Annotated in this window: 49 protein-coding genes and 1 pseudogene (1 of these 50 running past the window's edge); 28 read left to right on the forward strand and 22 right to left on the reverse strand. The window is 68.8% G+C overall.

Annotated elements, in window-relative coordinates; genetic code table 11:
* Positions 1-2,167 (reverse strand): DNA translocase FtsK (locus tag G3T14_RS14575; protein WP_281409814.1); only part of this gene is annotated, 2,167 nt, incomplete at its 3' end.
* A gap of 176 nt (positions 2,168-2,343) precedes the next feature.
* On the opposite strand from G3T14_RS14575, the gene G3T14_RS14580 reads away from it, so the two are divergent.
* The 3 genes from G3T14_RS14580 (at position 2,344) to G3T14_RS14590 (ending at position 5,388) form a co-directional block, all read left to right on the forward strand.
* A complete protein-coding gene (locus G3T14_RS14580; protein ID WP_246733351.1) occupies positions 2,344-4,419 on the forward strand; it encodes an NAD(+) synthase in 2,076 nt (691 codons plus the stop codon).
* Positions 4,420-4,486: 67 nt separating this feature from the next.
* Entirely contained in the window at positions 4,487-4,717 is a 231-nt protein-coding gene (locus G3T14_RS14585; RefSeq protein ID WP_163643268.1) for a hypothetical protein, read from the forward strand.
* 251 nt (positions 4,718-4,968) lie between these two features.
* Positions 4,969-5,388, forward strand: coding sequence for a PilZ domain-containing protein (locus tag G3T14_RS14590; RefSeq protein WP_163643269.1), 420 nt, complete (start codon positions 4,969-4,971; stop codon positions 5,386-5,388).
* Between the two features lie 6 nt (positions 5,389-5,394).
* Here the strand turns inward: G3T14_RS14590 and G3T14_RS14595 are convergent, their stop codons facing one another.
* On the reverse strand, positions 5,395-5,871 hold the full coding sequence (locus tag G3T14_RS14595; RefSeq protein ID WP_163643270.1) for an HIT family protein: 477 nt from the start codon (positions 5,869-5,871) through the stop codon (positions 5,395-5,397).
* A 141-nt stretch (positions 5,872-6,012) separates the two neighbouring features.
* On the opposite strand from G3T14_RS14595, the gene G3T14_RS14600 reads away from it, so the two are divergent.
* Positions 6,013-6,984: a cation diffusion facilitator family transporter gene (locus G3T14_RS14600; RefSeq protein ID WP_163643271.1), complete on the forward strand. Its 972-nt coding sequence runs from the start codon at positions 6,013-6,015 to the stop codon at positions 6,982-6,984.
* Here the strand turns inward: G3T14_RS14600 and G3T14_RS14605 are convergent.
* From G3T14_RS14605 to G3T14_RS14635, 7 genes and pseudogenes are all read right to left on the reverse strand, one after another.
* Positions 6,963-7,475, reverse strand: a pseudogene (locus tag G3T14_RS14605) (glutathione peroxidase). The gene G3T14_RS14600 and the pseudogene G3T14_RS14605 overlap by 22 nt on opposite strands.
* A gap of 126 nt (positions 7,476-7,601) precedes the next feature.
* A complete protein-coding gene (locus G3T14_RS14610) occupies positions 7,602-8,762 on the reverse strand; it encodes a M20 aminoacylase family protein (RefSeq protein WP_163643272.1) in 1,161 nt (386 codons plus the stop codon).
* Complete coding sequence (locus G3T14_RS14615) at positions 8,759-10,051, reverse strand: GNAT family N-acetyltransferase (protein ID WP_163643273.1); 1,293 nt, start codon at positions 10,049-10,051, stop codon at positions 8,759-8,761. The genes G3T14_RS14610 and G3T14_RS14615 overlap by 4 nt, the downstream gene beginning before the upstream one ends.
* A gap of 164 nt (positions 10,052-10,215) precedes the next feature.
* Positions 10,216-10,779 (reverse strand): DUF1993 domain-containing protein, encoded by a 564-nt coding sequence (locus tag G3T14_RS14620; RefSeq protein WP_348645278.1) that lies wholly within the window; start codon positions 10,777-10,779, stop codon positions 10,216-10,218.
* A gap of 173 nt (positions 10,780-10,952) precedes the next feature.
* Positions 10,953-11,711, reverse strand: coding sequence for a glycerophosphodiester phosphodiesterase family protein (locus G3T14_RS14625; RefSeq protein ID WP_163643274.1), 759 nt, complete (start codon positions 11,709-11,711; stop codon positions 10,953-10,955).
* Positions 11,708-12,871 (reverse strand): hypothetical protein, encoded by a 1,164-nt coding sequence (locus G3T14_RS14630; protein WP_163643275.1) that lies wholly within the window; start codon positions 12,869-12,871, stop codon positions 11,708-11,710. The genes G3T14_RS14625 and G3T14_RS14630 overlap by 4 nt, the downstream gene beginning before the upstream one ends.
* A gap of 160 nt (positions 12,872-13,031) precedes the next feature.
* Complete coding sequence (locus G3T14_RS14635) at positions 13,032-13,505, reverse strand: RidA family protein (protein ID WP_163643276.1); 474 nt, start codon at positions 13,503-13,505, stop codon at positions 13,032-13,034.
* A gap of 251 nt (positions 13,506-13,756) precedes the next feature.
* Here G3T14_RS14635 and G3T14_RS14640 point away from each other — a divergent pair, with 251 nt between their 5' ends.
* The 3 genes from G3T14_RS14640 (at position 13,757) to G3T14_RS14650 (ending at position 17,256) form a co-directional block, all read left to right on the forward strand.
* Positions 13,757-14,950 carry an aspartate aminotransferase family protein gene (locus tag G3T14_RS14640; protein ID WP_163643277.1) on the forward strand — a complete coding sequence of 398 codons (1,194 nt, stop codon included), beginning with the start codon at positions 13,757-13,759 and terminating at the stop codon, positions 14,948-14,950.
* A 56-nt stretch (positions 14,951-15,006) separates the two neighbouring features.
* Complete coding sequence (argF, locus tag G3T14_RS14645; protein WP_163643278.1) at positions 15,007-15,960, forward strand: ornithine carbamoyltransferase; 954 nt, start codon at positions 15,007-15,009, stop codon at positions 15,958-15,960.
* Positions 15,961-16,245: 285 nt separating this feature from the next.
* Positions 16,246-17,256 (forward strand): Hsp33 family molecular chaperone, encoded by a 1,011-nt coding sequence (locus tag G3T14_RS14650; protein WP_163643279.1) that lies wholly within the window; start codon positions 16,246-16,248, stop codon positions 17,254-17,256.
* A 100-nt stretch (positions 17,257-17,356) separates the two neighbouring features.
* On the opposite strand, the gene speG is transcribed toward G3T14_RS14650, so the two are convergent.
* Genes speG through apaG form a run of 3 tightly spaced genes read right to left on the reverse strand, consistent with a single transcriptional unit; the run spans position 17,357 to position 19,524 of the window.
* Positions 17,357-17,941: a spermidine N1-acetyltransferase gene (gene speG, locus G3T14_RS14655; RefSeq protein WP_163643280.1), complete on the reverse strand. Its 585-nt coding sequence runs from the start codon at positions 17,939-17,941 to the stop codon at positions 17,357-17,359.
* On the reverse strand, positions 17,938-19,110 hold the full coding sequence (gene argE / locus G3T14_RS14660) for an acetylornithine deacetylase (RefSeq protein ID WP_163643281.1): 1,173 nt from the start codon (positions 19,108-19,110) through the stop codon (positions 17,938-17,940). Before argE ends, speG begins: the two co-directional genes overlap by 4 nt.
* Before the next feature lie 21 nt (positions 19,111-19,131).
* Positions 19,132-19,524: a Co2+/Mg2+ efflux protein ApaG gene (gene apaG, locus G3T14_RS14665; protein ID WP_163643282.1), complete on the reverse strand. Its 393-nt coding sequence runs from the start codon at positions 19,522-19,524 to the stop codon at positions 19,132-19,134.
* 147 nt (positions 19,525-19,671) lie between these two features.
* Between apaG and G3T14_RS14670 the strand changes: the two genes are divergently transcribed.
* Positions 19,672-20,106 carry a hypothetical protein gene (locus tag G3T14_RS14670; RefSeq protein WP_163643283.1) on the forward strand — a complete coding sequence of 145 codons (435 nt, stop codon included), beginning with the start codon at positions 19,672-19,674 and terminating at the stop codon, positions 20,104-20,106.
* A 116-nt stretch (positions 20,107-20,222) separates the two neighbouring features.
* Positions 20,223-21,308 (forward strand): 2'-deoxycytidine 5'-triphosphate deaminase, encoded by a 1,086-nt coding sequence (locus G3T14_RS14675; RefSeq protein WP_163643284.1) that lies wholly within the window; start codon positions 20,223-20,225, stop codon positions 21,306-21,308.
* A 45-nt stretch (positions 21,309-21,353) separates the two neighbouring features.
* On the opposite strand, the gene G3T14_RS14680 is transcribed toward G3T14_RS14675, so the two are convergent.
* The gene (locus G3T14_RS14680; RefSeq protein WP_348645277.1) at positions 21,354-22,550 is read right to left on the reverse strand and encodes an alpha/beta hydrolase; all 1,197 of its coding nucleotides are present in this window, start codon (positions 22,548-22,550) and stop codon (positions 21,354-21,356) included.
* 449 nt (positions 22,551-22,999) lie between these two features.
* Between G3T14_RS14680 and G3T14_RS14685 the strand changes: the two genes are divergently transcribed.
* Complete coding sequence (locus G3T14_RS14685) at positions 23,000-23,269, forward strand: hypothetical protein (RefSeq protein WP_163643286.1); 270 nt, start codon at positions 23,000-23,002, stop codon at positions 23,267-23,269.
* A gap of 71 nt (positions 23,270-23,340) precedes the next feature.
* Positions 23,341-23,661, forward strand: a complete 321-nt coding sequence (locus G3T14_RS14690; protein ID WP_246733353.1) for a tautomerase family protein — start codon at positions 23,341-23,343, stop codon at positions 23,659-23,661.
* A 34-nt stretch (positions 23,662-23,695) separates the two neighbouring features.
* Here G3T14_RS14690 and G3T14_RS14695 read toward each other — a convergent pair whose 3' ends face one another.
* The gene (locus G3T14_RS14695; protein WP_163643287.1) at positions 23,696-24,211 is read right to left on the reverse strand and encodes a hypothetical protein; all 516 of its coding nucleotides are present in this window, start codon (positions 24,209-24,211) and stop codon (positions 23,696-23,698) included.
* A gap of 529 nt (positions 24,212-24,740) precedes the next feature.
* On the opposite strand from G3T14_RS14695, the gene flgH reads away from it, so the two are divergent.
* Together flgH and G3T14_RS14705 are read left to right on the forward strand one after the other, a co-directional pair.
* Positions 24,741-25,499 carry a flagellar basal body L-ring protein FlgH gene (gene flgH, locus G3T14_RS14700; RefSeq protein ID WP_163643288.1) on the forward strand — a complete coding sequence of 253 codons (759 nt, stop codon included), beginning with the start codon at positions 24,741-24,743 and terminating at the stop codon, positions 25,497-25,499.
* Positions 25,500-25,520: 21 nt separating this feature from the next.
* Complete coding sequence (locus G3T14_RS14705) at positions 25,521-26,321, forward strand: flagellar hook basal-body protein (RefSeq protein ID WP_163643289.1); 801 nt, start codon at positions 25,521-25,523, stop codon at positions 26,319-26,321.
* A gap of 18 nt (positions 26,322-26,339) precedes the next feature.
* Here G3T14_RS14705 and pgl read toward each other — a convergent pair whose 3' ends face one another.
* From pgl to G3T14_RS14735, 6 genes are all read right to left on the reverse strand, one after another.
* Positions 26,340-27,068 (reverse strand): 6-phosphogluconolactonase, encoded by a 729-nt coding sequence (gene pgl, locus G3T14_RS14710; RefSeq protein WP_163643290.1) that lies wholly within the window; start codon positions 27,066-27,068, stop codon positions 26,340-26,342.
* Between the two features lie 37 nt (positions 27,069-27,105).
* Positions 27,106-28,080 carry a phosphogluconate dehydrogenase (NAD(+)-dependent, decarboxylating) gene (gene gnd / locus G3T14_RS14715; RefSeq protein ID WP_163643291.1) on the reverse strand — a complete coding sequence of 325 codons (975 nt, stop codon included), beginning with the start codon at positions 28,078-28,080 and terminating at the stop codon, positions 27,106-27,108.
* 69 nt (positions 28,081-28,149) lie between these two features.
* Positions 28,150-31,002 carry a bifunctional transaldolase/phosoglucose isomerase gene (locus G3T14_RS14720; protein ID WP_163643292.1) on the reverse strand — a complete coding sequence of 951 codons (2,853 nt, stop codon included), beginning with the start codon at positions 31,000-31,002 and terminating at the stop codon, positions 28,150-28,152.
* 206 nt (positions 31,003-31,208) lie between these two features.
* Entirely contained in the window at positions 31,209-33,284 is a 2,076-nt protein-coding gene (gene tkt, locus G3T14_RS14725) for a transketolase (RefSeq protein ID WP_163643293.1), read from the reverse strand.
* Between the two features lie 112 nt (positions 33,285-33,396).
* Positions 33,397-35,259 carry a glycoside hydrolase family 15 protein gene (locus G3T14_RS14730; protein ID WP_163643294.1) on the reverse strand — a complete coding sequence of 621 codons (1,863 nt, stop codon included), beginning with the start codon at positions 35,257-35,259 and terminating at the stop codon, positions 33,397-33,399.
* Between the two features lie 229 nt (positions 35,260-35,488).
* Positions 35,489-36,112, reverse strand: coding sequence for a hypothetical protein (locus G3T14_RS14735; protein WP_163643295.1), 624 nt, complete (start codon positions 36,110-36,112; stop codon positions 35,489-35,491).
* A gap of 230 nt (positions 36,113-36,342) precedes the next feature.
* Between G3T14_RS14735 and G3T14_RS14740 the strand changes: the two genes are divergently transcribed.
* The 12 genes from G3T14_RS14740 to G3T14_RS14795 all read left to right on the forward strand — a co-directional run bounded on the left by G3T14_RS14740 (position 36,343) and on the right by G3T14_RS14795 (position 51,314).
* Positions 36,343-36,930, forward strand: coding sequence for an ANTAR domain-containing protein (locus G3T14_RS14740; protein ID WP_163643296.1), 588 nt, complete (start codon positions 36,343-36,345; stop codon positions 36,928-36,930).
* Positions 36,927-37,943: a CmpA/NrtA family ABC transporter substrate-binding protein gene (locus G3T14_RS14745; protein ID WP_163643297.1), complete on the forward strand. Its 1,017-nt coding sequence runs from the start codon at positions 36,927-36,929 to the stop codon at positions 37,941-37,943. The genes G3T14_RS14740 and G3T14_RS14745 overlap by 4 nt, the downstream gene beginning before the upstream one ends.
* A 316-nt stretch (positions 37,944-38,259) precedes the next feature.
* On the forward strand, positions 38,260-39,549 hold the full coding sequence (locus G3T14_RS14750; protein ID WP_163643298.1) for a CmpA/NrtA family ABC transporter substrate-binding protein: 1,290 nt from the start codon (positions 38,260-38,262) through the stop codon (positions 39,547-39,549).
* Positions 39,546-40,415, forward strand: coding sequence for a nitrate ABC transporter permease (ntrB, locus tag G3T14_RS14755; protein WP_163643299.1), 870 nt, complete (start codon positions 39,546-39,548; stop codon positions 40,413-40,415). Before G3T14_RS14750 ends, ntrB begins: the two co-directional genes overlap by 4 nt.
* 10 nt (positions 40,416-40,425) lie before the next feature.
* Positions 40,426-41,220, forward strand: a complete 795-nt coding sequence (locus G3T14_RS14760; protein WP_163643300.1) for an ABC transporter ATP-binding protein — start codon at positions 40,426-40,428, stop codon at positions 41,218-41,220.
* A gap of 15 nt (positions 41,221-41,235) precedes the next feature.
* A complete protein-coding gene (locus G3T14_RS14765; RefSeq protein ID WP_163643319.1) occupies positions 41,236-42,456 on the forward strand; it encodes an FAD-dependent oxidoreductase in 1,221 nt (406 codons plus the stop codon).
* Between the two features lie 11 nt (positions 42,457-42,467).
* The gene (locus G3T14_RS14770; RefSeq protein WP_163643301.1) at positions 42,468-44,255 is read left to right on the forward strand and encodes a NirA family protein; all 1,788 of its coding nucleotides are present in this window, start codon (positions 42,468-42,470) and stop codon (positions 44,253-44,255) included.
* Positions 44,252-45,847 (forward strand): sulfite reductase subunit alpha, encoded by a 1,596-nt coding sequence (locus G3T14_RS14775; RefSeq protein ID WP_163643302.1) that lies wholly within the window; start codon positions 44,252-44,254, stop codon positions 45,845-45,847. Before G3T14_RS14770 ends, G3T14_RS14775 begins: the two co-directional genes overlap by 4 nt.
* Before the next feature lie 177 nt (positions 45,848-46,024).
* Positions 46,025-48,700: a nitrate reductase gene (locus G3T14_RS14780; RefSeq protein ID WP_163643303.1), complete on the forward strand. Its 2,676-nt coding sequence runs from the start codon at positions 46,025-46,027 to the stop codon at positions 48,698-48,700.
* A 16-nt stretch (positions 48,701-48,716) separates the two neighbouring features.
* The gene (cysG, locus tag G3T14_RS14785) at positions 48,717-50,210 is read left to right on the forward strand and encodes a siroheme synthase CysG (protein ID WP_163643304.1); all 1,494 of its coding nucleotides are present in this window, start codon (positions 48,717-48,719) and stop codon (positions 50,208-50,210) included.
* A 94-nt stretch (positions 50,211-50,304) separates the two neighbouring features.
* On the forward strand, positions 50,305-50,649 hold the full coding sequence (locus G3T14_RS14790; protein ID WP_163643305.1) for a metalloregulator ArsR/SmtB family transcription factor: 345 nt from the start codon (positions 50,305-50,307) through the stop codon (positions 50,647-50,649).
* An 83-nt stretch (positions 50,650-50,732) separates the two neighbouring features.
* Positions 50,733-51,314: an SCO family protein gene (locus G3T14_RS14795; protein ID WP_163643306.1), complete on the forward strand. Its 582-nt coding sequence runs from the start codon at positions 50,733-50,735 to the stop codon at positions 51,312-51,314.
* On the opposite strand, the gene G3T14_RS14800 is transcribed toward G3T14_RS14795, so the two are convergent.
* Positions 51,259-53,181: a glycosyltransferase family 2 protein gene (locus tag G3T14_RS14800; protein WP_163643307.1), complete on the reverse strand. Its 1,923-nt coding sequence runs from the start codon at positions 53,179-53,181 to the stop codon at positions 51,259-51,261. The genes G3T14_RS14795 and G3T14_RS14800 overlap by 56 nt on opposite strands.
* Positions 53,182-53,347: 166 nt before the next feature.
* Between G3T14_RS14800 and G3T14_RS14805 the strand changes: the two genes are divergently transcribed.
* Complete coding sequence (locus tag G3T14_RS14805; protein ID WP_246733354.1) at positions 53,348-54,136, forward strand: transporter substrate-binding domain-containing protein; 789 nt, start codon at positions 53,348-53,350, stop codon at positions 54,134-54,136.
* 245 nt (positions 54,137-54,381) lie between these two features.
* The gene (locus G3T14_RS14810; RefSeq protein ID WP_163643308.1) at positions 54,382-54,999 is read left to right on the forward strand and encodes a hypothetical protein; all 618 of its coding nucleotides are present in this window, start codon (positions 54,382-54,384) and stop codon (positions 54,997-54,999) included.
* 659 nt (positions 55,000-55,658) lie between these two features.
* Here G3T14_RS14810 and G3T14_RS14815 read toward each other — a convergent pair.
* On the reverse strand, positions 55,659-56,807 hold the full coding sequence (locus G3T14_RS14815) for an MFS transporter (protein ID WP_163643309.1): 1,149 nt from the start codon (positions 56,805-56,807) through the stop codon (positions 55,659-55,661).
* Between the two features lie 266 nt (positions 56,808-57,073).
* Here G3T14_RS14815 and G3T14_RS14820 point away from each other — a divergent pair, with 266 nt between their 5' ends.
* Positions 57,074-57,671: the 5' portion of a lysine--tRNA ligase gene (locus tag G3T14_RS14820; protein WP_163643310.1), read on the forward strand. Its footprint extends 1,106 nt past the window's final position; the window shows 598 of its 1,704 coding nt (coding positions 1-598); its start codon is at positions 57,074-57,076; its stop codon lies beyond the right edge, outside the window.

Consider the following 57,671-nt stretch of genomic DNA (forward strand, 5'->3'; position numbering starts at 1 on the left):
GCTTCATCCGGTAGAGCAGCGACAGGATCATGGTGTTGATCGCCACCGACTTGCCCGAGCCGGTGGTGCCCGCCACCAGCAGGTGGGGCATCTTCGCGAGATCCGCGATGATCGGCTCACCGCCGATGTTCTTGCCGAGGCACAAAGCGAGCTTGTGCTTGCTCATGCCGAAATCGGCCGAGGCGAGGAGTTCGCGCAAGTACACGGTCTCGCGGGTCTCGTTGGGCAGTTCGATGCCGATGACGTTGCGACCGGGCACAACGGCGACGCGGGCCGAGACCGCCGACATCGAGCGCGCGATGTCGTCCGACAGCGAGATCACGCGGCTCGACTTGGTACCGGGTGCCGGCTCGAGTTCGTAGAGCGTCACCACAGGTCCTGGGCGCACCGCGAGGATGTCGCCGCGCACGCCGAAATCCTGCACCGTCTGCTGGAGATTGAGCGCGTTCTGTTCGAGCACGTCGGCATCGACCTCCTCGGTGCCGGTGGCGGGCGGCTCGGCCAGGAGTTCGAGGGAGGGGTGCTCGTAATCCGCGTTCTCGATGAGCGATAGGGAGAGATGCCGGCCGGCGGCGATGAGGGTCGGGCGTTCGGGCAGGATGGCGCGCGGCACGGTGTAGGCCGGGGCGGCGAGGGCAATCACGGCAGCCGGCATATCCGGAACCGAAATGTCCGGGGCCGCGATGTCCTGCGCCGCGATGTCCTGCGCCACCGTCTCGGGCTCGGGAACGGGGACGGCCTCGACCACGGCCTCCTCGGGGGCGGCTACGCTTTTCGGGTTGCGCAGCAGGACGGTCCGCGCCGCGATCGCCGTGGGGACGAAGGCCGGTGCGATGGCCGTCGCCTCAACGGCAGGGGAGGGGGCTACGGGCCGGGCCATCCGGATGGCGGCCCGCGCCGCCATGGCGCTCAAGGCGGGCGAACGGGGCTGGAAGCGGGCCGCGTCGGGTTGGGGCGCTTCAGGCGCCGGCAGCAGCAGGATTTCGGCCGGAGCGGCGAACCGCACCGTATTGTCCTGGCCATCGGCGGGCGCCGGCGCACCGGCGCGGTCGAACTGCATCAGGCGCTCGAGGAGGTAGACCGGAGTGGTGGGCAGCGCGCGCAGCAGCGAGATGTCGACCGGCACGGTGGAAAAGCCGTCATCGGTGGCGACCCAGTCCGGCGCAGCCGCGCTCGGCACGGCCATGACGGCAGTGGCCTCGCGGGCGTCGGTCGATTCGGCATGGATCGCCGACCAGGCGTCGAGGGCGGCGGCGTCGCGGCCATCGAACCACGCATGGACTTCCGACCAATCCGGCACGTCCGACCAGTCGCGGTCGTCCGGGATCGCCTCGGAGGTTACCGGGACGGCCGCCACCGTGAGGGTCGCCGGCGGGGCGGCGGGCAGGGGGGCTTGCCGGCGGTCGGGGCTCCGGAAGAAGCGGACGCCGGGCGGCGGCACGTAGGGCCGGCGCCACAGCGGCTCGGGCGGAAGGGCCGCAGCGGCTTCGGCGGCCGCAGCGTCCAACGCGGCCTGACGGGCGATCTCGGCCTCAGCGGCGGCGCTGGCGGAGCGCTCGGCCTCGGCGCGTGCCAGTGCCTGGGCGTCGACGAGGGCCTGGGCCTCGGCCTGGACCGCACGCTCGGCATCGAGCGCGCGTTGGCGCCGCTCGTGCAGAACCGGGTCCGGAGTGCGGGTGTAGCGCACGGCGGGGGCCGGGGCGTCCCGCATCGGGTTCGGGATGGGACGGGGCGCGTCGCCTTCGGGCATGATCGCCGCCGGCCGTCGCGGGGTGCGCAGGAGGACGCGCGGACCGGCGGCATCGGCGTCGAGGTCCAGATCGTCGCGCGAATGGCCCAGGGCCACGGGCCGCATCGGGATCATATCGAGGGTCGCACGGTCGTCGAAGACGTGGTCGGGCCAGCCCTGCACCACCGGCGCGAGCCGATAGTCGGGGTTCCGGCCGACCAGGGTCTGTGGCGGGGTGAGCCAGGTCGGGGCCGGGCGGGTCGCCGCCACGGTGTAGTCCGGCCGCTGCGGCGGTCCGGCGAGACGGCGGGTGAGGGTGGCCCGCAGGTTCATCAACCGGTGCGCGAGGGCGCCGATCGACAGGCCGAGGCGGTCGCCGCCACGGACGGGACGAGAAGGATCACGATGGGAGTAGGGGAGCCGTCCCGATGCGCGCATGATTGGCCGGATGTACTCGAAACTGGTCCGCAGCCAGGAGAGGCGCGGTTCACGCCTGAGTTACGGCCATCGTCGTTAACAGACGCTTGCGCGGTCGTTTCGCAGTGCACAGGTGGAGGGAAGAGCCGGACCGGGGTAGGGTGGCCGCCATCGACCCCGCCGGAGTCCCCTCCCCCTTGGCCCGTTCTCCTTTGGTCCCACCCGCCGACCCCGCCGGACGCTTCCATTCGCTCTACGCCCACGGCTTTGCCCGCGTCGCCGCCTGCACCACGCGCAGTCACCCGGCCGACCCGGACCGCAATGCCGGCGAGATCCTGGATCTCTCCGCACGCGCACATGTGGCGGGGGCGGGCCTCGCGGTGTTTCCCGAACTCGGCGTCTCGGCCTACGCCATCGAGGACCTGCTGCTGCAGGCGACCGTGCTCGACGCCGTGGAGACGGCGCTCGCGCGGATCGTGGCGGCCTCCACCGACCTGATGCCGGTCCTGGTGGTCGGCGCGCCGCTCCGGTTCGGCCACCGGCTCTACAATTGCGCGCTCGCCATCCACCGCGGCACGCTGCTGGGCGTGATCCCGAAAAGCTACCTGCCGAACTACCGGGAATTCTACGAGAAGCGCCACTTCGCTTCCGGCGCGGGCATCACCGGCGAGACGATCCGTGTGGCCGGTCTCACGGCGCCGTTCGGCACCGACCTGCTGTTCACGGCCGACGACGTGGCCGGCTTCGTCCTCGGCGTCGAGGTCTGCGAGGACCTGTGGGTGCCCGCCTCCCCCGGCACCGATGCGGCGCTGGCCGGCGCCACCATCCTGGCCAACCTCTCGGGCAGCCCGATCACGGTGGGCCGGGCGGATTCGCGCGCGCTGCTGTCGCGCGCCGCCTCGATGCGGTGCCTGTGCGCCTACGTCTACGCCGCGGCGGGGCTGGGCGAATCCACCACCGACCTGTCCTGGGACGGGCAGACCAGCATCGACGAGAACGGCGTCAGGCTGGCCGAGGGGGCGCGCTTTTCCTCCGAGCCGGTGCTCACGCTGGCCGACATCGATCTCGGCATGCTGGCCCAGGAGCGGCTCCAGGCCGGCAGCTTCGACGACAATGCGCGGGGGCGGACCCTCGCCTACCGGCGGATCGGTTTCCGACTCGATCCGCCCTCCGCCGATCTCGGCCTGATGCGCCGGGTCGAGCGGTTTCCGTTCGTGCCGGCCGACCCGGCCCGCCTCGCGCAGGATTGCTACGAAGCCTACAACATCCAGGTCGCGGGGCTCGCCCAGCGGCTGGAGGCCACGGGGACGAGAAAAGCGGTCATCGGCGTCTCGGGTGGCCTCGATTCGACCCACGCGTTGATCGTCGTCGCGAAAGCCTTCGACCGGCTCGGTCTCCCGCGCGAAAACATCCTGGCCTACACGCTCCCGGGCTTTGCCACCTCGGACGGCACCAAGGCCAACGCCCATGCGCTGATGGACGCGCTCGGCACCACCGCCCGCGAGATCGACATTCGCGATACCGCCAGCCTGATGCTGAATGAGATGGGCCACCCGTTCGGACGGGGCGAGCCGGTCTACGACGTCACCTTCGAGAACGTGCAGGCGGGGCTGCGTACCGACTACCTGTTCCGGCTCGCCAACCAGAACGGCGCCATCGTCATCGGCACCGGCGACCTGTCGGAACTGGCGCTCGGCTGGTGCACCTACGGGGTCGGCGACCAGATGAGCCATTACGGCGTCAATGCCGGGGTGCCCAAGACCCTGATCCAGCACCTGATCCGTTGGGTGATCGGCTCACGTCAGTTCACGCCGGAGGTGGGGGTCACGCTCGACGCCATCCTGGGCACCGAAATCTCGCCCGAACTGGTGCCGGTTGAAGCCGGCGCGACCCCGCAGAGCACGCAGGCCGTCATCGGCCCCTACGCGCTGCAGGATTTCACCCTGTACTACACGCTGCGGCACGGCTTTCCGCCCTCCAAGATCGCCTTCCTGGCGCTTCGGGCCTGGGGCGATGCGGAGACCGGAGATTGGCCGGCCGATTTCCCGGAGGAGGAACGCCGGGCCTATGCGCTTCCCGAGATCCGAGCCTGGCTCACAGTATTCCTGAAGCGCTTCTTCGGGTTCAGCCAGTTCAAGCGCTCGGCCTTGCCCAACGGCCCGAAAGTCTCGTCGGGGGGCGCCCTGTCCCCGCGCGGCGATTGGCGCGCGCCGTCCGACGGCAATGCCCGCATTTGGCTCGACGAACTGGCCCGCAACGTTCCGGAGACATGAGGAACACAGTGCTGTCCGATTGCCCGGCTAGGCCGTATGGTGAGCGGGGCGAATCGGAGCTTGACCGATGCAGAATTACAACGTCTTCTGCTTGAGAACCATTGCGGGCCTGTGCTGCGCCGTACCGGAGAGCCGGATCGTCCCCCACTTCGTCGGCGGCGGAGCCTGGGCATTCGGGTACAAACTCGACGGCATGGGCAGCGCGCCGCTCGAATTCGACGACCGGGCGGCCGAGACCGCCGTGCGCTTCAATGGGTTCTACCTGTTCCAGACCATGGACAAGGCGTTCCTCGGCTAGGGCCTCGACCCGAGGCGTCGCGTCCGGTTGCCGGCAGAAGCCGCGGCGAAAACGAGAACCGACCCGTTCGTACCGGAATCGTATCCGGTGCGATGCTGTCGATGGCGAGACCTCTAGACCGCTCGAAACCGGAAAGCGCCACGTCCATCGACGCGGCCGCTCACGAATCCGTTGTTCCGGCGATCATTCCTTAACGGGCGGCGTGCAACTCTCCGCATCAGCGCTTGAGGGCGGAGCCGGAGACCGACCGCATGTCGGAAAATCGCAAAGAAACGCGGCAGAGGACGTTCCTCAAGGGCCGGATCCTCTTCAACAAGGGCGCGTCGAGCATGGATTGCCTCGTGCGCGACCTGTCCGGGGCCGGTGCGCGCCTTGCGTTGACCGAGACGTCCACGCTGCCCGATGCGTTCGACCTCTACATCCCGCAGAAGGATAAGACCTATCGCTCGGCCCTGATCTGGCGCCGGGACGACGCCGTCGGGATCACCTTCGTCGACGAGGCGGCACCAGTGCCCATCCCGGTCGCCGCCGCGCTACAGGCCACCCCCGACGATTCCGCCGCGATGCTGATACTGATGCGCCGGGTCAGCGAACTCGAAGCCGAGAATGCGGCGCTGCGCCGGCTCCTCACCAGCCTGCCGGCGGGCGGCGGTTCGGCCAGCCCCGCCTGAACCGGATCAGCCGGCATCCAGCGCCGCGCGAATGCGCGCAGCATGGTCCTTGAGCACGCTCTGATCGGCCATCCCGCCCGTGTGTCGCTGCAGCGCCACGCCGTCGAAACGCGGCAGGATGTGGACGTGGAGATGGAACACCGTCTGCCCGCCCGCCGGCTCGTTGTACTGGAACACCGTCAGACCGTCGGCGGCGAATGCCGTCTTCACCGCGCCCGCCACGCGCTGCACCGTGGCCATCACCGCCGCGAGCGAGGCCGGATCGGCATCGAGCAGTCCCCGTGCCGGGGCCTTGGGGATCACCAGCGTATGCCCGTCGCCCTGGGGCATCACGTCCATGAAGGCCAGGGTGTGTTCATCCTCGTAGACGGTCTGGGCCGGAATCTCCCCGCGCAGGATCTTGGCGAAGACGTTGTCGGGCTCGTAGATCGGCGAATTTTGGGCTGGGGAATCTTGAGCTGAGGAATCTTGGGCTGAAGACATTGCGGCCGGCTCCGGTCGGGGTTCGATCGGCGCGCACGATGCACAGGCGGCAGGCTGGCGTCCACCGGGCGCGAACCACGGCGCGCGCCGTGCGTTGCCGGCGCGACACGCGATCCCCCCGCCAGAGAGACAGCCCACCGCATGGCCCATGACAGCACGCGCGCCATCTACACCGCGGCCGGGGCCAACCTCGCCATCGCGGTCGCGAAGTTCGTCGGCGCCTTCTTCACCGGCTCGTCGGCCATGCTCGCGGAGGGTGTCCACTCGATGGTGGACACCACCAACCAGATCCTGCTGCTGGTGGGCATGAAGCGGGCGCAGCGCCCGGCGGATGCCAAGCATCCGTTCGGCTACGGCCGGGAGATCTACTTCTACGCCTTCATCGTCGCGCTGTTCATCTTCCTCGGCGGCGGCGCCTTCGCGGTCTACGAGGGCATCCACAAGCTGCATTATCCCGAGCCGGTGTCGGACGCGCACCTCTTCGGCCACGTGATCCCCGGCCTCTGGATCAATGTCGGAATCCTCGGCTTCGCGGTGCTGGCGGAGGGCACCTCTTGCGCCGTGGCGCTCAGATCGTTCTGGGCCGAGAAGGGCAGCCGTCCTCCGATCACCGCGATCCGCCGCAGCAAGGATCCGGCCCTGTTCACGGTGCTGATCGAGGACGTCGCCGCCCTGATGGGCCTCGTGGTGGCGCTTGCGGGGGTGATCCTGGGGCATGTCCTCGACAGGCCCGACCTCGACGGCTGGTCCTCCATTGCCATCGGGGCGATCCTGATCGGGATGGCGGCTTTCCTGATGATCGAGACCCACGGCCTGCTCATCGGCGAGGCGGCCGACCCGGACCTGGTCGCCGCGATCCGCGAGGTGGTGCGGACCGAGCCCGGCGTGCACCACGTCAACGCCGTCCTGACCCAGCATATGGGCCCGTCCGACATCCTCGTGAACATCAGCCTCGACATGGACGACACCCTGAGCGCCGGTGCCATCGAGGCGATGGTCGGGCGCCTGGAGGGTAAGCTCAAGGCCCGCAGCCCCGACGTGACACGGGTGTTCATCGAGGTGCAGGCGCGGGCGATCGCAGCGGCGGCGGCCTATTCGGGCGCGGGCGCCTGAGGATCAGGCTTCGCCAGCGCGGCGGCGATCGCGGCCTCCAGATCCGCCGGCTTCGTCTGGGGCGGATAGCGCGCGATCACCCGTCCGTCGCGGCCGACGAGGAACTTCGTGAAATTCTACTTGATCGCCTGCGTACCGAGCAAGCCGGGCTTTTCCCGCTTGAGATGGACGAAGACCGGATCGGCACCGGCCCCGTTGACGGCGACCTTGGCGAGAATCGGAAACGTCACGTCGTAGGTCTGGCTGCAGAACCGGGCGACGTCATCGACATCGCCCGGCTCCTGCGCGCCGAACTGATTGCAGGGAAAGCCGAGCACCACGAAGCCCGCATCGCGATGCGTGCGCCACAATGTCTCGAGGCCCGCATATTGGGGCGTGAATCCGCACTGTGAGGCCGTGTTGACGACGAGCACGACCCGCCCGCGATGGTGCGCCAGCGGATAGGGCACGCCATCGGCAGCCAAGGGCGTGAGGTCGTACAAAACTGTCATTGCGCGGCGGCTCGCTCCGGCTGGCAGAGACCCATCCCATCCGCCCGAACATAACCGCTGGTTGTGCGGCGCGACAGCCCTCGATCCCCGTCTGGACGAGGATTCTGTGCTGTCGCAGCCGATGGGTCAGGCGGCGCTGCGCCGTTCGACGAGGCGAGCGAGGAAGGCGGCGCCCAGGGGCAGGATGGTGTCGTCGAAATCGAAGCTGGCATTGTGCAGGCCGGGGCCGGGGGTCGAGCCGATCCACGCATAGGCACCCGGCACGCGGGCGACCATGTCGGCGAAATCCTCGCTGCCCATCCGGGGCCTGGACTCGGCGTCGACCTGCTCGGGACCGAACAGTTCACGACCGATCTCGGCCGCGGCCGCCGCATGCTCGGGGCTGTTCGTCAGCACCGAGAACACGTCGCGGATATCGACGTCGATGGTGGCGCCGTAGGCGGCCGCGAACCCGGCCGCCAATTCACGGATGCGGGCCGAGATCAGAATGCGCAGATCGGCGTCGAAGGTCCGCACCGTGCCGGTGATGTGGGCGCTCTCCGGAATGACGTTGTAGGCGGCGCCCGCGTGGATCTGCGTCACGGAGAGGACCGCGCTCTTCAACGGATCGGCGTTGCGGGAGACGATGGACTGCATCGCCTGGACCAGGGCGGTGGCGACGATGATCGGGTCGATGCCCTGGTGCGGCTGGGCCGCGTGCGCACCGCGACCGATGACGCGGATGTCGAAGAAGTCGGCCGCCGCCATGGCCGGGCCGGGGCGCAGCTTGATCTGCCCGTGCGGACCGTTGGGCTGGTTGTGGATCGCGAAGATCTCGTCGCAGGGAAATCTTTCGAAGAGCCCGTCGGCGATCATCGCGCGGGCGCCGCCGCGGCCTTCCTCGGCCGGCTGGAAGACGAAGACCGCCGTGCCGTCGAAGTCGCGGGTCTCGGCGAGGTAGCGGGCGGCGCCCAGCAGCATGGTGGTGTGGCCGTCGTGGCCGCAGGCGTGCATCTTGCCGGGACTCGTCGAGCGGTAGGGAAGGTTGGTCTCCTCCTCGATCGGGAGCGCATCCATGTCGGCGCGCAAGCCGATGCGCCGGCCGCCACCGGAGCGCCCCTCCAGGATGCCGACCACGCCGGTGCCGCCGATGCCCCGGTGGGTGGTGATGCCGTAGCGCTCGAGCTGCTCGGCGACGATGCCGGAGGTGCGCACCTCTTCGAAGCCGAGTTCGGGATGGGCATGGAAGTCGCGCCGCAGGGTCACGAGTTCGTCGGCATAGGTCTTGATGTGGTCGATCGGATTCACGCGGGATCCTCGGATGTGGGCTCGGGGCGATCGAGGGCAGGCAAGTCGGGTGCCGCGTTCTCTCCGGAAACCTCGGCCTCGCGCCGGAACGGCGTCAGGGTGCCGAGGACTTCGGCGGCCTCGACCACGTGGCTGCGTTCGCGCTCGAGATAATCGGCCACCGCCCGGCGCAGGGCCGGATCGGCGATATCGTGGGCCGAGTGCATCAGCACCGGCCGGTAACCGCGCGCCAGCTTGTGCTCGCCCTGCGCCCCGGCCTCGACCCGCTTGAGCCCGCGCGCGATCGCGAAATCGATGGCCTGATAGTAGCAGACCTCGAAATGCAGGAACGGGTGGTCCTCGGTACAGCCCCAGTTGCGGCCGTAGAGTGCGACGTCGCCGATGAAGTTGATCGCGCCGGCGATGATGCGGCCCTCGCGCCGCGCCATCACCAGCAGGATGCGCTCGGGCATGCGCTCGCCGATGAGCCCGAAGAACTTGCGGTTGAGGTAGGGCCGGCCCCATTTGCGCGCGCCGGTATCCGAATAGAATTCGTAGAACGCATCCCAATGGGCGGCCGTCAGGTCGGCGCCGGTGAGATGCTCGATGGTGATGCCGTTGGCGAGAGCGTCGCGGCGCTCGCGCCGGATGACCTTGCGCTTGCGCGAGGCCAGCGCCCCGAGAAAGTCTTCGAAGGTCGCGTAGCCGGCATTGTCCCAGTGGAATTGCTGGTCGACCCGCTGGAGGAAGCCCAGGGCTCCGGCCTGATCCCACTCACGCTCCTGCATGAAGGTGACGTGGACCGAGGACGCCTTGGTCTCGGCGCGCAGGGCTCTCAGCCCGGCGACGAGGGCGGAGGCCGCCGCGTTCACGTCCTGCCCCGGCGCGATCAGGAAGCGCGGGCCGGTGACGGGGGTGAACGGCACGCTGACCTGGAGCTTGGGATAGTAGCTGCCCCCGGCGCGTTCGTAGGCGTCGGCCCAGCCATGGTCGAAGACGTACTCGCCCTGGCTGTGCGATTTCAGGTAGCACGGCGCCACCCCGACGAGGCGGCCCTCGCGCTCCACCGCCACGTGCAGCGGCAGCCAGCCGGTCTTGCGCGAGACGCAACCGGAATCCTCCATCGCCGACAGGAAGGCGTAGGAGGTGAACGGGTTGTAGGTCTCGTCGCCCCCCGACAGGGTCTCGGGCGAGGTGGCGCAGGCATCCCAATCGGCCGCCGAAATCTGGCCGAGCCCCGCGACCGCCCGCACCTGCAGTTCCGTCACGATCTCGGCCGGAGCGCCGGGTGTTTGGCCGGATGTATCCATGACGCTCAATCTAGCTCCCGAGGGCAGGGGGGCAAGCACGGCACGACGGCCGACACCGTCGCAGTTGGGTTCGCGGTGGTCGGCGGGCCTGCCCTCGGATCGCTGCGCGCCAGCTCAGATCAAGAGCCGGCGCGGAGCGGACTTCGTCGTCGCCTAGTCCGAGATCAGCTCTGCGGCAGGGTGCCGGGCCGGAGATAGGCGAACATGTGCGGAACGTAATCCGCCTTACCAAGCACGACATGATGGCTGCGCAAGATCGCACAGGCGGTAACGAGGGGAAAATAGAACTGAGCCTGCGCCCAGTCGCGCGCATATTGTTCGCCGGTCATGTCGAAGACCATACCGTTCGGAAGTGCGAGCGGAATCGCCATCTGGCCGCCGGCATCGAGGGCTTCCGGCGCGAGACCACGCAGCCGAGAAAGCGCCTCGTCGATGCGGGCGCGTGCATCCGCCATCGAACCCGGCTGGTCACCACCCTGGAATCCCTCCTTCGCCAGATCGTCCAGGCCGGCCGGCAACGGCTCACACCGGAGGCGAAACGTCGCTTCCTGCACCTGCAGACAGGCAAAACGAATTTGGGACGACAGCGGAAACATGTCGGGAGCCAGTCGCGCCGACATCAGCGCTTCGCACTCGTCGAGAGGCAACTGCTCCTGCGCTTTTTGGAGCCATCCCGACATGGCTATGAGCATCTGGGAATACGCTGGGACGAGAAAATTTGTCAGCACAATCAAGGCTCCTCATCGGGCCCACACCTGACCGGGGTCGAACGCATTTCAGGCTGATCGCCGGGCAGCTCACTCCCTACGAATGACGGTCAGGACCTGAAAACCGTCCCTCATCGACTGCGGTGCCTGCGATCCGAAAGCAGGACAGCCGCCAGCGGTGCCGAGACACGTCCTCAGGGCAAAAACCCCTCGAACACCATCTGGTCGGCCTGCGCCTGCGCCAGCGCCCGCTGGTCGGGTGTGCGCACCGTCCAGGTCATCACCGGCATCCGCCCGAGCAGGCGGCACAGGTAGGGCGGGGCCGATTGCAGGTCGTCCACCCGCCAGGACAGAAAGTCCGGCCGGCTCTCGGAGAGATGGAGCAGGTTGGAAAGCGAGCGGCGCTGGGTTTCGGTCATCAGCGCGTAGCTCGGGTCGTCCTGGCGGGTCTCCCCGACGAGGCCGCGCGGCGTTCCGGGGGCGAGGTCGTGCAGGGCGGCGACGAGGCCCGGATCGAAGGATTTCAGCGCCACCGGGCCGTCATAGGCGGAGACGATCGCGGCGACGCGCCGGGTCAGGGCGAGGTCGCCGGAAAAGCGCGATTTGATCTCGACGATCAGCGGCGTGCGCCCGGCGATCGTCGCGAGGAACGCCGGCAGGGTCGGAATCCGCTCCTGCGTGCCGGCGACCGCGAGCCCGGACAGAGCGGCGGCCGACAGCGCGGAGACCTTGGCCTCCGCCGCGGTCAGGCGCCCGAGCGCCTCGTCGTGAAACACCATCGCCTCGCCATCGGCGCTGATCTGGACGTCGCATTCGATGGCGTAGCCGGCCCGGATCGCGGCCTCCGCCGCCGCCATCGTATTCTCGGGCACGCCGACCGTCCGGTCGTGCAGGCCGCGATGGGCGATCGGCCGGGCGGTGAGCCAGGGGGGCGTGGTCGCGGTGCCGGTCATCGGGGGGCGGTGCCGTCGCTGGGGGCACGCTTGCGCAGCACCATGTCGCCCCGCAACAGAAACTTCTGCGCCCGCTTTCCGGTATCGACCTCGGTGGTGAAGACGCTGCCGTGGGAATCGACCGCGAGGTTGTGGACCCAGTGGAAATCCCCGGCCATGCGGCCGTTGCGGCCGAAGGCGCCCACCGTTTGTCCGGTCTCGCGCAGGAGCGTGCGCACCTCGTTGTTGGCGCCGTCGGCGTTGAGGAGGTAGGTCTGCGCCGCGTCGGGCCAGAGGGCGAGTTCCCAGACCGAGCCGTTGGCGCGGGTGGCCGCCTCGACGAGGAACTCCTTCACGAAGCGGCCGTCCTTGTGGAACACCTGGATGCGATCGTTGGCGCGGTCGCAGACATAGACCAGCCCGTCGCGGGCGATCTTCACGCAATGGACCGGGTTCGAGAACTGACGCGCCGGTGCGGCGGCCGGGTCGTAGGGCGGCAGCTTTTCGTCGGTGGGCGGCTCGCCATAGGCGCCCCAATGGCGCTTGTAGGCACCGGTCTGCATGTCGAAGACGATGATGCGGTGGTTGTAATAGCCGTCGGCGACGTAGACCTCGCGGGCCTCTGCATCGAAGTCGACATTGGCGGGGCGTCCGAGGCGGGTGAGATCGCTCGAATTCGTCTGCGCCCCGGACTTGCCGATCTGCAGGACGAAGCGGCCGTCGGCGGTGAATTTCAGGAGCTGGCCGTCATTGGGACCGTTGCCGGCGATCCAGACGAAGCCCTGCGGATCGATCTGGATGCCGTGCTCGTTCTCGGGCCAGTCGTAGCCGTCGCCAGCCCCGCCCCAGCTCCGCAGCAGCGTCCCGTCCTGGGCGAATTCGAGCACAGGGGGCGCCGGCCGGCAGCATTTGGTGCGCGGCGGGTCGAGGCTCGCCGCCTTCTCGTCGTCGGTGAGGGTACGCGGCCGCTGCAGAACCCAGACGTGGTCCTGCGCATCCACGGCCACGCCGGAGGCCTGGCCCATGATCCAGTCGTTGGGCAGCGGTTTCGGCCAGGATGGATCGACCTGGAAGCGCGGGATCTCGCTGGAGATACCGGGCGGCTTCGGGTCGTCGCCGGCGGCGTGAGCGAGAATCGGGATGCCCAGGACCAGAAGTCCGACGAGAACGGTTCCGCGCATGCATCCTCCCGGTGACGTCTGTCGCGCCTCGGGCAAGGCTACAGGGTTTTTAGGGAAGGCGGACCCGGCGCGGATGCGGAAAACACCGCCATCGCAAACAAAACAGCCGGTTCCGTCGCGACGGAACCGGCTCCCGAATCGGCAGCGGACGCGGCGCGCGCTACTTGACCTCGAACATCGCCTCGACCTCGACCGCCGCGTCGAGGGGCAGTTCGGCGACGCCGACGGTGGAGCGGGCGTGGCGGCCCTTGTCGCCGAGGATCTCGACCATGAAGTCGGAGGCGCCGTTCATGATGCCGGCGAGGCCGGCGAAGCTCGGCACCGCATTGATGAAGCCGCCGAGCCGCACGCATTGCACGACGCCGTGGTCGAGATCGCCCACCGCTGCCTGCATCTGCGCCAGCACGTTGAGGGCGCAGAGACGCGCGGCGGCGATCCCGTCCTCCACCGAGACGTCGGCACCGAGTTTGCCCTTGTGGGCATCGGCCAGCTTGCCATCGAGGCCGAAGCAGATCTGGCCCGAGATCACCACCAAGTTGCCGGTGCGCACGAACGGCACGTAGTTCGCGACAGGAGCGGCCGCCTTCGGCAGGGTGAGGCCCAGGGCTTCGAGGCGTTCCTTGACCGTGCTCATCGGTAGATCCTGTCAAATGCAATCGGCGATGCCGCGGCTCTGAGCACTTCCGCGCGCGGGGCGCAAGGCATTGTCCAGCGGTCCCGGAAAACAGCCTAATCTGAAGGCATGTCAGGGATGTGAACCTGTCCTGTCATTGACAGAATTGGGCTTTTCTCTAGTAATCGCGCCCGTGCCGCCCCCTCCGAGGCGGCACTTTCATTTGGTACGGTCGCGGTCTCGCGTGCCCGTCGAGACACGGAGTCGGGATCGTGACATCCGCCCTTCTGCCGAACTATGCCCGGGCTCCCATCGCCTTCGAGCGCGGTGAGGGCGCATGGCTCGTAGCGCGCGGCGGCGAGCGATACCTCGATTTCGGGGCCGGCATCGCGGTGAATGCGCTGGGTCACGCCCACCCGCACCTGGTGGAAGCCCTGACGACCCAGGCGCAGAAACTCTGGCACACCTCGAACCTGTTCGAGATTCCCGACGGCGAGCGGCTGGGCCGGCGCCTCGTCGACGCGACCTTCGCGGACGTGGCCTTCTTCGCCAATTCGGGGGCCGAGGCCAACGAGGCCGCGATCAAGATGGCGCGGAAATACCATGCGGTGGCCGGGCACCCGGAGCGTTTCCGGATCATCACCTTCGAGGGCGCGTTCCACGGACGCACGCTGGCGACCATCGCGGCCGGCGGCCAGCAGAAGTACATCGAGGGCTTCGGCCCGAAGGTGGACGGATTCGACCAGGTCCCGACCGGCGACTTTCCCGCTCTCGAGGCCGCTATCGGCCCCGAGACCGCGGCGCTGATGATCGAGCCGATCCAGGGCGAGGGCGGCGTGCGGGTGATCCCACACCAGGACCTGCACCGCCTGCGTGCGCTCTGTGACGCGCACGGCCTGCTCCTGATCATGGACGAGGTCCAGACCGGCGTCGGGCGCACGGGCAAGTTCTTCGCGCATGAATGGTCGGGCGTGACGCCCGACATCATGAGCGTGGCCAAGGGCATCGGTGGCGGCTTTCCGCTGGGCGTCTGCCTCGCCACCGCCGAGGCCGCCCGCGGCATGACCGCCGGCACCCACGGCACCACCTTCGGCGGCAACCCGCTCGCCATGGCGGTGGGCAACGCCGTGCTCGACGTGGTGCTGGCCGACGGCTTCCTCGACCACGTGGCGCAGATGGGCCTGCTGCTGAAGCAGCGCCTCGCCGCCGTGATGGACCGCCACCCCGGCATCATCACCGAGATTCGCGGCGATGGGCTGATGCTCGGCCTGAAGCTCGCCGTGCCCAACACCAGCTTCGCGGCCGCGGCACGCGAAGCGCATCTGCTCGTGATCCCGGCCGGCGACAACGTGGTCCGGCTGCTGCCACCCCTCATCGTCACCGCGGCGGACGTGGCCGAGGCCGCCGCACGCCTCGACCAGACGGCGGCCAGCCTCGAGACCCACGCGAGCGGGGCGGCGGCGTGATGGCCGGCCCCGACACGACCGCCTCCAAAACGAACCGTCAGACGAAGAACGGATCCATGACCGCGACGCAGAACGGGACCGGACACGGAACCCGCCATTTCCTCGACCTGAAGGACTTTTCGCCCGAGCAGTTGCGGACGGTTCTCGACGCCGCCGCCGCGATCAAGGCCCACCGCCGCAAGGGCGAACGCGCGGCCGAGCGTCCGCTCGTCGGCAAGACCCTGGCGATGGTGTTCGACCGGCCGTCCACCCGCACCCGGGTCTCGTTCGACGTGGCCATGCGCGAACTCGGGGGCGAGACCCTGATGCTCACCGGCAGCGAGATGCAGCTTGGCCGCGGCGAGACCGTGGCCGACACCGCCCGCGTGCTGTCGCGCTATGTCGACGCGGTGATGATCCGCATCCTCGACCACGATCTGATGCTGGAACTCGCGCATTATGCCGAGGTGCCGGTGATCAATGCGCTCACCAAGGTCTCGCACCCGTGCCAGATCATGGCGGACGTGCTGACGTTCGAGGAGCACCGCGGGCCGATCAAGGGCCGCACCATCGCCTGGTCGGGGGATGCCAACAACGTGCTGGCGTCGTGGGCGCACGCCGCCGCGCGGTTCGACTTCACTCTGAACATCGCCGCGCCGCCGGAATTGGCGACACCGCCGGCCCTGCTCGCCTGGGCCAAGGACCAGGGCGCCACCATCAACGTCACCACCGACCCTTACGAGGCGGTGGATGGTGCCGATGCGGTGGTGACCGATTGCTGGGTCTCCATGGGCGACGAGGACGACACCCACCGCCACAATCTGCTCTCGCCCTATCGGGTCGATGCCAAGCTGATGGCGGCGGCGGACAAGGACGCGATCTTCATGCACTGCCTGCCGGCCCATCGCGGCGAGGAAGTCACCGCCGACGTCATCGACGGCCCGCAATCGGTGATCTTCGACGAGGCCGAGAACCGCCTGCATGCGCAGAAGGGGATTCTGGCGTGGTGCCTCGGGGCGAACGGGCTTTAGCCCCGGTCGCGTGCGCGGCCTCCACGTCCTATATGGGCGGAAGCCGGTCGGGCGGTCGTCCAGAGGCGTGAGTTCATCCCCACGGCGTTGAACTCAGGCCGACACGTCGGGACGATCGTCGAACGCACCGCGATGAAAGACATATCAACCCCGTTGGTCCGGGGGTCCGAAGGCGAGCCCAGCATCCAGGAACACAGGTCGCGACGGCTGCAGCGCGAGGCGTGGTTCCGGATTGCGGGTTCTGCTGCGCGACCTCGGACTGACCTGGAGGGTATCGGAGACGCCATGACCGCTGGACACGACACGCCTTCGCAGATTTCCGCCATCGACGGCGACGACGATGTGGTGCTGCCCTTCGCCGTGGAAGCCCTCGACGTGCGCGGCCGGGTGGTGCGCCTCGGCCCGTCCGTGGACACCATCCTGCGCCGACACGGCTACCCGGACCCGGTGGCGCGGCTGCTCGGGGAGGCGGCGGCGCTCACGGTGCTGCTCGGCTCGTCGTTGAAGTTCGAGGGCCGGTTCCAGCTCCAGACCAAGACCGACGGCCCGGTGGAGATGATCGTCGTCGATTTCGAGGCCCCCGACCGATTGCGCGCCACGGCGCGCTTCGACGCGGATCGCGTCCAGGCGCTGGGAAGCACGCCTCTGAAGAGCCACGACCTGATCGGGCAGGGGCACCTCGCCATGACCATCGACCAGGGGCCGCAGAGCAGCCGCTACCAGGGCGTGGTCGCGCTGGAGGGACAGAGCCTGGAGGAGGCGGCCCACCAGTATTTCCGCCAGTCCGAGCAGATTCCGACGCAGGTCCGCCTCGCGGTGGCGGAGGAATTCGCGAACGGCAGCACCACCTACCGGGCCGGCGGCCTCCTGGTGCAGTTCCTGCCGCAATCCATCGATCGGGCGCGGCTCGCCGACCTGCCGCCCGGCGACATCCCCGAGGGCCACGCCCATTTCGACGCGCAGGGCGTGGCCGAGGACGATGCCTGGGTCGAGGCGCGCAGTCTCGTCTCCACCATCGAGGACCACGAACTCGTGGATCCGGCGGTCTCCTCCGAGCGCCTGCTCTACCGCCTGTTCCACGAGCGCGGGGTGCGGGTGTTCGAGGCCCAGGCGGTGCGCGAGCAATGCCGCTGTTCGCCCGAGCGGGTGATGGCGATGATCGTCTCGTTCTCGCCCCAGGAGCGCAGGGACATGGTCGCCGATGACGGCCGCATCGGCATCACCTGCGAGTTCTGCTCGCGCCGTTACGACCTCGACCCGGCGGCGGTGGAGACGCAGGTGACAGCGCAGGGCTGAGCCTCGGAGTAACCCTCCCCCCTCTGCGGGGGAGGATGGTCGCGCAGTGACCGGGAGAGGGGCAGCACCCCATCCCAAGGAGGACAAAGGGCCGGACGCCTCACGCCTTCAGTACCGGCTCCGCGATCTCGCCGCTGCCGCGCCGGGCGAGATAGGCCGGCTGGAACAGGCACATCCGCACCGCGTCGCGATATTTGCCGTTCACGAAGAACTCGTCCTTGAGGATACCCTCGGGCTGGAAACCGCAGCGCTCGTAGATGCGCACGGCCCGGGCGTTGTCCTTGTCCACATGCAGGTAGAGCTTGTGGATGTTGAGCACGCTGAAGGCGTAATCCATGGCGATGCGGGTGGCGCGCGGAGCGTAGCCCTGGCCCTGGAAGGCCGGATGGATCGCGATCTGGAACTCGCAGCGGCGATGCAGGTGGTTGATCTCCACGAGCTCCACCAGGCCGGCGGGCTCGCCGTCCGAATTGGCGATGATGAAGCGCCGCTCGGTCTGGTTGTGGATGTTGCGCTCGTAGAGCTGTGCCAGTTCGGCGAAGGACTCGTAGGCCTCCTCGAACCAGTAGCGCATGATGCTGTCGTTGTTGTTGAGCTGATGCACGAACATCAGGTCTTCGCGCTCGAGCGGCCGGAGCTTGACCGGGCCGTCGGCGGCGATGGTGCGGGCGGTGACGGTTCTCATGAGGCGACGCACGCGGCGATGAGACGGGCCATGAAGGCTTCACCGGCTTCGAGCGCGGCGAGCGTGATGTACTCGTCCGGTTGGTGGGCCTGGTCGATGGAGCCGGGGCCGCAGACCACGGTGGGGATGCCCGCCGCCTGGAAGCGTCCGGCCTCGGTGGCATACGGAACCGAGATGGTGTGGTTGCGCCCGGCCACCCGCAGCGCCAGCCGCTCGGCCTCCGAGCCCGGCTCCGGCGCGAGGCCGGGGACCGCCACTTCCTCGACGGTCTCGATGCGCCCGTAATCGCCGTAGCGGTTGAGCCGGTCGGTGAGGGTCGTCGCGACCTTGGCCGCGAACAAGGCCGGAATCTCGGCCATGTCGAGGTCGGGCAGGCCGCGGAATTCCCAGTGGAAGGTGCAGACCTTGGGCAGGATGTTGCGGGCGGTGCCGCCGGAAATCGTGCCCACATGCACCGTGGTGGCGGGGGGGTCGAAGCGCCCCGAAGCGTCTCCGCGCGCGATCATCGCGTCGGCGATGCGGTTGAGTTCCGACACGAGGTCGGCCGCCGCCATCACCGCATTGGCCCCCAGCATCGGCTTGGCCGAATGCGCCTCGTGCCCGTGCACGGTGGTGAAGTAGGTGACGATGCTCTTGTGCGCGTCGGCCACTTCGAGGTCGGTGGGCTCGCCGACGATCACGGCGGCCGGGCGCGGCAGGTCGGTGCCGAACCGCGCGATGGTGTCGGCCACCCCGAGGCAGGTGGTCTCCTCGTCATAGGACAGGAGGATGTGGATCGGGCGCGCGAGGTCGGCGGCCAGGAAATCCGGCACGGCGGCGAGCGCCAGGGCGCAGAACCCCTTCATGTCCACGGCGCCGCGTCCATAAGCGCGCCCATCCGCGATCCGCAGGGTGAACGGGTCGGTGGTCCAGGCCTGCCCCGTCACCGGCACCACGTCGGTATGGCCCGACAGGACGATGCCGCCGTCGATCTGCGGACCGATGGTGGCGAAGACCGCCGCCTTGTCGCCCGTCGCGTTCGGGATGCGGACATGCGCCACCCCGAGCGCATCGAGGTAGCCGCAGACGTAATCGATGAGGGCGAGGTTCGGCTTCGAACTCTCGGTGTCGAAGGCCACGAGCCGCGCCAGCAGGTCGAGGGTCGTCGCGCGCGGGCCGGCGGTGGACATGAGCTTCAATCGACCATGGGTCTAATGAACGCTGCGGCGGACATGGGGCGAATCGAGGGAGAAGGCGGGGATCTCGGCCTCGAAGCTCTCGCCGGTATCGGTCGCCATGGTGTAGCTGCCGGCCATCAGTCCGTCCGGCGTGGTGAGCGGGCAGCCGCTCGTGTAGCTGAACGATTCGCCGGGCTCCAGCACCGGCTGCTTGCCGACGACGCCGGCCCCGCGCACCTCCTGGGTCGCACCGCGCCCGTCGACGATCCGCCAGTGGCGCGAACGCAGCTGCACCTGCTCGGAGCCGTTGTTCACGATCTCGACGGTGTAGGCGAAGAAGTAGCGGCTCTCGGCGGGGGAGGATTCCTCCTCGACGAAGCGGGGTTGCACGGTCACGCTGATGCCGCGCGTCTGAGCTTTGTACATCGCCTTCAACGCCTCCGTGGCCGGGCTGACCCGGACGCGACCTCACGATCGCGACAAGCTCAGGGCGCCGTGGTACGGCCCGGCGAAAACCGCGTCAATCGTGACGAATGCGGGGGGTACCCGCGCCAAGCCGAGGTTCCAGCCATCGTGGTCGACGAGACCGTTTCGCGAATCCCCGCCGCGTCTCCCGTCCGCTGGGGCTCGGTCCGCGCCCTCCTCGGACCGGTGGCGATCGCCGGACTGGCGACAGGCTTCGTCTGGGCGGCACCCGAGCGCAACGCCTGGGCGGCGGCGGCTCTGGCGCTCGCCCTCGTCCTCGACGGGGTGGCCCGCGCCGCCGGCGCCCGGGCCGCCCGGCGCGGCCGCCCGGCGCCGCGCCTCGGTGGGCCGCCCTCGGTGGTTTTCGCGATGCGGCCCGGACTGGGCCTGGGCGCAGCCCTGTTCGGGGTGGCGCTTTTCCTCTGGCCGGCCGGGTTCGCGCTCCTGGCGAGCGCACTCGCCGGCCTGATCGCCATGGGGGCGATCGCACGGCTCGCCTTGGTGCGGATCGTGCTGGCGACACCGGACGAGCCGGAAGCTTAACCCGGCTTTAGGCGCCTGACGCGGATACTCGCGCGCGAGACCGCCATCTCCTATCCATCGTGGAGGGGGGCCAAAGGTGCCCGTGCGCGGGCCGAGCGACACGGATACCGTACGCAATGCATGACGTTCCGGGTTCCGGCATCCTGGCCGCACAGGGCATCACCCTGCTCACCACCACCGGCGCGATCTCGGCCGACTCGCCGTATGCCTCCGACCAGATTCAGCCGGCGAGCCTGGACCTGCGCCTCGGCGCCCGGGTGTTTCGCGTGCGCACCAGCTTCCTCCCGGGCGCCCGCAGCGTGGCCGCCTGCATCGCGGCCTTCGTGCTGCACGAAATGGACCTGACCAAGGGCGCGGTGCTGGAGACCGGCTGCGTCTACATCGCCGAATTGCAGGAATCCCTGGCGCTGCCGCCGGATCTCTCCGCGAGCGCCAACCCGAAAAGCTCGACGGGCCGCATCGACGTGTTCACCCGCGTCATCACCGACCGGGGGGCGGCCTTCGATCAGGTGGAGGCCGGCTATCACGGCAAGCTCTACGCCGAGATTTCGCCGCGCACCTTTCCGGTGAAAGTACGCACCGGCTCGCGCCTGTCGCAGATTCGCTTCCGCCGGGGCGAGCCGCGCCTCGGCGACGGGGAACTGGCCGCCCTCCATGCGGCGACCCCCCTCGTCGATGCCCCCAACCCGTCGTTCCAGGGCGGCATCGCCGTCTCCATCGATCTGTCCGGCTTCAACGGGCTGATCGGCTACCGGGCCAAGCGCCACACCGGCCTCGTCGACGTCGATGCACCGGGCGCGCACAAGGCCGCCGACTTCTGGGAACCGCTCCCGGCCGACGGCTCGGGCGCGCTGATTCTCGATCCGGGCCAGTTCTACATCCTGGCCTCGAAGGAATCGGTGCAGGTCCCCCCCGACTTCGCCGCCGAGATGGTGCCGTTCGATCCTCTGGTCGGCGAGTTCCGGGTGCATTACGCCGGGTTCTTCGATCCGGGCTTCGGCTTTGCCGCAGCCGGCGGATCGGGCGCGCGCGCCGTGCTGGAGGTGCGCTCGCGGGACGTACCGTTCCTGCTGGAAGACGGCCAGATCGTCGGCCGCCTCGTCTACGAGCGGATGGCCGAGGTTCCCGCCACCCTCTACGGCGCGGGCGCGGGCTCGAACTATCAGGCGCAAGGGCTGAAGCTGTCGAAGCACTTCGCCTGAGCCACCGCGCCGGGGCCTTCTCCAGCGCGCAGCCGGATCGGCCGCCTACTGCCCCATTACGGCGCGCGCCGGCGCGGTGGCGAGGTCGGCGGTGGACGACATCGCATCGCCGACACCGCGGCCGACGTTCCGAAGGTGTTCGCCGTAGGTCTCGCGCGTCTGCGGGTCGATGAGCGCCACCGGCGCGCTCACCGCCAGAGCCGCCCCGGTCGCCACCGTCGAGGCCGCGCCTGCGGCGGTCTGAACGATGCGGTCGCCGAAACCGATATGGCTGTCGGAGATCACCTGTCCGTCGGCCAGGCGCTTTCCCAGGAGCGCCACCACTTCGCTCGACGCGAACTTGCCGTGGTTGAGCGCGTCGTCGCTTTTCACGGCGGTCAGGTTCAGGACGCCGATATTCTCTCGCTCCAGTTCGGATCGATACGGCTCCGTGCCGGGGTCGATGGCGCCGAGCCGCACGCTGTCACCCCAGACCAGCCGGGAGACGGCGAGCGCCTGATCGTCGCCCGAGACCATCAACGTCAGGCGCGGCCGATCCTTGCCCATGTCGTGAAACGCGACGCGGGCGAGATCCATGTCGACATCGGGCGCGGCCAGGATGACGTTGCGGATCTTCGGCGCGACCCGGCGGTCCCGGATCGCCATCTGGCGCAGGGATTCCAGTGTCAGCCAATTGCCCATGGAATGGGCGAGCACCGTGATCTCGCCGACATTCGGATCCTTGGCGAGGTCGCGCAGCACCGTCTCCAGGCCGTTCCGCGAGAAATTGGTGCTCTCCCGGTCGTACCCATAGGCGAGCACGCTGCCGCGCGAGGGCCAGGTGAACAGCACCGGCACCACGTCCGCCCCGGCATCGTGCACCACCTGGGCAAAGCGGAAGACGGCATCCTCGAAGCGATTGTTGAAGCCATGCACGAAGACGAGCACGTGGCGCTTGCGTGCGGATTTCGGACCGCGGCCGACCCAGGCCGCGACCTGACCTCGCTCGAGCGGAGCCGCCCGCAGGGCGACGAAGTCGGTCGCCGGATTGCCGGGCAGGGATTTGGGCCATTGCACCGTACCGGCTTGGCGGATCGCGTCGGGTGGAATGGAAATCGCGAGATCGGTGTAGGAGACCTCGTTGCCGCGTTCGCCCGAGAACAATTCGCCGGGGTTCAGCGCGCTCTTGCGGGTGGTCGCCACCAGCATCTCGACCCGCGAGGTCCCGGGAGCCGGCGTGGCGTCGGCAATCGGGAGCAGCACCCCGGTGGGTCGGCCCGCACAAGCCGGCAAGCTCAGAACCGCGAGGAGCGCGGTGAGCGCCGCGGAACCGCGTCCCGTCCGCCGAAATCCCGTCCGAACCCGCATGACCGCCCTGTACCTCTCCGGTCCCGAAGCGAGATGGGATATCGGTGAACCATTCCTTAAGATCGCCTGCACGCTTTAGGAGGCGATTGCGGTTGCGGTGTGGGATCAGAGGTTCGGCCCGCCTGCGACTGGTCCGCACAGGTAGCGAGAGCTTCGGAATCGGCACAGTTCGGTGAGGGAATGCGGCGACCGACGACTTCGTCCGAGCGCAGCCGTAGCCGGCACGAGACGGCCTCGATCACGTCGTGATTGCGACCTTTCCGGCCCTCGACCGTTGAGGGGGCACACCCCTCGGCTCGCCCGGTGCGAGCGGGGCCCTGTCCAGACGATACTGAGGACCTGCCATGAAGCCCGTCTTTCTCGCGACCACCCTCCTTCTTTCCACCATCGGCCTGACGGCCACAGCGCACGCCCAGGGTACCGTGCGCGGCGCGGAACGCGGTGTCGACGAGGGCAACCGTGCCGCCGGACCGGTGGGCGGCATCGTCGGCGGCGCGGTGGGCGCTGCGACCGGCACCGTCGGCGGTGTCCTCGGCGTGGATCCCGACCGCCGCGACGAGCGGACCGAGCGCCGCGATGACCGGAACACCGTGCGCGACCGTCGCGACCGCTAACACCAATCGGCGATGAGCTTGGCTCATCGCCGATTGCCCCCGGGCTCGTCGGGCGGCAGAGAAGACTGAGCTTGGATAGCGCGCGCCGGTTCACGATCCTCTCGGGAGGCCGCGCACCCGGTGGTTCGCCGGCCGAGGGCGCTCTGGGGACCCTTCACACCATGCCGCATGTCATCGTGAAACTGTATGCCGGAAAATCTGCAGAGCAGAAGGCCGTGATTGCCGACGCCGTCACCATGGCGATCATGGCGTCCGCCGGGAGCAGCGCGGACGCGGTCTCCGTCGCCATCGAGGACGTCGCGCCGACCGATTGGGTCGACGCGGTCTACAAGCCGGACATCGTCGCCAAGGCCGCGACCCTCTTTAAGAAGCCCGGCTATAATCCCCTCTAAGCCTCGCCCGAATCGACCGCGGCCTGCCGCCGGATCAGGGTCTGGGGCCAGCCGTACCGCGCAGAGGGCGAGCCGGCGGCTTCACGGCCGGGGGCGCCTCTTCGAAGGAGAGATCGCCGCTCTCGTCGTCCAGGACGGGGATCAGCTCCAAGCCGAGCGGCGGCCGGGTTTCGGACGCCTTTGCAGCACGGGCCGGCTCAGGGTTCGGCGCGACCGGGACTTGCCGCACCTCATCGGCCGCCGCGACGAATGTCGCGCTCGGCGGCGCCACCACCACGGGCTCTTCCGCCCACACCTTGGCGGTTCTTGCGGATGGCGGAGTGGTGCTGACATGGCGGGACGGCGCCTTGGCACCGAGCACGAGGAAGAACGGAACTGACAGAGCCGCGACCACGGCAAGTCCGATGAGAGCGCCCGTGCGAATGCCGATGGCGACACTCGCCGTGGACGAATCGGACAGCGGGCTCAGCGGCCCGACGCGATAACGCGCGCCCCAGCGCACCGACATGCGCCGAGCGGGGAGGACGGGCAGCCCCTCGAAATCATCCATGCGTCGAACCGCAAAGACCGGACAGGTCCGGCGATCCACAATATGTTGCGCGTTCTTGCGGCCGACGCAAGCATATCCCCCAATCCATCATGGTCGCCGCAGAGGAGATATGCAGTTTTCGCGTGATCGTGAGCCGACACGATGCTGGCAAAGACGCTCTCGGACGGCCGCGAGGACTCTTGCAAAGGCAAGAGGACTCTCGCGGCTGGATGAAGGCTGTTCGACCGGACCGCGTTCGGCGCTTGGCTCGGATGCCGGATGGATCGTGCGGGGTCGCATGCGGGAACAGCGTAGACCGGACCGAAACGGAAGGACACCGGCACGTTGCTGTGCAGGCCCGTCGGGTTGCATGTGCAGAGGAAGTCCAAGTCTCTACGATCGGCCGGCGATGCAAAATATATCCCGATATGTTTCGTAACATTTCTGTTTGTTGCTTAGAATTATTTGCTGACACAGCAATCCTTAACCATAAAACCTCATCGTCGCGCTCTGACCACCGACAACCGTCGGCCCGAGGCCGGAGACGCCCATGGGATCGCACCATCGCCGCCCATATCGCGTCGCGCTGACGCTCGTGAGCCTCGCCGCGGCCCTGGGCGGCTGCAACACCCTCGACCGGCTCGGGCAGATCGGCGCGACGCCGGCTTTGTCGGCGATCGAGGATCCCACCGCGCAGGCCGGCTACAAGCCGGTCCGAATGCCGATGCCCGAAATCCAGCCGGTGTCCTACGCCCCCAATTCCCTGTGGCGCACGGGCTCGCGCGCCTTCTTCAAGGACCAGCGCGCCGCCCGGCTCGGCGACATCCTGACGGTGAACGTCGCGGTGACCGACCAGGCCAACATCAGCAACGAGACCAAGCGCACGCGCGCGAATGCCGAGGATGCCGGCCTACCCAATGCCTTCGGTCTCGAAAAGGCGGCTGCGGTGGCGGCCGCCGGCATCTCGCCCGACAAACTCCTCAGCGCCACGTCGACCACATCCAACGATGGGGCCGGCTCGGTCCAGCGCAACGAGACCGTGACGACGAGCGTGGCGGCCGTCGTCACGCAGGTGCTGCCCAACGGCAGCCTCGTCATCGAAGGCAAGCAGGAGATCCGGGTCAATTTCGAAGTGCGCGAACTGCTCGTGGCGGGTGTCGTGCGGCCCGAAGACATCGCCGCCGACAACACGATCGATTCGGCCAAGATCGCGCAGGCCCGCATCGCCTATGGCGGACGCGGCCAGATCACCGACGTCCAGCAACCCCGCTACGGCCAGCAGGCGCTCGATATCCTGCTGCCGTTCTGACGAGAGACGAGGACAAATCCCGTGAGCCTGTTCGGCACCCTGTCGACTTCCGTCAGCGGATTGTCGGCCCAGAGCTACGCTCTGAACAACATCTCCGGCAACATCGCCAACGCGTCGACGCCGGGGTTCAAGTCGGTGGAGACGGCGTTCTCGGACATGCTCCCCGACACCGCGCGGGCGCCGTCGCTGACCGGAGGCGTCGCCACCCGTTCGCGCCTGTCCACCGACATGCCCGGCACGATCGCGACCAGCGACGTGCCGACGAACATGGCGATTTCGGGCGACGGCTACTTCGTGGTCAAACAGAATACCGGATCGGCGGCGACGCCGAACTTCACCGGCGACACCCTCTACACACGCCGGGGCGATTTTGCCGCCGATGCCGATGGCTACCTCGTCAATGGGGCCGGCAACTACCTGCTGGCGGGCACCAGCAGCACGCCGCTCAACCTCAGCGCCGTCACCGGAACGAGCCATGGCGCGGTCTCGGACCTCTCGATCTCGTCCACCGGGGCGGTGGCGGGCACCTATGCCGACGGCACCGCCGCCAAGATCGGCCAGGTGACGCTGGCGCATTTCGACGACGAGGCCGGCCTCCAGACCCAGGATGGCGGCGCCTATCTCGCCACCCCGCAATCGGGGACGCCGACCCTGGGGCTCAACGGTTCCACCGTGACGGGGGGGGCCCTGGAACAGTCCAACGCCAACCTGTCGGACCAGTTCTCCAAGATGATCGTCACGCAGCAAGCCTACTCGGCCAACACCAAGGTCCTGACCGCCACCAGCGAGATGATGACCGACGTGATCAGCATGTACGTCTAGAGCGTCGGGTCCGCGTGTTCAGGCGCCGGCAGCCGCCTGGTCGACCAGCCACAGCATCCGGCCGACGCTGGTCGCGCGCCCGGCGGGCAGGTCCTCGCCCCGCGCGAGGCGGGTGAGCGGGTCCTGCTTGCCGGCCCCGGTGACGAGGAACAGGCTCTCGCGCGACGAGGCCAGGGCCGGGAAGGTGAGCGTGATGCGCGGCACGAACGGCGCCAGCCCCGCCTCCGGCACCGGGGCGACCCAGGCGGCCGCGGCGTCCGATGCCGGCTTGCCCGGAAACAGCGAGGCGGTGTGGCCGTCCTCGCCGAGCCCCAGGAGCACGAGGTCGAACAGCGGTCGCGCCGGGTCGAGAATGTCGGCGCCGTAGAAATCCCGCAGCGTCCGCGCATAGGCCGCAGCCCCCGCCTCCGGCGTCCCGGTGGTGGGCATGCCGTGGAGATGCCCTTCGGGAATCGGCGCACCCGTAAAGGCGTCCCGGGCCATGTGGACGTTGCTGGCCGCGTCGTCCCACGCCACCATCCGGTCGTCGCCGAAGAACCAGTGCAGGCGGGCCCAGGGCAGGGCGGGCCCGTAATCCGACCCGGCCAGCAGCGCGTAGAGACGCTTGGGGGTCGAGCCGCCGGACAGGCAGACGGCGATGCGTTCGTTCGGGGCGCTCTCGCACAGGGCGACGAGACGCTCGGCCGCCGCGCGGGCGACCGCATCGGCGTCGGGAAGGATGTCCGAGTTGGTCGGGAGGGGAATCATCGCCAAAGCGTCCTGGGTATCGTCCCGGCCGAAGGCCCTATTTCGGCTCCTGATGGCCGCCGAACCCCTTGCGCATGGCCGAGAGCAGCTTGTCGGCATAGCTCGCATCCTCGCGCGAGCGGAAGCGGGCGTAGAGGGCGGCCGAGAGCACGTTGGCCGGCACGGATTCCTCGATGGCCGCGTTCAGCGTCCAGCGGCCCTCGCCGGAATCGGCGACGAAGCCGGAGAAATCCGTGAGATTCTCGTCGCCGGCGAGCGCCCCGGCCGTGAGGTCGAGGAGCCAGGACGAGACCACGCTGCCGCGCCGCCAGACCTCGGCGATGTCGCCGATGTTGAGGTCGAAGCGCTGGCCCTCCGGCAGATCCGTGGAATTGGCATGCTTGAGGATGTCGAAACCTTCGGCATAGGCCTGCATCAGGCCGTACTCGATGCCGTTATGGACCATCTTGACGAAGTGGCCGGCCCCGCTCGGTCCCGCGTGGATGTAGCCCTCCTCGGCACGGGCATCCCGACCGTCGCGTCCCGCAGTCTTGGGGATGGTGCCGATACCGGGCGCCAGGGTCTTGAAGATCGGATCGAGGCGGGCGAGTGCCGCCTCGTCGCCGCCGATCATCATGCAATAGCCGCGCTCCAGGCCCCAGACGCCGCCGGAGGTGCCGACATCGACGTAGTGGATGCCCTTGGGCTTGAGTTCGGCCGCGCGGCGGATGTCGTCCTTGTAGAACGAATTGCCGCCGTCGATGATCACGTCGTCGGCGGCCATCAGGGTCCCGAGCGTCGCCACCGTCCCCTCGGTGATCGCGCCCGCCGGCAGCATCACCCAGGCGGTGCGCGGCGCGTCGAGCCTGTCCACGAACTCCTCCAGGCTCGCCGCGCCGGTGGCGCCCTCGGCGACCAGGGCCGCCACGGCCTCCGCGCTCTGGTCGAACACCACGGCGGTGTGGCCGTCGCGAAGCAGCCGGCGGACGATGTTGCCCCCCATCCGGCCGAGACCGATCATACCGAGTTGCATGGGTGATCTCCGTGGCTTTCCCCGCCCCATGGCGGGGAGGGGCAGGGGTGGGGGAGGTGAAAGTGGCGCTTACGCCAAGGCCGCCTTGATCGCCGTGGCGATGCGCTTCAACCCGGCTTCGACGTCGCCGCCCTTGATGTGGACGCGCAGGGCCCGGCGTCCGCGCTCGGCGAGCACGGCGAAATCGCCCCGGGCCTGGGCCGCCACCACCGTGCCGAAGCCGAGCGTGCGCCCGGGGATCGACAGGTCCGCGGACGGGTCGGCGGTGATCTGGAGGAACACGCCGCTATCGGGGCCGCCCTTGTAGGCCTGCCCCGTCGAGTGGAGGAAGCGGGGGCCGAATTCGAGGCAGGTGGCGAGCTTGGTCTTGTCGCGAAGCGCCACGCGGGCATCCTGCAGGACGGCGTGATGGCCAGCGTTGCGCGCGACGTAGGCCAGCAGAGCCACGTAATCGCCGGCCTTGGTGCGGCCGAGATGCGCCTTGAGCGCCGCGTCCAGTCCCTCCGCGGCCTGCGGCAGCGCCTCGGCATTCTTGGGATCGGCGTAGAGCGCGATGGTGTCGTCGGCGAATAACGGCGTCTCGGCGGGGAGAGACCCGCTCGCTTCCGCCGCATCGAACAGCTTCTTCGTCTCGATCTTGCTCGCTTCCACGTCGGGCTGATCGAACGGATTGATCCCCAGCATGGCGCCGGCCACCGCCGTGGCGATCTCGAAGCGGAAGAATTCCTGCGGCAGCTGCTCCTCGTTGGCCATGGTGATGTGGATGACGGGGTGCCCCTCGCGCTCCAGGCTACGCACCGCCTCGTCCTGGCGGGCATCGGCGCGATTGTCGAGGCGCAGATACACGAAGAGCCGGTCGAGTCCGTAGACGGCCGGCACACCGACGGGCTCGCCGTCGATGGGGATCAGACCCTTGCCGTCCTTGCCGGTGGATTCGGCGATGAGCTGCTCGGCCCAGGCGCCGAACGTATCAATGCCCGGCGAGGCGATGAACGTGACCTTGTCGCGGCCGGCATGGAGCGCCGCCGCGCCCAGGGCGGTGCCGAGCAGGACGCCGGGGTTCTGCGCCGGCGGCACGGCCGGGCCGCAGGAGCGGACCATGATCCGTGCCGTGTCGAGGAACGTCTTCACGTCGATGCCGCACGCCGCCGCCGGCACGAGGCCGAAGGCGGAGAGCACGGAGTAGCGGCCACCGATCTGCTTCACGCCATAGAAGATCTTTCTGAAGTTGTCGGCCTTGGCCGCCGCCTCCATGGCCGAGCCCGGATCGGTGACGGCGACGAAATGCGCGCCCGCGCGCTCGCCCACCGTGGCCTTCATCCGACCGAGGAAATAATCGCGGAAGACGTTGGGCTCCAGCGTCGAGCCGGATTTCGAGGCGACGATGAACAGCGTGGTCTCGAGGGTGATCGCGCTTTCCGTCTCGCGGACCTGATCCGGGTCGGTGGAATCGAGGATGCGCAGGGTCGGAAAGCCCTCGTGGCTCCCGTAGGTCTCGGCCAACACCTCGGGGCCGAGGCTCGATCCGCCCATGCCGAGCACCACCACGTCGGTGAAGCCGGTCTGGCGCACGTCCTCGGCGAAGCTGGCGTAGTCGGAGACGTGGGCGAGTTCGTCCTCGACGATGCGCAGCCAGCCGAGCCACTTGTCCTCGTCGGCGTTCGACCACACCGTCTTGTCGTGAGCCCAGAGCCGGCGGATCGCGCCGGAGGCGCGCCAGGCCTCGACGGCCTTCTTCGCCGCGGCGGCGATGGGCTCGGGCAGCACCAGGGTCTGGCCGTCGAGCTTGGCTCCGAGGAAGTCGACGCGCTTGCCGGCCACCGCGCCGAGCAGCTTGTCGGCGGCGTCGATGAAGAGCTGCACGCCCTCGTCGACGAGCTGGTCGCCGATCGTTTCGATGTCGATCCCCGCCTTCGCGAGGCCGGCCATCACGGCCTCGGCCGCGCCGAGATCAGCCTCGATCGCGGACTTGACCGTCCCGTGATCGCGAAACGCGTCCATGGTGGCGGGCGGCATGGTGTTGACGGTGTCGGGGCCGATCAGCTCCTCGACGTAGAGCACGTCGGAATAGGCCTTGTTCTTGGTCCCCGTGGACGCCCAGAGCAGCCGCTGCGGCTTGGCGCCCATGGCGGCCAGGGCCTGCCATTTCGGCTCTCCGAAGATATCCTTGTAGCGCTGGTAGGCGCGCTTGGCGTTGGCGATGGCGACCTTGCCCTTGAGGGCTTCCAGGGCCGCCTTCGCGTCGGCGCCCTCGGTCCGGGCGATGGTATCGTCCAGCGCCTTGTCGACGGCGACGTCGATGCGGCTGATGAAGAAGCTGGCGACGCTGGCGACCTTCGCGACGTCGCCGCCCCTGGCGCCGAACGCCGCGAGACCGTCGATGAAGGCGTGGGCGACCGCCGCGTAGGTCTCCACCGAAAACAGCAGGGTGACGTTGATGCTGATGCCGTCCGCCGTCAGCGCCCGGATCGCCGGAATGCCCTCGGCGGTGGCCGGCACCTTCACCATCAGGTTGTCGCGTCCCACCGCCGCATGCAGGCGGCGGGCCTCGGCCAGGGTCTCCTCGGTATCGAGGGCGAGGTAGGGCGAGACTTCGAGGCTGACATAGCCGTCGGCCCCATCGCTGGCCTCGTAGACGGGACGCAGCACGTCGGCCGCGGCCTGGATGTCGGCGATGGCGAGCCCTTCGTAGAGGTCGATGACGCGGGCATCGCCGGCGTCCATCACGGCTTTCAGGGCGGGGTCGTACTCCACCGATCCGCCGATGGCCTTCTCGAAGATCGACGGGTTCGAGGTCACGCCGCGCAGGCCGTCCTCGTCCACCAGCGCCTTGAGCTTGCCCTGCTGGACGAAGCCGCGGGCGACGAAATCGAGCCACACGGCCTGGCCCTGTTCGGGGAAGAGAGCCTTGAGCGGGTTCATGCAAACACTCCTCGTCGTCGGTCGCTTTGGCGCCTTTTGAAGGAGCGGCGCCGCTTAACCCAGTCCCGACCTCATCCCGAGGTACCCGTCGGGCGATCGCGGATCGCCGGCCGGGTCTCGGAGGAGGCCTCCGCTTCGCTCCGGTCCTCAGGGTGAGGTGGTGACAGGAGAACCGTCCTCACCTCACCCTGGGAAACCCCCGAACCCTACTTCTTGTGCCGTGCGATCTGGTCGCGCGCCGCCTGGAGCACCTTGTCGGGGGTGAAGCCGAACTTCGTCTGCAGGTCCTTGATCGGCGCCGAGGAGCCGAAGGTGTGCATGCCGATGATCGCGCCCGCCGAGCCGGCGTAGCGATCCCAGCCGATCACAGAGCCCTGCTCGACGGCCACGCGTGCCAGCACGTCCGGGATGAGGACGCTGTTGCGGTAGGCCTCGTCCTGGCGCTCGAACAGGTCCCAGGACGGCATCGAGACCACGCGCGCCTTCACGCCCTCGGATTTCAGCGCCTCGTAGGCGCCGAGGCAGAGCTGCACCTCGCTGCCCGTTCCGATCAGGATCACCTCCGGCGTGCCGTCGCAATCGGCCAGCACGTAGGCACCCTTCGCGACGCCGGCGGCGCTCGCATAGACCGCGCGGTCGACGGTGGGCAGAGGCTGGCGGGAGAGCGCCAGCACCGCCGGCTGGTTCTTCAGCCCCATGATGACCCGATAGGATTCCGCCACCTCGTTGGCGTCGGCCGGGCGCAGGGTGACGAGTCCGGGGATCGCCCGGAGGGTGAGAAGCTGCTCCACCGGCTGGTGGGTCGGCCCATCCTCGCCGACCCCGATGGAATCGTGCGTGAAGACGTGGAAGACCGGCAGCTCCATCAGCGCCGCGAGGCGGATCGGCGGCCGCATGTAGTCGGCGAAGACCAGGAAGGTCGCGCCGTAGGCCCGCAGGCCCGCGAGCCCGAGGCCGTTGACGATGGAGCCCATGGCGTGTTCGCGCACGCCGAAGTGGATGTTGCGCCCGCCCGGTTCGAACGGCGAGAGCGTGCCGGCACCCTCGAATTCGAGCTTGGTCTTGTTGGAGGGCGCCAGATCCGCCGAGCCGCCGAGCATGTGCGGCACGTTCTTGGCGATCGCGTTCAGCACCTTGCCGGACGATTCACGGGTGGCCATGCCCTTGGCATCGGGCGCGAAGACCGGGATGTCCTTGTCCCAGCCCGCGGGCAGGCGGCCTTCGCCCAAGGCCGCGATCTCCTCGGCCAGAGCCGGATCGGACGCCTTGGCCTCGGCCAGAAACCCTTCCCAGGTCGCGAAAAGCTCGGCGCCGCGCTGGCCGATCCCGTTCTGGAAATTCTCGACCACGCCCTCGGGGACGAGGAACTGCGCGTCCTCGGGCCAGCCATAGGCGCGCTTGGCGCCCCTGGCCTCCTCCTCGCCCAATGCGTCCGAGTGGGCCTTGGAGGTGTTCTGCTTCTTGGGCGCGCCAAAGCCGATGATCGAGTTGACGACGATCAGCGTCGGACGGTCGCTCGACTGGAGGAAGGTCTCCAGTGCGGACGCGATCGCGTGGACGTCGTTGGCGTCGGCCACCCGCAGCACCTGCCAGCCGTAGCCGAGGAAGCGCGTCGCCACCTCTTCCGAGAAGGCGAGTTCGGTGTGGCCCTCAATGGTGATGGTGTTGTTGTCGTAGATCCAGCACAGGTTCGACAGGCGCAGGTGCCCGGCGATCGAAGCCGCCTCGGACGCGACGCCCTCCATCAGGTCGCCGTCCGAGCAGATGGCGTAGACGTTGTAGTCGAACAGCGGCAGGTCGGGCCGGTTGAGGGTCTCGCCGAGGAAGCGGCCACCCATCGCCATGCCGACGGAGTTCGCGACCCCCTGGCCGAGCGGCCCGGTGGTGGTCTCGACGCCGGTGGTGAAGTGGTATTCCGGATGGCCCGGCGTCTTGCTGTCGAGCTGGCGGAAGTTCTTGATGTCCTCGATGGTGATCGCCGGCTCGTTGCCGCCGTCGGTCTGGGCGACGCCGGCCAGGTGCAGCAGCCCGTAGAGCAGCATCGAGGCATGGCCGGCCGAGAGCACGAAGCGGTCGCGGTTGGGCCAATGCGGATGCGCCGGGTCGTAGCGCAGGTAGCGGTTCCACAGGGTGTAGGCCACGGGCGCCAGCGCCATCGGCGCGCCGGCATGGCCGGAATTCGCCTTCTGCACCGCGTCGATCGCCAGCGTGCGCAGCGTGTCGATGCTGAGCTTGTCGATGGCGCTCAAGGCCTCGCTCGGCTTGGTGTCGGCTCCGCTCATTCTCGTCTTCCTCGTCTCGTTCTCGGGGCCGCCCGCATGGTGGCGGGTCCGGCCCTCGTCCTTGCGGGGAGTCACGGCCTGCCGCCGGACCCGCCCGCCTCGAAATCCTGTCTCAGGCGCGCGCGGCCACCGCACGGGCATGGGGCGTCACGGCCGCGGCACCCTTGTCGATCTCTTCCGCGCTTGAACCGCGCTCCTTGGCCGGGCCGAGGGACCGGCTGTAATTCAGGATGGTGTTCACCAGCGTGACATGGCTGAACGCCTGCGGGAAGTTGCCCACGAGGCGTTTGGCCTTCACGTCGTACTCCTCCGACACCAGACCGAGATCGTTGCAGATTCCGATGAGCTTCTCGATCAGCGCATGGGCCTCCTTGCAGCGGCCGAGCCCGATGAGGTTGTCGGCATACCAGAAGCTGCAGGGCAGGAACGCGCCCTCGTTGCCCGGCAGGCCGTCGGTGGTCTGGTTCTCGGTGTCGTAGCGCAGCACGAAGCCGTCGCGCATCAGGCCCTTGCCGATGGCTTCCACCGTGCCGACCACGCGCGGATCGTTCTGGGGCAGGAAGCCTATATGGGCGATGAGCAGCAGGCTCGCATCGAGGGACTTCGACCCGTAGGATTGCACGAAGCTGTTGAGCTCGGCGTTGAAGCCCTTCTCGCAGACCTCGGCATGGATCTGGTCGCGGATCGCGCGCCAGCGCTCCACCGGCGCATCGGTGTTCTCGCCCTCCTCGAAGGAGCGGATCGCGCGATCGAACGCGACCCAGGCCATCACCTTGGAATGGACGAAGTGCCGGCGCCCGCCGCGCACCTCCCAGATGCCCTCGTCGGGCTCGCTCCAGACCTTTTCCAGATGCGTCAGCAGCGCGTGGCCGACGCGCCAGCCATCCGCATCGCCGAGCAGGCCGCGCTGGCGCGCCTGATAGAGCGCATCGAAGATCTCGCCGTAGACGTCGAGCTGGAACTGCTCCACCGCGGCGTTGCCGATGCGCACCGGCTTCGAGCCCTCGTAGCCGGGCAGCCAGTCGAGCTCGATCTCGGGCAGCATGCGCTCGCCGGCGATGCCGTACAGGATATGCGCCTGCTCCGGGTTTCCGGCCACCGCCCGCACCAGCCAGTCGCGCCAGGCGCGGGCCTCGTCGAGGTAGCCGCCATCCATCATCGCGATGAGGGTGAAGGTGGAATCGCGCAGCCAGCAGAACCGGTAGTCCCAGTTGCGCACCCCGCCGAGATCCTCGGGCAGCGAGGTGGTGGGCGCAGCGACGATCCCCCCGGTGGGCTCGTAGATCAGCGCCTTCAGGGTCAGGAGCGAGCGCTGGAGCATCGCGTCCCACGGCGTGCCGCGGGCGCAGCGGCTCGACCAGTCGCGCCAGTGGCGGTCGGTCTCGAACAGCACCTTGCGCGGCTGGATCGGCGGCGGGTCGTCCTCGTGCGACGGGCCGTAGCTCAGGGTGAAGGCGACGCTCTGGCCGGCCTCGACGGTGAAGTCCGAGGCCGTGGTCTGGTCTTCGCCATGCAGCGGCGCCAGGGTGCGCAGCACCACCTTGTGCGGCCCCGAGATCGCCCGCAGGTCGCCGAGCTCGTTGTGCGACACCCACGGCACCGCCAGACCGTAATCGAAGCGCACGGCCAGGTGCATCCGCATGGCAACCTGGCCGGTCAGCCCCTCGACGATGCGCACGAGGTGCGAGCCGTCATTGGCCGGCATGTAGTCGGTCACCCGCGCCGTCCCGGTGGCGGTCTCGTATTCCGTTTCCAGAACGAGGCTGCCGGTCCGATACTGGCGCGATGATTTGGCGTCCACGTCGGCGGGCGCGAGCTTCCAGAACCCGTGGTCGCAGGTGCCCAGCAGAGAGGCGAAGCACGCGGCGGAATCGAAGCGCGGCCAGCACAGCCAGTCGACGCTGCCGTCCCGTCCGATCAGCGCGGCCGTGCGGCCATCGCCGATGAGCGCGTAATCCTCGATCCGTCCCGCCATCCAGGCCCTCGTCTCGACAAGTCCTCGATACGTTGCACCCTTGTGTGCATCGCATCATCGATGGAGACCACCTAGAGCGCTTTCGAGTGAGGTGGACCCGACGGACGTGAAGAAAACGCGGACACCCGAAAAATCGAGAGCCGGTTCCGCCTTCACGGCACCGGCTCTAGTCCTCCGCGGAGGCAGGGTCCAGGGTGATCACGCACGTACGTCGCGGAGAAAAACCGCCTCAGTGCAGCCGGTTGACGATGCCGGCCATCGCTTCGCCGAGGGACGCCGCCTCGGCGCCCACCGCGGCACTCTGGACGCCGACGAAGGTCGCCGCCCGCGTCGCGGCCCGGATGGTCGGAGCGAAGGGCAGGGCGAGGCTGGGCAGAACGCCCTCGTCCGTCTCCGGTCCGGCCGACGCATCGATCGATACGGGCTCCACCGCGGCGGACCCGACCACCGCAGAATCCGCCGGCGCAATCTTCGTCGGAACCGGACGGCGGACCGTGGCGATCCGGGGTCCGGCCGGCCGATGCGGCGGAACCTGAAGCGCGATCTGGCGCGTCGCGCCTTCGGCATGCGCCGCGACGACGATGGGAAACTGGAGCGGGAAGGTGAGGGCGGCCGGCACGAACGGAGTGACCACGGGCGCCTCCGCCGCGGGCGACAGGGTCGCGGCGGACATTCGTACGGCCAATGCGGGGGCGGGTGTAGTCGGATGCGTAGCGGGCACTTCGCAGTAGAACGAGGCTGCGGCCAGGACCACGGCGACGACGAGCGTCGGCAACAGGGGCGGCGTCACACCGGCCGTCGCTTCCGACCGGAGCGCGTCGGCCTCGGCACTACATCGGTTTCGCGCAGCCATATTGGGGAACCCTCGCGAACGGTTGGATCGTGTCTCCCATAAGCCGGGCCGTTTGCGGCGGAACCTGGGCTGTTTCCTTTCACGCTGGTAATTTCGGCCGGGCACGCCCTTTGCCTCGGGCAAACGGACGTCGCCCGTATCCGCTTCGCCATCGCGCCTTGCGGTGCGCCGGAGCGCCGTGCGATCAGCATTCCGCGCCCTCAGCGCCCGCGCTGCCCTTTCGGACACCGATGACCGAGCCGAGCCTCACCGTCGCCGTGATCGACCCGAGCCGGGCGCGCGCGGCGATCCTCGAAGAGGGCCTCACCGCGGCCGGTTTCACCCGCGTCGTCGTCATTCCCGACACCGCCGACCTGCCGGCGCGGGTCGCCGCGCTCAATCCCGACGTGGTCGTGATCCACCTCGAGAGCCCGAGCCGGGACATCCTGGAGCAGATGTCGGGACTGTCCCGCCACGTCGAGCGGCCGGTGGCGATGTTCGTCGATCGCTCGGACGTGCCGATGATGCAGGCAGCAGTGGATGCCGGCATCTCGGCCTACGTGGTCGACGGTCTGCAGCCGCAGCGCATCCGCTCGATCATCGATGTCGCGATCCTGCGGTTCAACGCCTTCGCGCGGTTGCAGCGCGAGCTCGTGGAAGCCCGCGGGGAACTCGCCGACCGCAAGCTGATCGAGCGCGCCAAGGGCATCCTGATGACGGCCAAGGGCCTGCCCGAAGAGGAGGCCTACCGGCTGATGCGGCGCAAAGCCATGAACGAGAAGCGCAGGATCGCCGACATCGCCCGGGCCATCGTCACCGCGGCGGACCTGCTCGGATGAGGCTCGCGCTCGGATACGTGCCGCTCGTCGATGCGGCCGCCCTCATCGTCGCGGTGGAAGGCGGTTTTGCCGCCGCCGAAGGCCTCGCCGTCGATCTCGTACGCGAGCCGTCCTGGGCGACCCTGCGCGACAAGCTCGCGCTCGGCCATCTCGACGGAGCGCACATCCTGGCACCCCTCGCCATCGCCTGCGCCCTCGGGATCAGCGGACCGCAGACCGAACTCGCAGTGCCGATGGCGCTCAACTTGAACGGCAATGCCGTCACCGTGTCGCTGCCGCTCTGGGCGGCGATGGCGCCCGACGGCGACGACGTGGATGCGGTGGCGCGGGCCTTCGCCCGGGTGGCGGTCGAGCGGGCGGCCGCGGGGCGCCCGCTGATCCTGGGGACGGTGCATCCGTTCTCCAGCCACACCTATCAACTCCGCCACTTCGCGCTGCGCGGCGGACTCGATCTCGACCGCACGGTCGAACTCGTGGTGATCCCGCCGCCCCAGATCGCCGAAGCCCTGCGGCGCGAACTGATCGATGGGTTCTGCGTCGGCAGTCCCTGGAACAGCGTCGCGGTGGCGGACGGCTACGGTCGCATCGCCGTCCTCGGTAGCGAACTCGTCCCCGATTGCCCGGAAAAGGTGCTGGCCCTGCCGACCTTCGCGCTGGATGCGAGCGCTGCGCTGGTGCGGGCGCTGCGCCGCGCCGGGCACTGGTGCCACGACCCGGGCAACCGTTCCGAACTCGCGCGCCTGCTGGCCCATCCCGACCATCTCGGCGTCGATCCGGCCGTGGTCTCGCGGGCACTGGAGGGGCGTGTGACCGTCGACCGCGACGGCACGCAGCGCAGCGACCCGCGCTTCGTCGTCTTCGGAGGGGAGGCCGACCGCCCGCTGCCGGACCACGCGGATTGGTTTCTCGGCGAGATGCAGGCGGCCGGCCAGATCCGGGTGACGCCCAACCTCACCGCGCAGGCGCGCGCCCTCTACCGGCCCGATCTGTTCGACGCGGCCGGCACCCGCTGAGTCCGGCGGCCGGGCTGCATACCGCGCCAGCAGGCTGCCTGCCGATTGTGCAGCGCGGGAGAAGCGGCCCGGAAAGCCGCCGGCCGCGATTTTCGCGATGATTGGGTGCCCTGCGAAGGGATAACCCCGCCGATCGGCCGTGGCACGGGACGTGCTTGCCTCCAGTTGTCCGTCAACGACGATGGGCCTTATCCGTCGGCAAAGCCGCTGACCCGAGTCTCCCCCAAGGCACGCATCGTTTTGCGTCCGACGGATGTGCTTGGGCGGCGGTTTTTATTTTGGCGGCTTCAAACGCGTCGTGAGGGCACCGGTTTCGATGAGTGATGGTTTTCGCAGCAGCCGGCGCAACGTCCTGAAGGGGGCTGCCGCGACCCTGTCCCTGGCCGCTCTCGCCCGCACCGCGTTGCCGGGCGGCGCCTTCGCGCAAGGGACCGGCCCGGAGGTGAAGGGAGCCAAGCTCGGCTTCATCGCCCTCACCGATGCGAGTCCGCTATTCGTTGCCAAGGAAAAAGGCTTCTTCGCCAAGTACGGCATGCCCGATGTCGAGGTGCTGAAGCAGGCCTCCTGGGGCACCACCCGCGACAACCTCGTGCTGGGCTCCGAGGGCAACGGCATCGACGGCGCCCACATCCTCACCCCGATGCCCTACCTCATCAGCGCCGGCCGGGTGACGCAGAACAACGTGCCGGTGCCGATGCACATCCTGGCGCGCCTCAACACCAACGGCCAGTGCATCTCGGTGGCCAAGGAATACCTCGACCAGAAAGTCGGTCTCGACGCCAAGGTGTTCAAGGCGGCTATCGACAAGAAGAAAGCCGCCGGCAAGTCGGTGAAGGCCGCGATGACCTTCCCGGGCGGAACCCACGACCTCTGGCTGCGCTATTGGATGGCCGCCGGCGGCATCGACCCCGACAAGGACATCGAGACCATCGTCGTGCCCCCGCCCCAGATGGTGGCGAACATGAAGGTCGGCACGATGGACTGCTTCTGCGTCGGCGAGCCGTGGAACGCGCAGCTCGTGCAGCAGGGGCTGGGCTACACCGCGCTCACCACCGGCGAGCTCTGGAAGGACCACCCCGAGAAGGCCTTCGCCATGCGGGCCTCCTTCACGGAGAAATACCCGAACGCGACCAAAGCCCTGCTGATGGCTGTGCTCGAAGCCCAGCAATGGTGCGACAAGCCCGAGAACAAGGACGAGGTCGCGGCCATCGCGGCCAAGCGCCAGTGGATGAACGTGCCCGTGGCGGATGTCGCCGGGCGCATCAAGGGCACCATCGATTACGGCGACGGCCGCACGGTCGAGAAGAGCCCGCACATCATGAAGTTCTGGGACGACAACGCGTCGTATCCCTACCAGTCCCACGATCTGTGGTTCCTCACCGAGGACATCCGCTGGGGCAAGTTCGATCCGCAGACCGACACCAAGGCGCTCATCGCCAAGGTGAACCGCGAGGATCTGTGGCGCGAGGCCGCCAAGACCCTCGGCGTCACCGCGATCCCCACCGCGACGTCGCGCGGCAAGGAGACCTTCTTCGACGGCAAGGTCTTCGATCCGGCCGATCCCGCCGCCTACCTGTCCAGCCTCGGCATCAAGAGGATCGCATGACAGCCAACACCTCGACCATCGCCGCAGCCACCCCCGTCGTCGCCAGGGTCGAGGCGGCGCGCACGCCCCTCGTCACCCTCGCGACAATCCGCCGGATCGCCGCCAACCTGATCCCGCCCGTGGTCGTCCTGATCGCCTTCCTGGTGATCTGGGAATTGCTGTGCTCGCGTCCCACCGCCGGCCTGCCTCCGCCTTCCCGCGTGGTGACGGAGGCTTGGGACATCATCGCCCACCCGTTCTACGACAACGGCGGCACCGACAAGGGGCTGTTCTGGCACATCTCCGCCAGCATCCAGCGGGTCGCCCTCGGCTTCGCGCTGGCCACCGTGGTCGGCATCCTCGTCGGCACCCTCATCGGGCAGTCGGACTGGGCCATGCGCGGCCTCGACCCGATCTTCCAGGTGCTCCGCACGATTCCGCCGCTCGCCTGGCTGCCGCTTTCGCTCGCCGCCTTCCGCGATGGCCAGCCGTCCGCGATCTTCGTGATCTTCATCACGTCGATCTGGCCGATCATCATCAATACGGCGGTGGGCATCCGCAACATCCCGCAGGATTACCGCAACGTCTCGGCGGTCTTGCGCCTCAACCCGATCGAGTTCTTCACCAAGATCATGCTCCCGTCGGCAGCCCCGTACATCTTCACGGGCCTGCGCATCGGCGTGGGCCTGTCCTGGCTCGCCATCGTGGCGGCGGAGATGCTGATCGGCGGCGTCGGCATCGGGTTCTTCATCTGGGACGCGTGGAACTCCTCGCACATCTCCGAGATCATCGTCGCCCTCGTCTATGTCGGCGTGATCGGCTTCATTCTCGACCGGATCGTCGCCTTCGTCGGCAATCTCGTCACCCGCGGCACCGCGACGGCCTGAGGATCAGTCCATGACCTATCTCAGCATCGAGAATGTCGGCATCAGCTTCACCCGCGGCGGACGCACCAACGAGGTGCTGCGCGACGTCAGCGTGAAGATCGACAAGGGCGAGTTCGTCTCGCTGATCGGGCATTCGGGTTGCGGCAAGTCGACGGTGCTCAACATCGTCGCCGGCCTGCTCAAGGCCTCCTCCGGCGGTGTGTTGCTCGAAGACAAAGAGGTCAACAGCCCCGGCCCGGACCGGGCCGTGGTGTTCCAGAACCACTCCCTGCTGCCGTGGCTGACCGTCCGTGAGAACGTGGCGCTGGCCGTCGACAAGGTCTTCAAGGGCCGGAAGAGCCGCGCCGAGCGCAACGCCTGGATCGACCACAATCTGTCGCTGGTGAACATGACCCATGCGGCCGACCGGCGACCGAGCGAGATTTCCGGTGGCATGAAGCAACGCGTCGGCATCGCCCGGGCGCTGGCGATGGAGCCGAAGGTCCTACTCCTCGACGAGCCGTTCGGCGCACTCGACGCCCTCACCCGCGCGCATCTCCAGGATTCGCTCATGGACATCCATGCGCGGCTCAAGAACGCCGTCATCATGATCACCCACGATGTCGACGAGGCGGTGCTGCTCTCCGACCGCATCGTGATGATGACCAACGGCCCCTCCGCCACCGTCGGCGAAATCCTGAAGGTCGATCTCGCGCGGCCGCGCCGGCGCCTCGATCTCGTCGAGGACCCGACCTACACCCATGCCCGCGCGGCGGTTCTCGAGTTCCTCTATGCCCGGCACGCCAAGCCGGCCATGGCGGCCTGAGGCCGGCCGCGCATGATGAAGGAGCGACTCGTCGTCATCGGTAACGGCATGGCGTCGTTGCGGTTTCTCGAACGCCTCACCGAGCGCGCGCCGGGGGCCTACGACGTCACCGTCGTCGGCGCGGAGCCGAAGGCGGCCTATAATCGCGTGCTGCTCTCGTCGCTGCTCGGCGGCGAGGTGGACGAGGCCGGCTGCGCCTTCCGGGGGCTCGACTGGTACGAGGGCCATGGCATCCGCCTCATCACCGGCGCGCCAGTGACGCAGATCGATCGCGAAAACGGTCTCGTCATGGTCGGGGAGGCCCATGTTCTGCCCTTCGACAAGCTCGTGCTCGCGGTGGGCTCCCTGCCGATCCGGCTGCCGAAGCCCGGCATGGACCTGCCCGGCGTCCTGACGTTTCGCGATCTCGCGGATGTCGCCGCCATCCGCAAGGCCGCGGTGCAGCACGCCAAGGCCATCGTCATCGGTGGCGGCCTACTCGGATTGGAGGCCGCCGTCGGCCTCGCGCGGCTCGGCGTCGACACCACGCTCCTGCACGTCATGGACCGGCTGATGGAGCGCCAGCTCGATCATACCGCCGCCGGCCTCGTGAAGCGCGCCATGGAAGTGCGCGGCGTCAAGGTTCTGCTCAAGGCCGACACCGCCACCGTCGAGGGCGACGGCAAGGTCGAGCGCCTGGTCCTCTCAGACGGTACGGTGCTGCCCGCCGACCTCGTGGTGATGTCGGTGGGGGTCCGCCCCAACGTCGCCCTGGCCCAGGCCGCGGGCGTCGAGGTCGGGCGCGGCATCAAGGTCGACGACCGGATGCAGAGTTCGGACACCCGCATCTTCGCTCTGGGCGAATGCGCCGAGCACCGCGGCATGGTCTACGGCCTGGTCGAGCCCGCCTACGAGCAGGCCGAGACCCTGAGCCGCCACCTCGTCGGCGAGGAGGCGGCCTATACCGGCACGTCGCTGTCGACGAGCCTCAAGGTCTCGGGGCTGCCGGTGTTCTCCGCCGGCCTCATCGAGGCGCCGGAGGGCGCCGAGACCGTGCTGATGAGCGATCCCGGCCTCGGCCTCTACCGCAAGCTGATCATCGGCGAAGGCAAGCTCCTCGGGGCGGTCTTCGTCGGCGATATCGCCGAGCAGGGCTGGTGCAAGACCCTGATCCGCACGGGCGAGCCCATGGCCGCCCATCGCGACGATCTCATGTTCGGGCGCGTCGCCGCCGATCCCCAATCTCTCGCAGCGTGAAGGCGCCTCACATGTCTGACGACTTCAACGCCGAGCAGAAGCGCTACCTCGAAGGCTTCGCCTCGGGTATCGCCGCCGCCCGCATCACCGGCGGCCTCGCCACCGGCCAAGGATCAGGCCCGCCGGCCGAACCGACCGGCCCGGACGCGATCCACATCAAGGCGCAGGAAGCGACGGTGAAAGCCGGCGGCAAGCTCTGCGACCAGGAGAAGTGGAAGCGCGCGGAGAATCCATTCGAGGGTTACAACCGCCTGATCGCGGAGGCCGCCACCGGCAAGGCCCCGAAGCCCGAGGACAATTTCCGCTGGCGCTACCACGGCCTGTTCTGGCTCGCGCCGGCGAGCGGCGACTTCATGTGTCGCCTGCGCATCCCCAACGGCATCCTGCACCATTGGCAGTTCGCCGGGATCGCCGATCTCGCCGACGCCCATGGCGGCGGCTACAGCCATGTCACAACCCGCGCCAACCTCCAGGTCCGCGAGATCACGGCGGAGCACGGCCAGCCCTTCCTCGATGGGCTCATCGACCTCGGTCTCACCGCGCGGGGCTCCGGCGCCGACAACATCCGCAACGTCACCGGCTCGCCCGTGGCCGGAATCGACGCGCAGGAGCTGCTCGATACGCGGCCGCTGGCGAAATCCTGGCACAATTGGATCATCAACGACCGCTCGCTCTACGGCCTTCCGCGCAAGTTCAACGTGGCGTTCGACGGCGGCGGCGTGATGCCGGTGCTCGAGGAGACCAACGACATCGGCTTCCAGGCGATCCGGGTTCTCGACGGGGCCGCCGTCGAAGCCGGCGTGTGGATGCGCCTGGTGCTCGGCGGCATCTCCGGCCACCGGGATCTCGCCCGCGACACCGGCGTCGTCCTGAAGCCGGAAGACTGCAACAAAGTGGCAGATGCGATCCTGCGGGTCTTCATCAAGAACGGCGACCGGACCAACCGCAACAAGAGCCGGATGAAGTACGTTCTCGACGCCTGGGGATTCGACAAGTACCTCGCCGCCGTCGAGGCCGAGCTCGGTTACACCCTCGCCCGGGTCGAGCCCGCCCATGTCGCACCGCGCGGGCCGATGGACCGCTTCTCCCATGTCGGCGTCCACAAGCAGGTGCAGCACGGCCTCAACTGGATCGGCGTCATCCTGCCGGTAGGCAAGATGACCTCGGACCAGATGCGCGAACTCGCCAAGATCTCGTCCGAGTGCGGCGACGGCGCCATCCGCATGACCGTCTGGCAGAACTTTTTGTTTTCGGGCGTGCCCGACGGCAAGATCGCCGAGGTTCAGGCGCGTGTGGCGGCCCTCGGGCTCACCACGGAGGCCTCGAGCATCCGCGCCGGCCTCGTGGCCTGCACCGGCATCAAGGGCTGCAAGTTTGCCGCCTCGGACACCAAGGGCCATGCGCTCATCATCGCCGACTACATCGAGGCCAACCTCACGGAACTCGACGTTCCGGTGAACGTCCACGTCACCGGCTGTCACCATAGCTGCGCCCAGCACTACATCGGCGATATCGGCCTCATCGGCGCCAAGGTCGTCGTGTCGGAGGAGGGCGACACCGTGGAGGGCTACGACATCGTCGTCGGCGGCGGCTTCGGCGACAGCCCCAAGATCGGCACCGAGATCTGGAAGGCGGTCAAGGCCGAGGATTGCCCGGCCCGTATCGAGGCGCTGCTGCGCAGTTACCTCGGCAGCCGCCACAGCAGCGAGGAGAGCTTCCAGGCCTTCACCGCCCGCACCGGCCCCGACTCCCTGCGCGCGAGCGCCGAAGACCAACCCGTTCTCAGAGCAGCCGCATGAGCGAGCACGTCACCCCCCCGCTGGTTCTCATCCCCGAGAACGCCCCATTCAGCACCGATCAGCGCTCCTGGCTGTCGGGCTATTTCGCCGCCCTCCTGGGGCCCGCGGTGGAAGGTGCCACGGCGCTTGCCGCGGGAGACGCTGCCGGCCCCAAGCTCGCCGACAACGACGACGCGCCCTGGCACGACCCGGCGATGGCGCTGCCCGACCGCATGGAAATGGCCAAGGACCGGCCGGAGCCGCAGAAGCTGATGGCCGCCATGGCCCAGCAGGATTGCGGCCAGTGCGGCTACAATTGTGCCGATTACGCCAACGCCATCTTCCTGAAGAGCGAAGAGCGCCTGAACCTGTGCCAGCCCGGCGGCAAGGACACGCTCCGGATGCTGAAGAAGCTGGAGGACGAGTTCGGGTCCGCCGGGGGCGCCGTACCGAAGACGGCCGACGACGCCGCGCCGAAGGCCGCTCCGGAACTCGGCCCCCTCGGCTTCTGCCGCGAGAACCCCGTGGAGGCGACCTTCGTCTCGCGCCTGCGCCTCAACGCGCCGGGCGGCGAGAAGGAGACCTGGCACGTCGAGATCGACCTCACCGACACCCCCATCGACTACGTGGTCGGTGATAGCCTCGGCCTGTTCCCGGCCAACGCCCCGGCCCTGGTCGATGCCGTCATCGCCGAGCTCGGTGCCCGCCCCGAGCGCAAGATCGGCGGCAAGACCCTGCGCGACCGGCTGATGACCGATTACGCCCTCGGTGGTGCGCCGGACAGCCTCTACCAGCTCCTCTCGCTCCTCACCTCGGGCGAGGCCCGCAAGAAGACACAGGCCCTGGCCGCCGGCGAGGATCCGGATGGCGACGCCGCCTATCTCGACGTGCTCGGCGCCCTCCACAAGTTCCCCGGCGCCCGCCCCGATGCGGAGGTCTTCCTCGAGGCGCTCGACGAATTGCAGCCTCGACTCTACTCGATCTCGTCCTCGCCGAAGGCCGATCCGGGCCGGGTCTCGCTCACCGTCGATGCGGTGCGCTACAATCACCGCTCGCGCCTGCGTCTCGGCGTCGCCTCGACCCATCTGGGCGAACGCATCCCCGAGACCGCCAAGGTCAAGGTCTACCTGCAGAAGGCGCACGGCTTCGCGCTACCGGAGGATCTGTCCAAGGACGTGATCATGGTCGGCCCCGGCACCGGCATCGCGCCGTTCCGCGCCTTCCTGCGCGAGCGCGACGCTACCCAGGCGCCGGGCCGCAACTGGCTGTTCTACGGTCACCAGAAGCAGGCGAGCGACTTCTTCTACAAAGACGAGCTGAACGCCCTAAAGGATAAAAAGGTGCTCAACCGCCTGTCGCTGGCCTGGTCGCGCGACGGCACCGAGAAGACCTACGTGCAGGACCGCATGCGCGAGAGCGGGGCGGAACTCTGGAAGTGGCTCGAGGACGGCGCCCATTTCTACGTCTGCGGCGATGCCAAGCGCATGGCCAAAGACGTGGAGCGCGCGATCATCGACGTGGCCGGCGAGCACGGGGGCAAGAACCCCGACGAGGCGGTGGCCTACCTCGCCCATCTCAAGAAGACCGGCCGCTATCAGGCCGACGTGTACTGAGGAAGCAGGACCGTCGGTGATCGAGGGCATACCTCGAGCGGATCGCCGACCCATCGCGCGCCCCCTTTCCGGAAAGGGGGCGCGTCGCGCCTCGTCAGCTCCGGGCGAGAGATCGGCCCAGTTCTTGCGGCTGACACCGCTAAATCCGGCACAGAATACGACGCCGAGGATCACGCCATGAACGCGCACGTCCAGGCACCGACGCCCACGACCGTGAAGACCACCTGCCCGTATTGCGGCGTCGGCTGCGGCGTGCTCGCCACGCCGGACGGGCAGGGCGGGGCGGGGATCGCCGGCGATACCGCGCACCCGGCCAATTTCGGCCGCCTCTGCTCCAAGGGCTCGGCGCTGGGCGAGACGCTCTCCCTCGACAACCGCCTGCTGCACCCGTCCGTTGACGGTGTCCGCGCGAGCTGGGAATCGGCGCTCGGCACCGTCGCGGGCGGCCTGCGCCGGGCCGCCGAACGGCACGGGCCGGACTCGGTGGCCTTCTATCTGTCGGGTCAGCTTCTCACCGAGGATTACTACGTCGCCAACAAGCTTGCGAAGGGCTTCCTCGGCACGCCGCACGTCGACACCAATTCGCGCCTGTGCATGTCGAGTGCGGTGGCCGCCCACCGGCGCGCCTTCGGCTCGGACACGGTGCCGGGCTGCTACGAGGACCTCGACGAGGCCGACGTGATCGTCCTCGTCGGGTCCAATACCGCCTGGTGCCATCCCATCCTGTTCCGGCGGATGATCGACGCTCGCGCCAAGCGCGGCACCAAGCTGGTGGTGGTCGATCCGCGCCGCACCCAGACCGGGGAGGAGGCCGACCTGTTCCTCGGGCTCGCGCCCGGCACCGACACGGCCCTGTTCTCGGGACTCCTGGTGCATCTGGCGGCCACCGGGGCGCTCGATTACCGCTTCGTCCTCGACCACACCACCGGTCTCGACGGTGCCCTGGAGCGGGCGCGTGGCATCGCCCCCAGCGTCGCCGCCACGGCCGCCGCCACCGGATTGGCCGAGGCCGACGTCGCGCGGTTCTTCGACCTGTTCGCCAAGACCAAGCGAGTCGTCACCGCCTTCTCCCAAGGGGTGAACCAGTCGGCGCAAGGCACCGACAAGGGCAACGCGATCATCAACTGCCATCTGGCCACCGGCCGCATCGGCCAACCGGGGGCGGGTCCGTTCTCACTCACCGGCCAGCCCAACGCCATGGGCGGGCGCGAGGTCGGGGGACTGGCCAACATGCTGGCCGCCCACATGCACTTCGCGCCGGAGGAGGTCGACCGCGTCCGCCGATTCTGGAAGGCGCCGCGCATCATCACCGGCGAGGGCATGAAAGCGGTCGCCCTGTTCGAGGCGATCGAGCGCGGCAAGATCAAGGCCCTGTGGGTGATGGGCACAAACCCCATCGTCTCGATGCCGCGCGCCAACGCGATCCGCGAGAGCCTGAAGAAACTCGACCTCTACGTGGTCTCGGAAGCGGTCTCCGACAGCGACACCGCCCGCGCCACCGGAGGCAAGACCGTCCTGCTCCCCGCCCTCGCCTGGGGCGAGAAGGACGGAACGGTGACGAATTCGGAGCGCCGGGTCTCGCGCCAGCGTACCTTCCTGACACCACCGGGCGAGGCGCGGGCTGACTGGGCGATCGTCTGCGACGTCGCCCGGCGGTTGGGCCACGGCGATGCCTTCGCGTTTCCCAACGTCGCGGCGGTCTTCCGCGAGCACGCGGCCCTGTCGGCCTTCGAGAACAACGGCAGCCGCGATTTCGATCTCGGTGGGGTGAGCGAGATCACCGACGCGGCGTACGCCGGCACCGCCCCCCTGCAATGGCCGCTACCCAAGCGCGGCAAGGCGAAGGCGCGGATGTTCGCCGACGGCCAGTTCTACACCTTCGACAAGCGCGCCCGCTTCGTCGCGGTGCAGCCTCCGGCCCTGGCCCAGGCGGTGAGCGCGGAGTTTCCCTTCGTCCTCAATACCGGCCGGGTGCGCGACCACTGGCACACGATGACGCGCACCGGAAAGAGCCAGCGGCTCTCGGCCCACCGCGCGGTGCCCTTCGTCGAGATCCACCCCGACGATGCGGCCGGTCTCGGCGTGGCCGAGGGCGACCTTGCCCGGGTCTCGACCGCACACGGGACGACGGTGCTCGAGGTGATGATCACCGACGGGGTGCGCCACGGCGACCTGTTCGCCGCCTTCCATTGGAGCGATGCCACCGCCTCGGAGGCCCGCGTCGGCGCCCTGGCGCGCGGGATGCCCGATCCGGTCTCGGGACAGCCCGAGCTGAAGGCGACGCCGGCCACGCTGGTGGCCGCCCCCTACCGCAACCGCGGCTTCCTCCTGACGCGCAACGAGCACACCCTGCCGGAGGGCTGGTGGTGGGCCCGCGCCACGATCCAGGGCGGATCGGGCCTGCAATTCGCCACCCAGGAGAGTTCGCGCACCGTTTCGCTGATGGTGCGGGGTCTGTTCCAGGGGCTGGAGCTGGCCGAGTACGCCGACCATGCCCGAGGGTCTTACCGGTGTGCCGCCTATGCGGACGGGCGCCTCGTCGCCTGCTTGGCACTCGGACCCGCGGAGGCCCGCCCCGCCTGGGAAGCGGCCAAGGCGTATTTCGCCGCCGACGCCCTCGAGCCCGCCAGCCGCCGCGCCCTGCTGTCGGGCCGCGCCGAAACGGCGTCCGCCGGCCCGACGATCTGTGCCTGCCACGGCGTCGGGCTCGACGTGATCACCGGCGTGATCGCGGCCGGGGCCGGCACCGTCGAGGCGGTGGGCGCGGCCTGCAAGGCGGGGACGAATTGCGGCTCATGCATCCCTGAGCTTCGCAAGCTGCTGCCCGAGGTGCTTGCGCGCGACGCGGCATAGGCTCATTTTCAACCCGATGAGCACGCCCCGCCAGCCCCGTGAAACCCGCCCCGCCGGCACCGAATCCGCCCGTGGCGCCGGGCCGGTGGGCCTCGAACCACTGGCGGTCCTGCCGGTCTTCGTGCCGTTGCAGGGCAAACGCGCCGTACTCGCCGGGTCGAATGGCGGCGCGCCGTGGAAGGTGAAGCTGCTCGCCGCCGCTGGCGCCAATGTCGATGTCTACGCCCCGGAGCCGAGCGACGAACTGCGTGCGGTGCCGGGCGAGATCGTCGCCGGCTCCGTCACCCTGCATGAACGCCAGTGGCGGGAGGCCGACCTTCAGGGCGCGGCCTTCGTCATCGGCGCCATGGAGGACGAGGCCGATTGCATCGCTTTCGTCGCAGCGGGCCGCCGGGCGGGCGCCATCGTCAACGCCGTCGACCGGCCCCATCTCTGCGACGTGAAATTCGGCGCCATCGTCAACCGCTCGCCGATGGTGGTGGGCATCTCGACGGAGGGGGCCGCCCCGGTCTTCGGCCAGACCGTGCGGGCGCGCATCGAGGGGATGCTGCCGCGCGGGTTCAAGGCCTGGATCGGCGCCGCCCGCGACTGGCGTGAGGAGGTCACCGGCCGCTTCCACGCCTTCTCCGACCGCCGCGCGTTCTGGGAGCGTTTCACCGATCGGGCCTTTGCCGAACCGGACCGGGCGCCCACCCAGACCGACCTCGCGGAACTGCTCGGAGAGACCGAGGCCGCCCCAAAGGGTGGAGCCGTCACCCTCGTGGGGGCCGGGCCTGGGGATGCCGAATTGCTGACCCTGAAGGCGCTGCGGGCTCTGCGCAACGCCGACGTGATCCTCTACGACGACCTCGTCGCGCCGGAGATTCTCGATTATGCGCGCCGCGAGGCCCGCACCATGCTGGTGGGCAAGACCGGGCACGGCCCGTCCTGCCGCCAGGACGACATCAATGCGCTGATGGTGCAGCTCGCCAAATCCGGCAAGCAGGTGGTGCGCCTGAAATCCGGCGATCCCCTGGTGTTCGGTCGGGCCGGCGAAGAGATCGACGCCTGCAGGGCGGCCGGGATTCCAGTGAGCGTGGTGCCGGGCGTCTCGGCGGCGCAGGGGGCGGCGGCCTCGCTGTGCGTCTCCCTCACCAATCGCGACGCCGCGCGGCGCCTGCAATTCGTCACCGGCCATGACCGGCGCGGCGCCCTGCCGGAAGATTTGAACTGGGGCGCGCTCGCCGATCCGAGTGTCACCACCGTGGTCTACATGCCCAAGAAGACCCTGGGCGTCCTGCTGGAGCGGGCTATCGCCGAGGGGCTGGCACCGGAGACGCCGGCGCTTCTCGTCTTCAACGCCACCCGGCGCGACCAGCGCGTGGTCGACGGCACGGCCCACGATCTCGCCACCCGCGTCGAGGCGGCGGGCCTGGAAGGCCCCGCGATTCTCATGGTGGGCGAGGCCCTGCGGCGTATGGGCGCCGAGGCGGCCCTTGCGGCGAGCGCCCCCGACAAGCTTGCGATCTGACGGCGGGGCCAGCCAGCGCGGTTTTTCAACGATTAGCTCAGCGCCTAAGTAACAGGGCCGCGTTCCCCCAACGTCGCGGGCCACCAGAGAGATCATGCAGCGCGTCTTCGAAGCCCTGTCATCCTCCGCGCGCCGGAAGATTCTGGCCTACCTTGCCCATACTGAGTTGAGCGCCGGGGAAATCGCCGGCCGCTTTTCTATCTCGAAGCCCTCGATCTCGCAGCACCTCTCCGTGCTCGAATCGGCCGGGTTGATCGTCGGCGAGAAGCGCGGGCAGTTCGTGTTCTACCGGCAGGTGGAGGGCAACCTCCTCAACACGCTCAACGGCTTCGTGCAGGAGGTGTGTCCGGTCTCGCAGCCGCTCAAGCGCGAGAGTGCCGCCCTGGCGGAGACCCGACCCAAGTCGAAGCCCGGCGCGGACGAACCGCAACGCGGCTGACCCGCCGGGACGGTTTGGCGGATTGCCCGGACGTGGCGCCTGTGGTCTGGAGGCGGCCTCATCCATCGACCGCAAGGTTTCCCATGCGTCGCACGCTCCTGCCGATCCTCGCCTTCGTCGCCGGCCTCGCGGCGCTCAGCATCGCCGCCGTGGTGGTGCTGGTGCCGAAAGCCGGCGAGGTGGCGGTGAGCAGCGTCGGCGGGCCGTTCACCCTCACCGACCAGGATGGCAAGCGCGTCACCGAGCGTGATTTCGCCGGTGCGACGCATCTGGTGTTCTTCGGCTTCACCCATTGCCCGGACGTGTGCCCGACGACGCTCCAGCAGATCGGCGACGTGCTGCAGGCGCTCGGCCCCAAGGGCCGGGACACCAAGGCTCTGTTCATCGCCGTCGACCCCGAGCGCGACACGCCCGCCGCCCTGAAGACCTATCTGGCGAGCTTCGATCCGCGCATCGTCGGTCTCACCGGTTCGCCCGAGGAGGTGAACGCCGCGGTGAAGGCCTATCGCGCCTATGTCCGCAAGGTCCCGACCAAGGGCGACGATTACACCATGGAACACACCGCCCTGGTCTACGTGATGGACGGCCGGAACCGCTTCATCAACGCCCTCAACCTGACACGCCCGCCGGCCGAGGCGGCGGCGGATCTCGCCCGGATGATGTGAGGGTTCCTCCGCGCCGCCCGAGGACGCCGCTGCGGGAGGTGCGCGCGAAGCCGTGCTCGGTCTTGTTCCAGCGATTGGGGGCCAGCATCAGTTCGAACAGGCCGCCCCACGCGCCGAGGCTGACCAGCAGGTAATAAAGCGGGAGCAACGGCACCCAGGCGAGAAGATCCCACCAGCCGCGCCGCACGCAGCCGAGGGCCGCCGGCAGCATCATGGCGAGGAGTCCGGAGACGAACACCGTGATCGCGGTGCCGGTGGGCAGGTTGCGCCAGAATCCATCCGGGGCGCGTGCGCCGATGCCGACTGCCGTGGCGACGTCGATGGCGGCCCAGGCCATCAGGAACGGATAGGCCAAAGCGGAGGCCACGGTGCCCGGCACCAGGGCGAGCGCGCACAGGCTCCCGAAGAAACCCAGGCGCCGCGCGGTCTCGCGGGGCTGCCGACCATGGGTTAGGCTGGTCTGCAGGAATCCCTTCATCCACCGGGTGCGCTGGCGCAGCCACGGCCACAGGGTCCGGGGCGCCTCCTCCAGCGTGTCGCTCTGCAGGGCGCCGACCCGGTAGCCCGCCCGAGCCAGGCGGATCCCGAGATCGGCATCCTCGGTGACGTTCCAGGCATCCCAGCCATGGACCGCGCGCAGCAGGTCGGTGCGGAAATGCGTCGAGGTCCCCCCGAGCGGGATCGGACAGTGCCAGGTGGCCAGGGCGGGGATCAGCACATCGAACAGGGCCGCGTATTCGAGGGCGAACAGGCGCGTCAGCCAGGTGTCGTCGGCATTGTCGATGACGAGGCGGCCCTGGAGACAGGCGGTGTCGGCGGGACTGCGCGCGAATTGGCACGCCGCTGCGCGCAACTGGCCGGGGTCCGGCACGTCCTCGGCATCGTAGACGACGAGGCAAGCGCCGCGGGCCAAAGGCAGGGCGGCGTTGAGGGCGCGCGGCTTGGTGCGCGGCAGGCCCGGCGGCACCGTCACCACCTCGAACCGGGCGGGCAGGGTAGCGGCGGCCAGGGCCGAGGCGGTCTGCGTGTCGCCCGCCTCGATCAGGAACTTGATGTCGAGCTTCGCGGCCGGATAGTCGAGCCGCGCCAGACCGCGCACCAGGCGCGGCACCACCCGGGCCTCGCGGTGGAGGGCGACGAACACCGAATAGACCGGCAGTTCGGCATCCGTCAGCGCGGTATACGTCCCGGTGGGTTCGGTCTCGATGCTCGCAGCGGCGATGCGGACTGTCACCATCGCGAGGAACGCGATCTGTACCAGTGTCCAGGCCGCCACGACGAGGGCGGCCGGAAGTAGGCCGGCGGCGATCAGCCCGGCCCCGCCGATTAGGCCGGCGATGGCGAGGCAGGGCGCGTGGCGGCCGGCCTTCAGCGACCAGTCGGGACGGCGAACCTGGAGTTCGTCGGCCGCATAGGCGGCGATGCCCGCGGGGTTGGCCGAAAAGATCGCGGCGTGCAGAGCCCGCGGCGTGGTGATCGCCGGCAGGCGCCCGGTGAGGCTGCGACCGCGCAGGAGTTCGGCGATAGCGGCACCCCGCGGGGCGAGGACGAATGCTGCCGGAGCGCCCGGCGCCAAGGGTGCCAGCCCGGCGACGAGACTGTCGGGATAACGCGCGCCGGCTCCGAGGGGGATGGCCTCGCCATAGTACGGCGCGCCCAGCGCGGCAGCGAGGCGTCGGTAGTAATCGTCCTCGGCGAAAAGCCCGGCGTGGAGGAGGGCGGTGGCCGCATCGGTTCCGCTCGCGGCCGCAAGGGACGCGGCCTTGGCGAGACGGACCGGATCGACACCCTGCGCCGCGAGAAAACCGATCTCGGGCGGCAACGCCACCGCCTCGTCCTGCGGGATCCTGAAACCGAGGCGCGACACAGGAAAGCGACCTCCCGGCGGCTCCGCAACGTGCTAGGACAGCGGAGTGAGCCAGACCGTTTCCGCACGCAACCAACGCACCATGATTGCAACTTCTCCGTCAAGGCGTCGCCGGGTCTCGTCCGGTGTTTTCGGCCTGGCGGCGGCTGTGTTCCTGTGCTCGGGGATGCCCGCGCCCCGGGCCGAGGGCGTGGCGATCCCGAATTTCTGGAACCCGCGCGCGCGCCAGGAGCGAATCGAGCCGCAGCAGACCGGACGCACGGTCCGCTTCCTCACCGACGACGAGTTCCCGCCGCTCCACTTCGCCGGGCCGGACGGGACGCCGACGGGGTTCGTGGTCGAGATCGCCCGCGCGGTGTGCGAGCGTCTGGCGATGACCTGCACGGTCCAGGCAAGGCGCTTCGACACGCTGCTCGATGCGCTCGCCGACCGGCAGGGCGACGTGGTCGCCGCCGCGATCCCGCTGACCCCGACCCTGCGCGAGCGCTTCCTCGCCACCCGTCCGTATTTCCGCTGGCCCGCTCGGTTCGCCGCCAGCGCCGACAAGGGCCTGCCCGTCCCCTCGGCCGAGGCGCTCGCCGGCCGCAGCGTCGCCGTGGTCGCTGCTAGCGCGCATGCGGCCTATCTCAAGGCGTTCTTCCCCAAGGCGGAGCCGAAGGAGTTCACCGATCTCGCCACGGCCGAGGGCGCGCTCAAGCGCGGCGAGGTGGCGTATCTGTTCGCCGACGGGCTCAACCTCGCCCTCTGGGTCGGCGGCCTGGAAGCGGCGAATTGCTGCGCGCTCACCGGCGGCGACTATCTCGAGAATCGCTACTTCGGCGAAGGCATCGGCCTCGTCACCCGCGCCGACGACGCAGCCCTGTCACGGGCCCTCGACGACGCGCTCCAACGGGTCTGGGACGACGGCCGCTATGCCGAATTGTATTTGCGGTTCTTTCCGGTGAGCCCGTTTTAGGGGCGGGTATTTGATGTTTGGTGCTCCCCTGGCAGTGTCGAATTTCTAATCATGTTGGGCACACCGGAGATCGTCTGGCCTTTTAGAAAGCGATCATTGTCGGCGGCCGTACAACGTCGGCTCGAGGTGGAAAGCGGACGCTCCTTTAGTCCGTTCGAGCCCCTGTCCTTTTAGCACGCGGATCCCGGATGCGTTATTGCAACGGGTTGAAACTGTAGTGCGTGCGGTTTATCGGATTTGCTGGTATGTCAGGTCTCACCCGTACAACTGTGTTGAATGTCGTCCTCGGCACCACGGTCTCGCCAGCTCTTGGGTGCTTCATGATGGCCCCCATGGACCTCCGGGACATCCTCACGGCCGACGTGGTGATCGACGGAACCGTGACACGATATTCGCTTGTCGTAACGGAGTACGACCGGCGCTATCGGGAACGATTGCTCGCATTGATGAAGGACCAGCAGCGGGAGGAGTTCGAGAAGCAACCTCCTGTTAGCTATGCGCTTTTGGATATCTGGGTCGCACGCAGCCTCGTCGGAAGTGTTTCAGGCCAGATCACGGTCACATGGCGCAACTCAACGTTTCAACTCCCTAAGGACATAGACGCTCGCCTCCGAACGTTCGCGCTTCGCGATCCGCGCAAGCGCGCGCCTACTCTTCCTCTTCGCTCTGGAAGTGGCGTCGTGTGGCCGGTGCCGGAGCTGGACAAGCTGACCGTGCTTCAAGCTCCCTGTGCCATGCCGTTCATGTTCGAAGCTAATGAGCCCACAGGGCGCGCAATTAGAGAAATCTTCGATGGGGTTGGCGATCCTGAGGCGAAAGCGGACGCTCTGGCGAACTCGTTTGGGATGACCGGCAACCGCTAAAGCCGTCACTTATGATTAGGGTCGTGAGCAGGCGGGGAGGCAACGTCCGCTTCAATCCACTGTCGCCCGAAAGCAGACCGTCTCAAATTCACCTATCTCAGACGTTCGGGCACTGGCACCATCCGCCAGATGTTGCCCACCAAGCGCGGACACTCACGCCCGGAACCGTTCCGACGCCGCCAGTGATATCGTCGGGAATAGGCCGCCGCGACAGCGGCCTAGCGCCCCGCGCGCCCGCAGCATCGCACCAACCCAGATGCCGCGTCCGACAGGGTTGCTCAGGATCATGGTCACGGCGTCACTGGCGAAGGCCGCAGCACGCGAGATCGCTCGATCCAACGCGTCGGACAGTATCAGCGGCCGTGTCGGCGCCGGGTCAACGATGGGTGCGGCCGTCAGGCGGCCCGCTGCGAGATTTGCATGGAGGCGACGCCCGCGGCAGGATCGTGCGGTCGTAGCCATGCCGCACCAGGGCCGTCAACGCCGTGGCGCCGCGATCCTGTCGGCGATGCTCGGCGGCAGACCGATCGCCCCGTAAGTGCTCTGCATCGAACCCGGACCGGCAACGCTGGCCTTGGTCGCCGACGATCCGCTACCGCCTTCTCCATCCGTGCACCGGCACGGTCGGGCGCTCATGTGGGCCAGCATGCGCCCACCGCTCAAGCCGCGAGCCGGCGCCCACTCACCGCGACGCCGACCAGCGCGAGCGCGACCACCAGGAAGGCCGTCGTCAGGCTGGTGGCGTGGGCGAGAAACCCGATCGCGGCCGGGCCGGCGAGGACGCCGGCATAGCCCAGCGTCGTCACCGCCGGAATCGCGATCCGTTCCGGCATCACACTCTGGCGGGCCGCCGCGGTGAACAGCACCGGGACGATGTTGGCGCAGCCCGCCCCCACCAGCGCGTAGCCGATCAGCGTGGCGGGCCAGGCCGGCACGGCGACCACCAGTACCAGTCCGGCCGCGGCGAATAGGCCGCCGATTCCGACGATGCGGCCCCGGCCGATCCGGTGCACGAGGGCGTCGCCGGTGAGCCGCCCCACGGTCATGGTGAGCGAGAACGCCGCATAGCCGAGGCCGGCGGAGGCGGGGGCCAGCGCCCGCTCCTGCACGAGAAACACACCGCTCCAATCGAGGATCGAGCCCTCGGTGAGGAACACGACGAAGCAGAGCACGCCGATCACCAGCACCGTGCCGCGCGGGACCGCGAAGGCCGGGCCGCGGCTGCCTTCGCCCGGTAGGATCCCCGGCAACGCCGCGAGGAACGCGGCCGCGATGCCGGCGACCACGACGAGAGTCGCCGAAGTCGGCGTCATCCCGGCGCCGAGCAGACCGCTGAAGCCCGCGGCTCCGACGATGCAGCCCAGGCTGTAGAGACCGTGAAACCCGGACATCATCGGCCGGCCGGCGCGGCGCTCCACCGTCACCGCCTGGATGTTCATCAGGCAATCCACGGTGCCGAACCCCGCTCCGAGCAGCACGAGGGCGCCGGCAAGGACGGGGAGGGCGTCCGCCAGGGAGAGCACCGTCAAGGCCGCCGAGAGGGTGGCGACCGCACAGGCCAGGACGGTGCGGGCGCCGAACCGCTGCGCCAGGGCGCCCGCGAACGGCATCGCCGCGAGCGAGCCGATGCCGAGGCACAGGAGGAGGAGACCGAGGCCGCCCTCGTCCAGACCCGCCCGCGCCTTCACGAACGGCACGAGGGGCGCCCAGGCGGCGACGCCGAAGCCGACGATCAGGAACAGCAGGCGCGTGGCACGGATCTCCGGCTGTCCGATGGCGGGCGCGGCGGAAGCGGCAGTCGCGGTCATGAGGCCTTTCGAGAGGGGGCAATCCGGAAGCGGGAGCGGGCGGATTGGATGCGGGGCGCGGTGCGATTTTCGCGTCTGGCTCAGCATCCCCGCGCGACGCGGCAAACGTATGAAGGCGGCCGGAGATGCGTGCCCGCGATGCACGGCGATGGGCCATCGAAGGCGGCCCGCCCACAGCCTGCCGCGTTGACCCCTCGGGGCGGGCTCCCTACGGTGCCGGCCTTCTCAAGTCTTCCGAATTCCCTCGCAGAACTGACCCTGTCGCCATGTCGTCCGCTACGATCTCGTCGTCCATTCCGACCACGCCGCTCTCCCTCGATCCGGCCCTGGTCGAGGCCGCCGCCTCCGCCACCGCGTGGCCGTTCGAGGAGGCGCGCAAGCTGGTGGCGCGGCTGGAGCGCAAGCCGAAATCGGAAGTGCTGTTCGAGACCGGCTACGGTCCTTCGGGCCTGCCGCATATCGGCACCTTCGGCGAGGTCGCCCGCACTTCGATGGTGCGCCATGCCTTCCGGGTGCTCACCAACGACAGCGTGCCCACCCGTCTCATCGCCTTCTCGGACGACATGGACGGCCTGCGCAAGGTGCCGGACAACGTGCCGAACAAGGAGATGCTGATCGGCGCGCTCAACCAGCCGCTGACGCGGGTGCCCGACCCGTTCGGCACCCATGACAGCTTCGGTGCGCACAACAACGCCGAACTGCGCCGCTTCCTCGACGCCTTCGGCTTCGACTACGAGTTCCGTTCGGCCACCGCATGCTACAAGGCCGGCCTGTTCGACACGGCGCTCCTCACCGTGCTCGAGCGCTACGACGCCGTGATGGCGATCATGTTGCCGTCGCTGCGCGCCGAGCGCTCGGCGAGCT

The organism is Methylobacterium sp. BTF04 (assembly GCF_010692745.1).
GTDB lineage: Bacteria > Pseudomonadota > Alphaproteobacteria > Rhizobiales > Beijerinckiaceae > Methylobacterium.

Excerpts from the sequence above, each read along its gene's own strand:
- G3T14_RS14695 (WP_163643287.1), bottom strand. The coding sequence starts at position 24,211 with ATGGATGATTTCGAGGGGCTGCCCGTCCTCCCCGCTCGGCGCATGTCG.
- G3T14_RS14765 (WP_163643319.1), top strand. The coding sequence starts at position 41,236 with ATGAAGGAGCGACTCGTCGTCATCGGTAACGGCATGGCGTCGTTGCGG.
- argF (WP_163643278.1), top strand. The coding sequence starts at position 15,007 with ATGACCGCGACGCAGAACGGGACCGGACACGGAACCCGCCATTTCCTC.
- G3T14_RS14805 (WP_246733354.1), top strand. The coding sequence starts at position 53,348 with ATGCCCGCGCCCCGGGCCGAGGGCGTGGCGATCCCGAATTTCTGGAAC.
- G3T14_RS14685 (WP_163643286.1), top strand. The coding sequence starts at position 23,000 with ATGAAGCCCGTCTTTCTCGCGACCACCCTCCTTCTTTCCACCATCGGC.
- speG (WP_163643280.1), bottom strand. The coding sequence starts at position 17,941 with ATGAGAACCGTCACCGCCCGCACCATCGCCGCCGACGGCCCGGTCAAG.
- G3T14_RS14790 (WP_163643305.1), top strand. The coding sequence starts at position 50,305 with ATGCAGCGCGTCTTCGAAGCCCTGTCATCCTCCGCGCGCCGGAAGATT.
- G3T14_RS14720 (WP_163643292.1), bottom strand. The coding sequence starts at position 31,002 with ATGAACCCGCTCAAGGCTCTCTTCCCCGAACAGGGCCAGGCCGTGTGG.
- G3T14_RS14600 (WP_163643271.1), top strand. The coding sequence starts at position 6,013 with ATGGCCCATGACAGCACGCGCGCCATCTACACCGCGGCCGGGGCCAAC.
- G3T14_RS14735 (WP_163643295.1), bottom strand. The coding sequence starts at position 36,112 with ATGGCTGCGCGAAACCGATGTAGTGCCGAGGCCGACGCGCTCCGGTCG.
- G3T14_RS14585 (WP_163643268.1), top strand. The coding sequence starts at position 4,487 with ATGCAGAATTACAACGTCTTCTGCTTGAGAACCATTGCGGGCCTGTGC.
- G3T14_RS14675 (WP_163643284.1), top strand. The coding sequence starts at position 20,223 with ATGCATGACGTTCCGGGTTCCGGCATCCTGGCCGCACAGGGCATCACC.
- G3T14_RS14615 (WP_163643273.1), bottom strand. The coding sequence starts at position 10,051 with ATGGATACATCCGGCCAAACACCCGGCGCTCCGGCCGAGATCGTGACG.
- G3T14_RS14815 (WP_163643309.1), bottom strand. The coding sequence starts at position 56,807 with ATGACCGCGACTGCCGCTTCCGCCGCGCCCGCCATCGGACAGCCGGAG.
- gnd (WP_163643291.1), bottom strand. The coding sequence starts at position 28,080 with ATGCAACTCGGTATGATCGGTCTCGGCCGGATGGGGGGCAACATCGTC.
- G3T14_RS14630 (WP_163643275.1), bottom strand. The coding sequence starts at position 12,871 with ATGCGCGGAACCGTTCTCGTCGGACTTCTGGTCCTGGGCATCCCGATT.
- G3T14_RS14750 (WP_163643298.1), top strand. The coding sequence starts at position 38,260 with ATGAGTGATGGTTTTCGCAGCAGCCGGCGCAACGTCCTGAAGGGGGCT.
- argE (WP_163643281.1), bottom strand. The coding sequence starts at position 19,110 with ATGTCCACCGCCGGCCCGCGCGCGACGACCCTCGACCTGCTGGCGCGG.
- apaG (WP_163643282.1), bottom strand. The coding sequence starts at position 19,524 with ATGTACAAAGCTCAGACGCGCGGCATCAGCGTGACCGTGCAACCCCGC.
- G3T14_RS14595 (WP_163643270.1), bottom strand. The coding sequence starts at position 5,871 with ATGTCTTCAGCCCAAGATTCCTCAGCTCAAGATTCCCCAGCCCAAAAT.
- tkt (WP_163643293.1), bottom strand. The coding sequence starts at position 33,284 with ATGAGCGGAGCCGACACCAAGCCGAGCGAGGCCTTGAGCGCCATCGAC.
- ntrB (WP_163643299.1), top strand. The coding sequence starts at position 39,546 with ATGACAGCCAACACCTCGACCATCGCCGCAGCCACCCCCGTCGTCGCC.
- G3T14_RS14745 (WP_163643297.1), top strand. The coding sequence starts at position 36,927 with ATGAGGCTCGCGCTCGGATACGTGCCGCTCGTCGATGCGGCCGCCCTC.
- G3T14_RS14775 (WP_163643302.1), top strand. The coding sequence starts at position 44,252 with ATGAGCGAGCACGTCACCCCCCCGCTGGTTCTCATCCCCGAGAACGCC.
- G3T14_RS14760 (WP_163643300.1), top strand. The coding sequence starts at position 40,426 with ATGACCTATCTCAGCATCGAGAATGTCGGCATCAGCTTCACCCGCGGC.
- G3T14_RS14770 (WP_163643301.1), top strand. The coding sequence starts at position 42,468 with ATGTCTGACGACTTCAACGCCGAGCAGAAGCGCTACCTCGAAGGCTTC.
- G3T14_RS14780 (WP_163643303.1), top strand. The coding sequence starts at position 46,025 with ATGAACGCGCACGTCCAGGCACCGACGCCCACGACCGTGAAGACCACC.
- G3T14_RS14650 (WP_163643279.1), top strand. The coding sequence starts at position 16,246 with ATGACCGCTGGACACGACACGCCTTCGCAGATTTCCGCCATCGACGGC.
- G3T14_RS14590 (WP_163643269.1), top strand. The coding sequence starts at position 4,969 with ATGTCGGAAAATCGCAAAGAAACGCGGCAGAGGACGTTCCTCAAGGGC.
- pgl (WP_163643290.1), bottom strand. The coding sequence starts at position 27,068 with ATGATTCCCCTCCCGACCAACTCGGACATCCTTCCCGACGCCGATGCG.
- G3T14_RS14795 (WP_163643306.1), top strand. The coding sequence starts at position 50,733 with ATGCGTCGCACGCTCCTGCCGATCCTCGCCTTCGTCGCCGGCCTCGCG.
- G3T14_RS14625 (WP_163643274.1), bottom strand. The coding sequence starts at position 11,711 with ATGACCGGCACCGCGACCACGCCCCCCTGGCTCACCGCCCGGCCGATC.
- G3T14_RS14730 (WP_163643294.1), bottom strand. The coding sequence starts at position 35,259 with ATGGCGGGACGGATCGAGGATTACGCGCTCATCGGCGATGGCCGCACG.
- G3T14_RS14740 (WP_163643296.1), top strand. The coding sequence starts at position 36,343 with ATGACCGAGCCGAGCCTCACCGTCGCCGTGATCGACCCGAGCCGGGCG.
- flgH (WP_163643288.1), top strand. The coding sequence starts at position 24,741 with ATGGGATCGCACCATCGCCGCCCATATCGCGTCGCGCTGACGCTCGTG.
- G3T14_RS14810 (WP_163643308.1), top strand. The coding sequence starts at position 54,382 with ATGTCAGGTCTCACCCGTACAACTGTGTTGAATGTCGTCCTCGGCACC.
- cysG (WP_163643304.1), top strand. The coding sequence starts at position 48,717 with ATGAGCACGCCCCGCCAGCCCCGTGAAACCCGCCCCGCCGGCACCGAA.
- G3T14_RS14635 (WP_163643276.1), bottom strand. The coding sequence starts at position 13,505 with ATGAGCACGGTCAAGGAACGCCTCGAAGCCCTGGGCCTCACCCTGCCG.